This window comes from Streptomyces hygroscopicus subsp. hygroscopicus, from assembly GCF_001553455.1.
Classification (GTDB): domain Bacteria; phylum Actinomycetota; class Actinomycetes; order Streptomycetales; family Streptomycetaceae; genus Streptomyces; species Streptomyces hygroscopicus.
Map to the genome: position 1 here is coordinate 1 of NZ_BBOX01000027.1, position 46,989 is coordinate 46,989.

The following is a 46,989-nucleotide window of genomic DNA, read 5'->3' on the forward strand; positions in this document are numbered from 1 at the left end:
GCCGTCAGGCCCGAAGCTGCCGGGCCGATGCCGCTGGGCCCGAAGCCGTCGGGCGCCCCGAGCCGCCGGGCACTGCCGTGGGTCGTCGGCCGCCGCCGGGCATTGCCGTGGGCCGTGGCCGCCACCGGGCCGTGCCGTGGGCCGTTCGCCGCCGCCGGGCCGTGTCGCGGGGCGTCGGCCGGGAGTGACGGGTCGGTCAGAGCCAGCCGCGGCGTTTGAACCAGCGGTACAGCACGACGATCACCCCGGCCATGAGCACCAGCGCGCCCGGATACCCCCAGGGCTGCTTCAGCTCGGGCATATGCGTGAAGTTCATGCCGTAGATCCCGGCGATCATCGTCGGCACCGCCGCCATCGCCGCCCACGCCGAGATCTTCCGCATGTCGTCGTTCTGCCGCACGCCCATCTGCGCGAGGTGGGCGGAGAGGATGTCCGACAGCAGCCGGTCCAGCCCCTCCACATGCTCGTTCACCCGGGTCAGATGGTCGCTGACATCCCGGAAGAACGGCCGTGAGCCCTCGTGCACGAACGGCACCCCGGCGCCCGCGAGCCGCTCCATCGGCTCCGCCAGCGGTCCGGCCGCCCGGCGGAACTCCATCACCTCGCGCTTGAAGGCGTAGATCCGCCCGGCGGTGTTCTGCCCCGCGGCCCCGTCCGGGGCGAAGACCTCCGTCTCCAGCTCCTCCAGGTCCGCGTGCAGACTGTCGGCGACGTCCAGATAGTGGTCCACGACGGCGTCGGAGACCGCGTACATCACGGCTGTCGGCCCGTGCTGGAGCACCTCGGGGGCCTTCTCCAGCCGGTCGCGCACCGAGCCGAGCGGATTGGTCTCGCCGTGCCGCACGGTCACCACGAAGGAGTCACCGACGAAGACCATCAGCTCACCCGCGGTGACGGCGCCGGCGTTGTCGTCGTACTGGACCGGCTTCAGCACCAGGAACAGCGAATCGTCGTACACCTCCAGCTTCGGCCTCTGGTGGGCGCGCAAGGCGTCCTCGACGGCCAGCGGATGCAGTCCGAACTCGCTGGTGACCAGCTCGAACTCCTTCTCGGTCGGTTCATGGAGACCGATCCACAAGAAGGCGTCCCCACTCGCCCGCGCCTGGTCGAGGGCGTCGGAGAAGTCGGCGGGTCCCTCGGTGCGGCACCCGTCCCGGTAGATGGCACAATCCACGATCACGCGGGGCATTCTGCCTCGCGTGATGCGGATCCGCACAGGGGGGCCGGGTATCCGCACAGGGGGACCGGGTCCGGGACCGGTCCGCATCCCGGCTGAGCGGCGGCCGGAGGGGTCGTAGGGTGGCAGGCATGCCCATGCTGATCCTGGTCCGGCACGGCCGGTCCACCGCCAATACCGCGGGCGTCCTCGCGGGCTGGACACCCGGTGTCGCCCTCGACGAGCGCGGCGCGACCCAGGCCGCCGCGCTGCCCGGCCGGCTGGCCGGGCTGCCCCTCGCCGCGGCCGTCACCAGCCCGCTGCAGCGCTGCCGGGAGACGCTGGCCCCGCTGCTCGCCGCCCGCCCCGAACTGCCGCTGCACGCCGAGGACCGGATCGGGGAGTGCCACTACGGCGACTGGTCGGGCCGCAAGCTCGCCGAACTGGCCGATGAACCCCTGATGAAGATCGTCCAGCAGCACCCCTCCGCCGCCGCCTTCCCCGGCGGCGAGTCCATGCGCGCCATGCACGCGCGGGCGGTCGAGGCGGTGCGTGACTGGAACGCCCGGATCGAGGAGGAACACGGCGCCGACGCGGTCTACCTGATGTGCTCCCACGGGGACATCATCAAGGCGCTGGTCGCGGACGCCCTCGGACTGCACCTCGATCTCTTCCAGCGGGTCTCGGTCGAGCCCTGCTCGATCACCGCGATCCGCTACACCCCGACCCGCCCCTTCCTCGTCCGGCTCGGGGACACCGGCGACTTCGCCGGGCTGGTGCCGCGCGAGGAGAACCCGGCGGACCGTGGCGGGGACGCGGCCGTGGGTGGCGACGCGGGAGCACCGTGATCTCCACGAGCAGTAGGGTGGTGCCGCGGTGCGAGGGCGCCGTGACAGCCGTGACCGGGCGGTCGTGACACCCAGCGGTCAGCAGTCAGTCAGCCGAGCAGTCGAACCAAATGGAGCAGGACGTTGTCCCGTCAGGTGTTCCTCTATGACCCGCCGGACCGTTTCGTCGCCGGTACGGTCGGGCTGCCTGGTCGCCGTACCTTTTTCCTGCAGGCGTCCGCCGGTGGCCGGACCACCAGCGTCGCGTTGGAGAAGACGCAGGTCGCCGCGTTGGCCGAGCGGATAGACGAGTTGCTGGACGAGGTGGTGCGGCGCACCGGCGGAAACGCCCCCGTGCCCGCCGTCGCACCGGCCGAACTCGCCGACACCGCACCGCTGGAAGTCCCCGTGGAGGAGGAGTTCCGGGTCGGCACCATGGCGCTCGCCTGGGACGGCGAGGAACAGCGCATGATCGTCGAGGCGCAGGCGCTGGTCGAGCTGGAGGCCGAGTCCGAGGAGGACCTGGCCGAGGCCGAGGAGCGGCTGCTCCAGGACGATGTGAACGGCCCGCCCATGCTGCGGGTGCGGCTCACCGGGACGCAGGCGCGCGCCTTCGCCAAACGCGCCCTGGAGGTCGTCAACGCCGGCCGGCCGCCCTGCCCGCTGTGCAGTCTGCCGCTCGACCCGGAGGGACACGTATGTCCGCGCCAGAACGGATACCGCCGCGGAGCCTGACGCCGCCCACCCGTCTCCCACCGCCCTCAAAGGAGGCTTCGCGCCTGGTGTCCCCGGCCGAACTGCTTGCTCTCGGTGAGCTGACGGTGCGCGGACGGGTCCGGGAGGCGTCCAACGCGGTGCTGTACTGCACGGTCGAGTACGAGGGCCACAGCGCCCCCTGCGTCTACAAGCCGGTGGCCGGGGAGCGGCCGCTGTGGGACTTCCCGGACGGCACGCTCGCCCAGCGCGAGGTGGCGGCGTACGAGGTCTCCGAGGCCACCGGCTGGGGCCTGGTCCCGCCCACCGTGCTGCGCGACGGGCCGTACGGGCAGGGGATGTGCCAGCTCTGGATAGAGGTCGAGGCGGCCGGAGGAGGGGCGGACGGCGACGGGGCGGACGGTGACGGGTCCGGGCAGGCCGGAGGACCGGACCTGCTCGCGCTCGTCGAGGGCGACGAGCCGGGCCCCGGCTGGAAGGCGGTGGGCTACGCCGAGGTGGGCGAGGGCCGCACCGCGCTGCTGGTCCACGCCGACGACGTACGGCTGCGCCGGCTGGCCGTGCTCGACGCGGTGATCAACAACGGCGACCGCAAGGGCGGCCATCTGCTGCCCGCGGCCGGCGGTCGGCTCTATGCGATTGATCACGGTGTCACCTTCAACGCCGACGACAAACTGCGCACCCTGCTGTGGGGCTGGGCCGGGGAGCCGCTGCCGAAGGACGTGCTGGAGGTGCTGGCCCGGCTCGCGGACCAGCTGGCGGACGGCGGCCCGCTCTGCGCCCGGCTGGCGGAGCTGATCACCGAGGCCGAGATCGAGGCGCTGCGGGCCCGGGTCGCCACGCTGTTGCGGACCGGGAAGCATCCCGAGCCCAGCGGTCAGTGGCCCGCCATCCCCTGGCCGCCGGTCTGACCCCGCCGCCTGGGAGTTGACCGGTCCGCCCGCCCGGACGGGCGAACCGGCCCGTCGGCGGCGTCCCGGTGGGCTTTCGCCGCGTCCCGGGACGAGCCCGCGGGCGGCGCTCCGGTGGGCTTTCGCCGCGTCCCGGGACGAGCCCGCCGGCGGCGTCCCGGTGGGCTTCCTACCGCGCCCCGGGACCGCGGCGGACGCGGCTCAAGCAGCTCACGGGCTTTCGCGCAAGAGCGCCTATCCGGCCAACACGACTGGTCCGGTTCGTATGCGGACGCTGCATCCGGTTACGCTCATTGCATGTATGCCTGGCCCGCTTCTGAGGTTCCCGCCCTGCCCGGCAGTGGCCGCGACCTGAGCATTCACGACACCGCGACCGGAAGACGGACAACCCTGACTCCCGGTCCCGTCGCACGCATCTACGTCTGCGGTATCACCCCGTACGACGCGACCCACATGGGTCATGCGGCGACCTACAACGCGTTCGACCTCGTTCAGCGCGTATGGCTCGACACCAAGCGCCAGGTTCACTACGTCCAGAACGTGACCGATGTCGACGATCCCCTGCTCGAGCGGGCGCAGGAGAAGGGCGACGACTGGACGGCCCTGGCCGAGCGCGAGACCGCCCTCTTCCGCGAGGACATGACGGCCCTGCGGATGCTGCCCCCGCGCCACTACATCGGCGCCGTCGAGGCGATACCGGGGATCGTGCCGCTCGTGGAGCGGCTGCGCGACCTGGGCGCCGCCTACGAGCTCGAAGGCGACATCTACTTCTCCGTGGAGTCCGACCCCGCCTTCGGCTCGGTCAGCCGGCTCGACGCCGAGGCCATGCGGCTGCTGTCCGCCGAGCGCGGCGGCGACCCGGAGCGCCCCGGCAAGAAGAACCCCCTCGACCCGATGCTGTGGATGGCCGCCCGTGAGGGCGAGCCGAGTTGGGACGGCGGATCGCTCGGCCGTGGCCGCCCCGGCTGGCACATCGAGTGCGTGGCCATCGCCCTGGACCACCTCGGCATGGGCTTCGACGTGCAGGGCGGCGGGTCCGATCTCGCCTTTCCGCACCACGAGATGGGCGCCTCGCACGCCCAGGTCCTCACCGGTGAGCGGCCGTTCGCCAAGACCTATGTGCACGCCGGGATGGTGGCCCTGGACGGCGAGAAGATGTCCAAGTCCAAGGGCAATCTGGTCTTCGTCTCGGCGCTGCGCCGCGACGGGGTGGACCCGGCGGCCATCCGGCTCGCGCTGCTGGCCCACCACTACCGCTCCGACTGGGAGTGGACGGACGGGGTGCTGCGGGAGGCCGAGGAGCGCCTCGGCCGCTGGCGCGCCGCCGTCTCGCGGCCGGACGGGCCGTCGGCCGACGCGCTGGTGGAGGAGATCCGCGAGGCGCTCGCGGACGACCTGGACTCACCGGCCGCCCTGGCCGCCGTCGACCGCTGGGCCGCCGCGCAGACCTCCACCGGCGGTACGGACGAGGGGGCACCCGGACTGGTGTCGCGCGCCGTGGACGCGCTGCTGGGAGTGGCCCTCTGACACGCCGTCGCGCCGTCGTGCCGCGGCCGTGAACGGATGAGCCCGCGCCGGGATGCTCCCGGCGCGGGCTCGTCGCTACTCCCGCGGGGCGTGGGCGCCGTGCGCCCGGCGGGGCCGTGGCTACCGGCCGGAGCCGGATCCCCCGTCCCCGTCGCTGTCCCCGTCGCCGTCCCGGTCCGTGCCGTCCGTGCTGTGGGCGTCGTCTGTGCCGTCCGCGTCGTGGTGCGGGGCGTCCCGGCCCTCGGTGCCCCGGGTGCCGTCCGGCTCCTCGGCGTCGTCCCCCTCGCCGCCCGTGCCCTCGGCGTCGTCCTTGGCCACCTCGTCCCTGGGGGAAGGCTTGCGCGGCCTTCCATGGCCGCTGGCGGGGTCGCGCAGATACGGGGTGCCGGAACCGGGGGCCGGACCCGCCGTGCCGCCCTCCCGGCCGTCCGCGAGACCGCCGCTCTCGGTCGCGTGGCCGCCGGGGCCGGGCTGGCCGTCGCGCCGCCGCAGATAGCGCTCGAACTCGCGGGCGATGGCCTCGCCCGACGCCTCCGGCAGCTCGGCGGTGTCCCGCGCCTCCTCCAGCGACTGCACGTACTCGGCGACCTCGCTGTCCTCGGCGGCCAGCTGATCCACGCCCAGCTGCCAGGCCCGTGAGTCCTCGGTCAGCTCACCGAGCGGGATGCGCACCCCGATGAGGTCCTCGAGCCGGTTGAGCAGCGCCAGGGTGGCCTTCGGGTTCGGCGGCTGCGAGACGTAGTGCGGCACGGCCGCCCACAGGCTCACCGCCGGGACGCCGGCGTGCGTGCACGCCTCCTGGAGGATCCCGACGATCCCGGTCGGGCCCTCGTAGCGGGTCTCCTCCAGGTCGAGGCTGCGGGCCAGGTCGGGATCGGAGGTGACACCGCTGACCGGCACCGGCCGGGTGTGCGGGGTGTCGCCGAGCAGTGCGCCGAGGATGACGACCATCTCCACGCCCAACTCATGGGCGTAGCCGAGGATCTCGTTGCAGAACGACCGCCAGCGCATGCTCGGCTCGATACCGCGCACCAGCACCAGGTCCCGGGACTTCTCCCCGGTGTCCGCCCGGACGACCGAGAGCCGGGTCGTCGGCCAGGTGATCTTGCGCACCCCGCCGTCCAGCGCCACGGTGGGCCGGTTCACCTGGAAGTCGTAGTAGTCCTCGGCGTCGAGCGAGGCGAAGACCTCGCCCTTCCACTCCCGGTCCAGGTGCCCGACCGCGGTGGAGGCGGCGTCTCCGGCGTCGTTCCAGCCCTCGAAGGCACAGATCATGACCGGGTCGATCAGCTCGGGAACCCCCTCAAGCTCGATCACCCAGCGCCTCCTTCCGACCGGGGCGGACGGATCGGTCCCGCCTCCGGCTGCAGTTCCCATTGCGTGCCACCCAAGCCTACGGCTTTCCGGGTCTCCGGCCGCAGTCCCCGTCCAGGGGTGCTCCGAGAATCATCCGATCTGTCCTGCAAAAGTTCCGGCACACATCTGGACGGAACGGTGATCACGGCGCTATACATCGGATCACCATGAAAGGTCCGATGTCCTCTCGAGCTCATCGTTTAGGGAGTTCCCGTTGCGTCAGCGGCCATCCGTCACCGGGCTCGAGGTCCACGACATCCGGTTTCCCACCTCGGAGCAGCTCGACGGCTCGGACGCGATGAACCCGGACCCCGACTACTCCGCCGCCTACGTCGTGCTGCGCACGGACGCCGGGGAGGGGGAGCCGGCCGAGGGGCACGGCTTCGTCTTCACCATCGGCCGCGGCAACGATGTCACCGCGGCCGCCATCCGCTCCCTGCGCCCCCATGTGGTGGGCCGCCCCGCGCCCCTGACGCCGGCCGGTCTCATCGCGATGTTCGACTTCGTCGCCGTCTCGGGCAGCTGGGAGGACCGGGTCATCGAGTATGTCGACCACCTCCATGGGCACTTCGCCGATCCGGCGGTCGTCGAGTCGGGCCGCTACCGCGCACCGACGGCGCCGGGCTTCTCCGCACGTATGTACCCCGAGTCGATCGCCGCCTACCGCTATCCGGACGGGCCCGCATGGCGGGCCCGCGTCGCGCGATCCGCGTCAGCGCGGTCCGCGTTGGCGTGTGCCGAATCGGCGGGTCCCGGGCAGGCGCGTCCCGAGTCGGCGCACCCCGGACGAGCGCGTCCCGAGTCGGGACGTCCCGCACCGGCACGCCCCGGGCAGGCGCACCCAGGGCGAGCGCGCCCCGAATCGGCGCGGTCCCGAACCGGTGCACCTCGAATCGGCGCGCCCCGGACCGGCGCACCCCGGACGAGCACAGCCCGAACCGGCACAGCCCGAATCGGCGGGCCCCGCACCGGCACAGCCCGCACCAGCGCGTTCCGCTGGGCAACAGGCCGTACGACAGGAGGAGAACCCGTGACCACCGGCGACTTCGAAGGGCTGGCCGCACTCGTCACCGGCGGCGCCTCCGGCATCGGCGCCGCCATCGCCGCCACGCTGCGCGACCGGGGCGCCCGGGTCGCCGTGCTCGACCGCGACCCGTCGGGCGCCCCGGACGGCACACTGCCGCTCCACGCCGATGTCACCTCCGACGAGGCGGTCAGGGCCGGGGTGGAGGCGGCCGTGGCCGAGTTCGGCGCCCTGCACACCGTCGTCGGCAACGCGGGCGTCGGCGCGATCGGCAGCGTCGAGGACAACTCCGACCAGGAGTGGCACCGGCTGCTGGACATCAATGTGCTGGGCCTGGTCCGCACCGCGCGGGCCGCGCTGCCCCATTTGCGGGCCGCCGCGGCCGACCGGCCCGGCGCCGTCTCGATCACCCACACCTGCTCGATCGCCGCCACCGCCGGACTGCCGCAGCGCGCCGCCTACAGCGCGAGCAAGGGCGCGGTGCTGTCACTGACCCTCGCCATGGCGGCGGACCACATCCGCGAGGGGGTCCGGGTCAACTGCGTCAACCCCGGCACCGTGGACACCCCGTGGGTCGGCCGGCTGCTCGACCAGGCCCCCGATCCGGCGGCCGAGCGCGCCGCCCTGGCGGCCCGTCAGCCCACCGGACGGCTGGTCTCCGCGGAGGAGGTGGCCGCCGCCGTCGCGTATCTCGCCAGCCCCGCCGCCGCGGCCGTCACCGGCACCGCGCTGGCCGTCGACGGGGGGATGCAGGGCCTGCGCCTGCATCCCGCCTCCACCTGAACCGCCGTCGCCCGGCCGCTCGGCGGTAACCGGGCCGCGTCTGCCGCCTTCCGTCGTCACCGGGCCGCGTCTGTCCGCTCCGGTCGTCACCGGGTCGCCCGCCGGGGCTCACGGCGTGGAGCGCAGCCACTGTTCGACGCTCGCGATGTGCACCGTCGCCCAGGACCGCGCCGCCTCCGCGTCGCGGTCGCGCAGGGCGGCGAGGATCGCCCGGTGCTCGTGGAGGGTACGGCTGACCGCGTCCTCCTCAGTCAGCCCGCGCCACACCCGGGCCCGGGTGGTGGGCCCGGAGAGCCCGTCGAGCAGCGAGCGGAGCACCGAATTGCCCGAGGACTGGACGATGCCGCGGTGGAATTCCAGATCGCAGGCGACCAGCTCCTCCACGGACGGCTCCGGCCCGAGCGCGTCCAGCTGCGCCTGGAGCCGGTCCAGCTCCGCGTCGCTGATCCGGGGGCAGGCCAGTGCCGTGGCCGCGGGCTCCAGGATCCGCCGCACCGCCAAGAACTCCAGCACCGTGTCATCGCGGTGGAAGTCCACGACGAAACTCAGCGCCTCCAGCAGCAGCTGGGGATCGAGGCTGGTCACGTAGGTGCCGTCGCCCTGCCGTACGTCCAGGATCCGGATCAGCGAGAGCGCCCGCACGGCCTCGCGCAGCGAATTGCGGGACAGTCCGAGCTCGGCGGCCAGCTCGCTCTCCTTGGGGAGCCGGTCACCGGGGCGCAGCGCACCCGAGACGATCATGCCCTTGATCTTCTCGATCGCCTCGTCGGTGACCGCCATGGTGGACCTCCCCGGACCAGACATCCGACGTATCGGCCCCATTATGGCGCGCGAGAACCGGCGGCGTCCGCCCGGGACGCCGCCGGTCCGCCGTGACCTTCCACCGGGTGCCCGAAGCGGGCTCAGAGCCGGTGCGCCGGACGGCTCAGAAGGTGAACGGCCCCGGGGACTGGGCCGAGGTGGCGGTGCAGTTCACCGTGATCAGACCGAAGATCACCAGCTTCAGCGACTTGGCCTCCAGGACGTCGCCCGCCGCCACCGTGCCCTTGAGCGGGCCGGTGCTCACGGGAGCTCCGGCGGGGAGCGCCGGGCTGGACTTGCCGGTGAAGGTCGTGGTCCCGGAGCCGTTCTTCGACAGCGTCAGCGTCGAGCTCACCGAACCCGCCGCGACGTCGATCGGCGAGGTGATCGCCGAGGAGGACAGGGTGATGGTCGCGGACGTCCCGCTCTGCGTGGCCGTCAGCGTGGCCAGACCCGAGCCGAAGGTTCCGCAATCGGCGGTCAGGGTGGCGGTGGTGGGGGTGACCGCGGTCGCGGTCGGGGCCAGTGCGAGCGCGCCGGCGGCCAGTGCTGCTGCTCCCATTGCCGTGCTGATCCCGAGCTTGATCCGTCTCATGGGACTGCCTTCCGGAGTGGGGAAGTGCGGCTGATGTGTGGGGGGTTCCTGACTGCCCGTCGTCCACGGGCGATGTCATTGATGCGCGCACCGCCGAAGAAGGCAAGAGCGATTCAGCTGATTTTTAACGCGCGAGTAAGGTGGCGGTCCCGCCGGGCCACCCGCCAACTGCCCTGCCCGGCAGAACAGTTGGCAAGGAACGGGATCAGCTCCACAGCGTGCTGGGCGCCTCCTTGCGCACCACCGGGGCGATCTCCTCGGCGAACCTCTGCAGCGTCTCGATCTGCCGGGACCGGCTCAGCCCGATGCCGTCGACCGTGATCGACTGGAGGTCGTGCCGGTAGACCTCGTGATAGGAGAGGATCTTGTCGATGATCTGCTGCGGACTCCCGATGAGCTGCGGCCCGTCCTCGATCGCCTCCTCGATCGTGCGGAACGGGGTGTTGTAGCCGGGCTTGTCCGCCAGATGCGGCTTGAAGTTCTGCCGGACCCGCGCCTCGTAGTAGTCCTTGTACTGCCGCACCGCCTGCTGGGTGGTGTCGGCGATGAACAGCCCGCCGGACCCGGCCGCCACATGCGCGGTCGCCGGGTCGTGACCGTACGCCTCGAAGCGCTCGCGGTAGTGGCGGATCAGCTCGGCGTACGCCTCGCGCGGCTGGATGGCGTTCGCCGTGAACAGCGGATCGCCGTGCCGGGCGGCCAGCTCGGTCGAGTTGCGGCTGGTGGCCGAGCCGTGCCAGATCCTGGGGAGCCCGTCGTAGGTGCGCGGCACGGTCGTCACCTTCTTCAGCGGCGGCCGGAACTCCCCCTCCCAGGTGACTTCCTCCTCGCTCCACAGCCGCCGCAGCAGCTCGTACTTCTCGGCCTGCAGATCCCACTGCCGGTTCTCGTCGAGGCCGAAGAGGTCGAAGTGGCCGGCCTCCGCCCCCTTGCCCACCACCAGCTCGATCCGGCCCCGGGAGATCTGGTCCAGCGTCGCGTAGTCCTCGGCGACCCGCACCGGGTCCAGGATCGCCACCACGGTCACCCCGGTGAGCAGCCTGATCCGGGACGTACGGGCCGCGAGCGCGCCCAGCACCACCGTCGGGCTCGAGGACAGGAACGGCCCCGCGTGCCGCTCCCCGACGGCGTATGCGTCGAAGCCGAGCCGCTCGGCGGCCACCCCCGTCTCCAGGACGTCCTCGAACCGCTCGGCGGCGGAGGGCAGCTCACCGGTCAGCGGGTGCGGGGCATGGCTGATCAGGGACAGTACGGAGAACTTCATGGCGTCCTTCCAGTATTGGGCCGGTCTGCACGGATCGTGGCGGTGTCATCGGTCATCGGGGCGGCGTGCGACGGAGTCGGCTGCCCCGTGTCCGGTCGTGCGTGGGGGCGCGTGCGGCGGGACCGGCCGCCCCGCGCCCGGTCGTGCAGTGGGGCGCGTACGGCGGGACCGGCTGCCACGTGCCCGGTGTGGGGCGCGTGCGGCGGAATCAGCTGCCCCGCGCCCGGTCAAGAGCGCTTCGCCCAGGCGTCGGCCAGCAGCTCGTAGGAGCGCACCCGGTCCTCATGGCCGTGGGTGATCGTGGTGATCAGCAGCTCGTCCGCGCCCGTCGCCGCGCGCAGCGCCTCCAGGCGTTCCACCACCGTCTCCGGCGACCCCACGAACTGGGTGTCGACCCGGTCGGCCACCAGCGCCCGGTCCTCGTCCGACCACCGGTGCCGGGCCGCCTCCTCGGGCGTCGGGAAGGGGATCGCCCCCTCGGCGGTGCGGATGGAGCGCACCCACAGCCCGTACCCGGAGGCCAGCCGCCGCGCGGTCGCGTCATCGGGGGCGACGACCACATCGGCCGAGACCAGCACCCGGGGTCCGGCCAGGGCGGGGGAGGGGCGGAACGCCTTCCGGTACGCCTCCACGGCCTCCACCACCGTCCCGGGGCTGACGTGGTAGTTCGCGGCGAACGGCAGTCCGCGGGCCGCCGCCGTCAGCGCGCTCGTACCGCCGCTGCTGCCCAGGATCCACACCTCGACGGCGGCGCCCTCGCCGGGCACGACATGGGCCTCCACCCCGCCGGCCGAGCGGTACTTCCCGGCCAGCAGGGCCAGGATGTCGTCGATCTGGTCGGGGTACTCGGGTGTGGTGGCGCCCGGCTGCCGCAGCAGCGCCTGGTGCAGCCGGAAGCGCGGTGAGGCCAGCAGCCGCGCGAATCCGGTGTACTTCGGCGGGAGATAGAGCCCGCTGTCGGTGAAGGTGCCCTCGGTCCTCCCGAGCCCGTCCTCCTTCCCGGGCCCGTCCTCCTTCCCGAGCGCCTCCTCCTTCCCGGGCTCTTCGGATTCCCCGGCTCCCTCCGCCACCCCGGCCGCCCCCTCCGCCGGGGCGGCCGGGGTGCGCGGGGCGCCGCCGGAGCGGCCGAGCCCCAGGTCGATCCGGCCGGGGTGCACCGCGTCGAGCAGTCCGAACTGCTCGACCACCGACAGCGGGGTGTGATGGCCCAGCTGTACGGCGCCCGAGCCGACCCGGATGCGTGCGGTGGCCCCGGCGACCAGCGAGATGATCAGCGCGGGGGAGGTGCCCGCCACACCGGGGTTGAGATGGTGCTCGGCCAGCCAGTACCGGTGGTAGCCGAACTCCTCGGCGCGGCGCGCCAGATCCAGGGTGTTGCGCAGCGCCTCGGCGGCGGTGGAGCCGGAGCTGATGGGAACGAGGTCGAGCACGGACAGCGGAACGTCGGAGGACATCGGTGAACGCCTCTCGTAGCTGGGGAGGGAATCAGGCGGATCGCGCCGGAACCGCGTGGCGCCCGCCGGGGATCGCGGCGAGCAGCTCCTTGGTGTAGGGGTGGGAGGGCGAGGCGAAGACCTCGTCCGTCGTGCCCGTCTCCAGCAGCCTGCCGCCGCGCATCACCCCGACCCGGTCGGCGATCTGCCGGACGACGGCGAGGTCATGGGAGATGAACAGATAGCTCAGCCCCAGATCGCGCTGGAACTCCGCCAGCAGTTCCAGAATGCGCGCCTGCACCGACACATCCAGCGCCGACACCGGCTCGTCGCAGATGACCAGATCGGGGCCGAGGGCCAGCGCCCGGGCGATCGCGACCCGTTGCCGCTGACCGCCCGACAGCTCACCGGGCCTGCGCCGCAGCGTGGCCGCGGGCAGCGCCACCCGGTCCAGCAGCTCGGCCGCGCGCCGCAGCCGTGCCGCCCGGTCGCCGACCCGGAAGGCGCGCAGCGGCTCGGTGACGGCGTCGGCGACGGACCGGCGGGGATCGAGCGAGGAGTACGGATTCTGGTGGACAAGCTGCACCCGGCGCCGCAGCCGGCGCAGCGCCGCGCCGGACAGCGCGGTGATGTCCTGCCCGTCGAACCGGATCCGGCCCTCGGTGGGATCGGTCAGCCGCGCCACCATGCGGGCCGTGGTGGACTTCCCCGAACCGGACTCGCCGACCAGGGCGAAGCTCTCACCGCGCCGGATCGTGAAGTCCACCCCGTCGACGGCGCATGCCCGCGCCCGGCCGCGCGGGGTGAACTCCTTGACCAGCCCCTCGGCGACGACCAGCGGCCCCCCGGCGCCGTCCAGCCCCCCGGCGGCGTCCAGTCCCTCGGTGACGACCAGCCCCTCTGCGGCGTCCAGTCCCCCTGCGGCGTCCAGTCCCTCGCCGACGACCAGCCCCTCTGCGGAGTCCAGCCCCTCGCCGACGGGGGCGCCGCCCTCGGCGGCGGGCTCCCCGGCCGCCACCTCGCGCACCCGCACCCGAGCCTGAGCCCGAGGCAGAGCCTGAGCCCGAGGCAGAGCCCGAGCCCGCGCCTGCGCCCGCGCCCGTACCCGCACCGGCTCCGTCGCCATGCTCGGCGCGCTCGCCAGCAGCCGCCGGGTGTACGGATGCCGGGGCGCGGTGAGCACCTGGCGGACCGGGCCGGTCTCCACGATCTCGCCCTCCGACATGACCGCGATCCGCCGGGCCCGGTCGGCCGCGACCCCCAGATCGTGGGTGATCAGCAGCACGGCGGTACCGGCCTGGCGGGTGAGCGTCTGGAGGTGGTCCAGGATCCGCCGCTGCACGGTGACGTCCAGCGCGCTCGTCGGCTCGTCGGCGATCACCAGCTTGGGCCGCGCCGCCACCGCGATGGCGATGAGCACCCGCTGCCGCATGCCTCCGGACAGCTCGTGCGGATACTGCCGGGCCCGGACCCCCGGGTCCGGCAGCCCGGCCTGCCCCAGGATCCGTACGGCCTCGGCGGGGGCGGACGCCCGGTCCGCCAGGCCGTGGATCAGCAGCACCTCGGCGACCTGCCGCCCGATCCGCTGCACCGGGTTGAGCGAGACCATCGGGTCCTGTGGGATCAGCCCGATGTCACGGCCGCGCCGGGCCCGCAGCTCCCGCTCCCCGGCCGTGGCCAGATCGGTGCCCTCGAACAGGACGCGGCCGCCGTCCATCCGCCCGCCGGGCGGCAGCAGCCCGATGACCGCGTGCGCGGTGGTGGACTTCCCCGAGCCGGACTCGCCGACGAGGGCGACCACTTCGCCGGGGGCGATGTCGAGGTCCACCCCGCGCACGGCGGGCGGGGCGCCGTCCCCGGCGCGGTAGGAGACCCTCAGCCCCCGGATGGACAGCAGGGGCGCGGTGTCGGTCGTCATCGGGAGATCTCCTCGGTTTCGCCGTCCAGCGCCCGGGAGACCCGGCCGGCGGCCAGCACGGTGGCGGCGATGGTCAGACCGGGCAGGGTGGTGAGCCACCATGCCGTGGCGAGGTAGTCGCGGCCGCCCGAGACCAGGGAGCCCCACTCCGGTGCCGGGGGTTCGGCCCCGTAGCCGAGGAAGCTGAGCGCGGAGACGGCGAGCACCACGGTGCCGAACTCCACGGCCGCGTAGACCAGTACCGGCCCCGAGGCGTTCGGCAGCACATGCCGCAGCAGCACCGGCAGCGGGCCGGAGCCCGAGGCCCGGGCCGCCTCGACGAAGGTGGCCTCGCGCACCCGCAGCACCTCCGCGCGCATGATCCGGGCGAAGCTGGCGACGCTGGTCACGCCCACCGCGACGGCCACCTTGACGGTGCCGAAGCCGAGCGCGGTCACCAGGGCCAGGGAGAGCAGCAGGGCGGGAATGGCGAGCAGGACGTCGGCGATCCGCATCAGGACGTCGTCGAGCAGCCCGCCCACGTACCCGGCGAGCAGCCCCAGCGCCGAGCCGGCGACCAGGCCCACCGCCACGGCCAGCGAGGTGGCCTTGAGCGAGAGCGCGGAACCGTGCACCACCCGGGAGAACAGGTCGCGGCCCAACTGGTCGGTGCCGAACGGATGGTGGAGGCTGGGCGGCTGCAGCCGCTCGGCCGGCACCCCCGACAGCGGGTCCCGCCCGGTGAACAGCCCGGGGAAGAAGGCCGACAGGAGCACCAGCACCAGCACGGCCACCGCCAGCACCAGGCCGGGCCGGCGCAGCCAGAACCGTGCGGCGGCGCGGCGGCTCATCGGGCCACCGCCGGGGCGGCGGCGGTGATGCGCGGATCGAGCAGCGGCACGAGCAGGTCCACCGCCAGATTGGCGAGCACGAAGGCCAGGGCGCCGAAGACCACCAGCCCCTGCACCACCGGGATGTCCTGGGCGGTCACGGCGGTGGCGGTGACCCGGCCGATACCGGTCCGGGAGAACACCGTCTCCACGACCACCGACCCCGCCAGCAGATTGCCGACCACCACCCCGGCCACGGTCAGCGGTGGGATCGCGGCGTTGCGCAGCGCGTGCCCGAAGTGCACCCGCCGCCGGCTGGCCCCCTTCGCCAGCGCGGTCTGCGCGTACGGCTCGGCCAGCGCGGTCCGCAGGCTCTTGGCGAAGACCTGCGCGATCACCGCGGAGGTGGGCACGGCCAGGGTGATCGCGGGCAGGATCACGCTCCGGAACCCCTCGTTGCCGATGGCGGGCAGCAGCCCCCAGCGGAACGACACCAGCTGGACGAGGATCAGGCCCACCCAGAAGGTCGGCGCCGAGACCCCCAGCGCGGGCAGCGACAGCAGGGTCTGCCGCAGCCAGCGCCGCCGGGTGTAGGTGGCCGCCAGGGCGACGCCCGCCCCCAGCACCACGGCCAGCAGCAGCGCGGCCGAGGTGAGCTGGAGCGTCGCGGGCAGCTGGTCGGCGATCAGCCGGGTGACCGGGTCACCGCTCTGTACGGAGATCCCGAAGTCGCCCCGGAGGGCGTGCCACAGCCGGTCGCCGTAGCTCTCGATCAGCGGCTTGTCGAAGCCGTAGACCTGCTTCAGCTCGGCGATCTGCTCGGGGCTCACGTCGTTGGTGTCACCGCCCCCCGAAGCCATGATCGACACCGGGTCGCCGGGCAGCAGGTACAGCACGACGAAGGAGGTGGTGAAGGCCGCCCACAGCACGAAGACCGCCTGGAGCAGCCGCTGGACAAGGTAGCGCGGCATGGGGTGTTCCGCTCTCTTCGCTGGTTGTCGTCCGGGACGCTGCTCAGGACAGCCAGGTGTCGTGGAACTGGAGCCGGGAGGACGCCTCGAAGTCCAGGTCGTGGACCTTCCCCGAGACTCCGACCACGGTGGTGAGCTCGAAGACCGGCACCTGGTAGCCCTTCTCCAGCACCAGGGCCTGGGCGCGGGCGGCGTACCCGGCGCGCCGCGCGGCGTCGGCCGTGGCCGACTGCTCGTCGAGCACCGCGTCGAGCGCGGAGTCGTGCAGCCGGGAGAGGTTCAGGCCCTTGCTGGAGAAGGAGGTGCGCAGGATGTCGGGGTCGACCCGGGTGGTGTTGCCCCACGCGTAGTCGTAGTCGCCCTTCTGCCGGACCTGGACGTAGTCCCCGATGGAGGTGGACTTCAGGGTGATCTGGACGCCGATCTTCTTCAGCTGCTGCTGGATCAGCTCCAGCGCGGTCTGGTTGGGGCCGAAGTTGGTGGCCCAGACGACCTTGAGGGAGAGCTTTTGGCCGTCCTTGACCCGGATCCCGCCGGGGCCGGGCTTCCAGCCCGCCTCGTCCAGCAGCTTCCTGGCCCGGTCCGGGGCGTAAGCCAGCCGGTCGCCGAGGTTCTGGTACGCGGTGGTGGTGGACGCCAGCGCGCTGGTGGCCGGCTGGTAGCGGCGGCTGAGAACGGTGTCGACCACCTCCTTGCGGTTCACGCCCAGCTGGATGGCCTGGCGGACCCTGGCGTCCCGGGTGAGCGGGCGGGCGGTGTTGGCCGTCAGGGCGAACGGCACCCCGGGGTTGGCGCGGCTGAGCAGGGTGAACCCGGCGGCCTTCAGCCCGTCCTCGTCCTGCGGCGCGACCCCGCCGATGGCATCGGCCTGCCCGGACTGGAGGGAGCCGGTGCGCACCCCGGACTCGGGCACCACCTTGAAGGAGATCCGCTCCAGATAGGCCGGGCCCTTCTTGCGCCACAGCGACGAGCCCCAGCTGTAGCCCGCGCGGCGGCGTTCCTCGACCGACTTGTTCGGGGTGTAGTCGACGAGGGTGAAGGGGCCGGAGCCGACGATGTGGTCGGTGCAGCGCTTCGCCGCCGGGAGCCGGGTCGTGGACCGGGCGAGCAGGCCGAGCGTGAAGGTGGAGGTGGCCTGGAGGAACTGCGCGTTGGGCGCCTTGAACGTCACCCGCGCGGTGTTCTTGTCGACCACGGTCGTGCCCCGGTATCCGGCCAGATAGCTGGCGCCCAGCACCGACTTGGCCCCGAGCCGCACGATGCCGTCGAAGTTGTCCTTCACGGCGCGGGCGTCGACCGGGGTCCCGTCGCTGAAGGTGGCGCCGCCGCGCAGGTGGAAGGTGAAGGTGGTGGCGTCCTTGCTCACCTCCCAGCTCCTGGCGAGCCAGGGCACGATCTTCCCGGTCTTCGGGTCCTGGTCGGTGAGGGAGTCGACCAGCTGCCGGGCGGGGTAGATGGCGTCGTTGTTGCCCTGCTGCTGCGGGTCGACGCAGATCGGGTCGGAGGCGAGGGCGAAGGTCAGATGGCCGCCGGAGTGCGGGGTGGAACTCCCCGTGCCGGACGCGCCGGAGGAGGAGCACGCGGTGGCGGCGAGGGACAGGGCGGTGACAAGGCCGAAAACGGCATAACTGCGGCGCGAGCCGAGCATGGGTGAGGTCTCCAGGCAGGAAGAAAGGGGGAAGAGAAAGGGCCGGGGCGAGAAAAAGCCGTCAACGGCCCTGACAGATCGCGCTGGAGACGCGGTGCAGATCGATGTGGCGACGGGCGGTGAGCGAGATGGCGTGGTCCGGGTAGGACATCCCGCGCTCACCCCCTCCTGAAACTGGTTGCCGCCTCAAATTAGCAGTCCGGGCGGCCGGGTGAGAAGACGTTTCTTCTCACACCCGGCCGCCCGGACCCGGGAGAGCGGCCCCGCGGGGGTCAGGGGCGCTCGGCCAGCAGATCCTCGACCCGGCTCCGGATGTCCTCGGAGTCCAGGCCGCGGATGGTCAGGGTGGTGCGGCGGCGCAGGACGTCGTCCGCGGTGCGCGCCCACTCGTAGTCCCGGGCGTAGACCACCTGCGCCCAGATCTCCGGGGCGTCCGGGTGGATGCGCTCCGCGAGCGCCGGGTCACCGGCGGCCAGCCGGGCGATGTCGAAGGAGAGCGAGCCGTAGTGGGTGGCCAGGTGGCGGGCGGTGTCGGCGGCCATGCGCGGGCCGGGGGTGCCGCCGTCCACCAGCAGCCGGTGCTCGACGGCGTGCGGATTGGCAAGACCGGGCAGCGGCATGTGCTTGGGCAGCTGCTTGACCGGCTCCATGTCGTCGGCGAGCGGACGGCCCGGCAGCTGGGCGAGCTTGGTCATCACGGTGCGGCCGATGTGGCGGAAGGTGGTCCACTTGCCGCCGGCTATGGAGAGCATCCCGCCCCGGCCCTCGGTGACCACCGTCTCCCGCTTGGCCTTGGCGGTGTCGCCGGGGCCGCCGGGCAGCACCCGCAGCCCCGCGAACGAGTAGGTGATCAGATCGCGGGAGAGCTGCTGGTCGCGGACGGAGAAGGCGGCCTCGTCCAGGATCTGGGCGATGTCCTTCTCGGTCACCGCGACATCGGCCGGGTCGCCCTCGAACTCCTCGTCCGTGGTGCCCAGCAGCAGCATGTCCTCCCAGGGGAGGGCGAAGGTGATGCGGTACTTGTCGATCGGGGTCGCCAGCGCCGCCCGCCACGGGGAGGTGCGCTTGAGGACCAGGTGGGCGCCCTTGGACAGGCGGATCGACGGTGCCGCGTTCGGGTCCTCCATCCGGCGCAGATGGTCCACCCAGGGGCCGGTGGCGTTGAGCACCAGACGGGCGCTCACCCCGAACTCGGTGCCGTCGGTGCGGTCCTTGAGCTCGGCGCCGGTGACCCGGCCGTCGTTCTTCCGCAGGCCCACCACCTCGGCGTGGTTGAGGACGGTGGCGCCCGCTTCCACGGCCGCCCGGACCGTCATCAGGGCCATCCGGCTGTCGTTCATCTGGCCGTCGCCGTAGACCGCGACCGCCTTGAGGTTCTCGGTGCGCAGCTCCGGCACGTCGCGTGCGGCCCGGTCGGCGCCGATGACGTGCCCGACGCCGTCCCGGAAGGCCGAGAGCGCCGAATAGGCGAAGACGCCCGCGCCCAGCTTGGCCGCGCCGTGCGGACCGCCCTTGTAGACCGGCAGGTAGAAGGTGAGCGGGTTGGACAGGTGCGGGGCGACGGTGCGGGAGACCGCGCGCCGCTCGAAGTGGTTCTCGGCGACCAGCTTGACCGCGCCGGTCTGGAGATAGCGCAGGCCGCCGTGGAGCAGCTTGGAGGAGGCGGAGGAGGTGGCGCCGGCGAAGTCACCGGCGTCCACCATCGCCACCCGCAGCCCGGACTGGGCGGCGTGCCAGGCAGTGGTGATGCCCAGGATGCCGCCGCCGATCACCAGGAGGTCGTACGTTGCCTTGGAGAGCTGTTCCCGGGTTTCGGCTCGGCTCGGGTTCGAACCGGCAGCCGGGTGCGTTCCGAGGGCCGGAACGCATCGCAGGGTGGTCATGTGGTTACTCCTCGTCCTCGATCCAGCCCATGGTCCGCTGCACGGCCTTGAGCCAGTTCTTGTACTCGCGGTCGCGAACGTCCGCGTCCATTCGGGGGGTCCATTCGGCCGCCCGGCGCCAGTTGGCGCGCAGGGCGTCGGTGTCCGGCCAGAAGCCCACGGCCAGACCCGCGGCGTAGGCGGCGCCGAGGCAGGTGGTCTCGGCGACCATCGGGCGCACCACGGGGGCGTCCAGGGCGTCCGAGAGGGTCTGCATCAGCAGGTTGTTGGAGGTCATGCCGCCGTCGACCTTCAGGGCGGTGAGCTCGACCCCGGAGTCCTTGGTCATCGCGTCGACGATCTCGCGGGTCTGCCAGGCGGTGGCCTCGAGCACGGCACGGGCGATGTGCGCCTTGGTGACGTAGCGGGTCAGGCCCGCGATCACGCCTCGGGCGTCGGACCGCCAGTACGGGGCGAACAGGCCCGAGAAGGCCGGTACGAAGTAGGCGCCGCCGTTGTCCTCGACCGAGCTGGCGAGGGTCTCGATCTCGGCGGCGCTGTTGATCAGGCCCATCTGGTCGCGCATCCACTGCACCAGCGAACCGGTGACCGCGATCGAGCCCTCCAGGGCGTAGACCGGCTTCTCGTCGCCGATCCGGTAGCCGACCGTGGTCAGCAGGCCGTTGTAGGAGTTGACCGGCTTGTCGCCGGTGTTCATCAGCAGGAAGGTGCCGGTGCCGTAGGTCGACTTGGCCTCGCCCTCGGCGTAACAGGTCTGGCCGAAGAGGGCCGCCTGCTGGTCGCCGAGCGCGGAGGCGACCGGTACGCCCGCCAGGATGCCCTCGGCCGTGTGCCCGTACACCTCGGCGGAGGAGCGGATCCGCGGCAGCACCGCGGCCGGGATCTCCATCGAGGACAGGATCTTCTGGTCCCAGTCGAGGGTGTGCAGGTTCATCAGGAGGGTGCGGGAGGCGTTGGTGACATCGGTGACGTGCACACCGCCGTTGACACCGCCGGTCAGGTTCCAGATGACCCAGGAGTCCATGGTGCCGAAGAGGATGTCGCCCGCCTCGGCCCGCTCGCGCAGCCCCTCGACGTTGTCGAGCAGCCAGCGGATCTTGGGGCCGGCGAAGTAGGAGGCCAGCGGGAGGCCGGTCTCCCGGCGGAAGCGGTCCTGGCCGACGTTGCGGCCGAGCTCGCGGCAGAGGGCGTCGGTGCGGGTGTCCTGCCAGACGAGGGCGTTGTGCACCGGCTCACCGGTGTTCTTGTCCCACAGCAGGGTCGTCTCGCGCTGGTTGGTGATGCCGATCGCCTTGACGTCGGCGGCGGTGATCCCGGCCTTGGTGATGGCGCCGGTGACGACCTCCTGGACGTTCTCCCAGATCTCGGTGGCGTTGTGCTCCACCCAGCCGGGCTTGGGGAAGATCTGCTCGTGCTCCTTCTGGTCCACCGAGACGATGCGGCCGTCGCGGTCGAAGACGATGCAGCGGCTGGAGGTGGTGCCCTGGTCGATGGCCGCGATGAAGGGGCCCTGACCGTGGGAGGACGCGCTCGTGGTGTGGGTGTCGGTCATGGTCTGCTGCTCTCCTGCGAGTGGTGGGGGTGGACTAGGCGAAGGCGATCTCGTAGATCCCGCCGGCGATGGCGCCGCCGATGAGCGGGCCGACGACCGGGATCCAGGCATAGCCCCAGTCCGAGCCGCCCTTGTTGGGCAGCGGCAGGAGGGCGTGGACGATCCGGGGGCCGAGGTCACGTGCCGGGTTGATGGCGTAACCGGTCGGGCCGCCGAGTGAGAGGCCGATGCTGACCACCACGAAGGCGGTGATCAGGACGCCGATGACACCCAGGCCCTTGCCGTCGCCGTTGAGCCCCTGGGTGAGGATGGCGAGCACCAGCACGGTGGTGGCGATGATCTCGGTGGCCAGGTTCTGCGCGGCGTTGCGGATCTCCGGGCCGGTGGAGAAGACGCCCAGCACCGGGCCGGGGCCGGTGACCGTCCCCCGGTCCGCCGCCGCCGTGTCCTGGGCGCCCGGGCCGCCGACGATCTCGCGGTCGGTGAGATGGGCGTGGAAGTGGCCGAGGTAGGCGACCCAGACCAGCGCCGCGCCGATGACGGCGCCGAGCATCTGCCCGAGGAAGTAGACGGGCACGTCGCTCCACTTGGTGCCGCCCTCGATGGCGAGGCCGAGCGTCACCGCCGGGTTGAGCTGGGCCCCCGAGAGCGGGGCCGAGATGTAGGCGCCGGTGAGCACGGCGAAGCCCCACCCGAAGGCGATGGCGACCCACCCGGCGTCGAACGCCTTGGACCGCTTCAAGACGACGCCGGCGACGACACCACCGCCGAGCAGAATGAGTACGGCGGTACCGATGGTCTCGCCGATGAAGATGTCGGAGCTGGACACCCGCGACTCCTTTGTCCTTCGTCCAGGGGAAGGCGAACCCCCCGGGTCTTGCCGGACGGTCCGCGCCCTCGTGGGAGGGCGTTGGTCGGTCCGCGGCGACTCCACCATAGCGAATATTGTCGTTTGGTGTTCGGCAATGCCGACCGATGAACGGCAGTTTTCTTCACCCGGAAGACCCCGTCAAGGGTCGTGTGAAGGAAAAATCGCGCCTATGTGAAACCGTGATGAAGCAGGTCATGCGGGGACATGGGGGCAGATCGGTCCCGGTCGGCACGATTCGGCCCGCGCCGCGCGATGTGATCCCGGACACGGTTCAGAAGCGGCGCAGCGCGCCCAGGTCCCGGGAGACCGCGCGGGCGCAGTCCCGTACGGCGGCCACCAGATCCGAGCGCAGCTCCCCGTCGGCGCACACCCGCTCGACCGCGCCCGTGATCCCCACCGCGCCCACCGGCAGCCGGCGCCGGTCGTGGATGGGCGCCGCGACCGACGCCACCCCCTCCCAGGTCTCCTCCACGTCGGAGCCCCAGCCGCGCGCCCGGGTCAGGTCCAGCACGTCCTCGAACTCGCTCGCCCCGGTCACCGTGCGGGGGGTGAACGCCTTGCGCTCGGCCTCGGTCACCTCGCTGTGGGCGACCGGGTCGTACGCGGAGAGCACCTTGCCCAGGGCCGTGGAGTGCAGCGGGTGCATCGCGCCGACCTCCAGTACCTGGCGGCTGTCGTCCGGCCGGAAGACATGGTGGACGATCAGCACGCCCTGCTGGTGCAGTACCCCCAGGTACACGCTCTCGCCGCTGGAGCGGGCCAGGTCGTCCGTCCACACCAGGGCGCGGGCGCGCAGCTCGTGCACGTCCAGGTAGCTGTTGCCCAGGCGCAGCAGCTCCGCGCCGAGCTGGTAGCGGCCGGACGCGTCGTCCTGCTCGACGAAACCCTCCTGCTGCAGGGTGCGCAGGATGCCGTGCGCGGTGCCCTTGGCCAGCCCCAGGGTGGAGGCGATGTCGGACAGTCCCAGACGTCGCTCACCACCGGCGAGCAGGCGTAGCATCGCGGCGGCGCGCTCCAACGACTGGATGTTCCGGGCCATCGCCAACCTCCTGACTGCGGTTCGACAATGCTGAACACTATCGGTCCATGTCGACCCCGCGGTACCGCAGTCCACCCGTCGGCGGCCGACGGTCCGCCCACAGACCTCCGGGCCCGCTCTCATCCCGGCTGATGGAACGGCCACCGGAGAATGACCACTGGCGGCTACCCTGGCGTGGTGCGCCCTCCCCAGCGGGGGCGCAAAGCCGACAGCCGTCGCACTCCAGGGAGCACATCCATGGCCTCGCACACGCCAACGCCCACATCCGCCGCCCGAGCCGAAGCGCTCCGCGAAGCGCTGGCCACCCGCGTGGTGGTCGCCGACGGCGCGATGGGGACGATGCTCCAGGCCCAGGAGCCCAGTCTCGACGACTTCCAGCAGCTCGAGGGCTGCAACGAGATCCTCAACATCACCCGCCCGGACATCGTCCGCTCCGTCCACGAGGCGTACTACGCCGCCGGTGTGGACTGCGTCGAGACCAACACCTTCGGCGCCAACCACGCGGCGCTCGGCGAGTACGACATCTCCCACCGCGTCCACGAGCTCTCCGAGGCCGGCGCCCGGATCGCCCGCGAGGTCGCCGACGAGTTCGCCGCCGACGGACGGCAGCGCTGGGTGCTGGGCTCGATGGGCCCCGGCACCAAGCTGCCCACCCTCGGCCACGCCCCCTACACCACGCTGCGCGACGCCTACCAGGCCAACGCCGAAGGCATGATCACCGGCGGTGCCGACGCCCTGCTGGTGGAGACCACCCAGGACCTGCTGCAGACCAAGGCCGCGGTTCTCGGCGCCCGCCGCGCCCTGGACGCCACCGGCGCCGACCTCCCCGTGATCTGCTCGGTCACCGTCGAGACCACCGGCACCATGCTGCTCGGCTCCGAGATCGGCGCGGCGCTCACCGCGCTGGAGCCGCTCGGCATCGACATGATCGGCCTGAACTGCGCCACCGGCCCGGCCGAGATGAGCGAGCACCTGCGCTATCTGGCCCGCCACTCCCGGATCCCGCTGTCCTGCATGCCCAACGCGGGCCTCCCGGTGCTGGGCAAGGACGGCGCCCACTACCCCCTCACCCCGGGCGAGCTGGCCGACGCCCAGGAGACGTTCGTCCGCGAGTACGGACTCTCCCTGGTCGGCGGCTGCTGCGGGACCACGCCCGAGCATCTGCGCCAGGTGGTCGAGCGGGTCCGCCGGCTGACCCCGGCCGAGCGCGCTCCGCGCCCCGAGCCCGGCGCCGCCTCGCTCTACCAGACCGTGCCGTTCCGCCAGGACACCTCGTACCTGGCGATCGGCGAGCGCACCAACGCCAACGGTTCCAGGAAGTTCCGCGAGGCCATGCTGGAGGGCCGCTGGGACGACTGCGTGGAGATGGCCCGGGACCAGATCCGCGAGGGCGCCCATCTGCTCGACCTGTGCGTGGACTACGTCGGCCGGGACGGCGTCGCGGACATGGAGGAGCTGGCCGGGCGGTTCGCCACCGCCTCCACCCTCCCCATCGTCCTGGACTCCACCGAGGTCGACGTCATCCGGGCCGGTCTGGAGAAGCTCGGCGGACGCGCGGTCATCAACTCCGTCAACTACGAGGACGGCGACGGCCCCGAGTCGCGGTTCGCCAAGGTCACCCGGCTCGCCCAGGAGCACGGCGCCGCCCTGATCGCGCTGACCATCGACGAGGAGGGCCAGGCCCGTACGCCGGAGAAGAAGGTGGAGATCGCCGAGCGGCTGATCGCCGACCTGACCGGCAACTGGGGCATCCGCGAGGAGGACATCCTCATCGACTGCCTGACCTTCACCATCTGCACCGGTCAGGAGGAGTCCCGCAAGGACGGCATCGCCACCATCGAGGCGATCCGCGAGCTCAAGCGGCGCCACCCGGACGTCCAGACCACACTGGGCCTGTCGAACATCTCCTTCGGCCTGAACCCGGCCGCCCGGATCGTGCTCAACTCGGTCTTCCTCGACGAATGCGTCAAGGCGGGCCTGGACTCGGCGATCGTGCACGCCTCCAAGATCCTTCCGATCGCGCGGTTCGACGAGGAGCAGGTCACCGCCGCGCTGGACCTGATCTACGACCGCCGCTCCGAGGGCTACGACCCGCTGCAGGAGCTGATGCGGCTCTTCGAGGGCGCCACGGCCACATCGCTCAGGGCGGGCAAGGCCGAGGAGCTGGCCGCGCTGCCCCTGGACGAGCGCCTCAAGCGGCGCATCATCGACGGCGAGCGCAACGGCCTGGAGGCCGACCTCGACGAGGCCCTCCAGGAGCGCCCCGCCCTCGACATCGTCAACGAGACGCTGCTGGACGGCATGAAGGTGGTCGGCGAACTGTTCGGCTCCGGCCAGATGCAGCTGCCGTTCGTCCTCCAGTCCGCCGAGGTCATGAAGACCGCGGTCGCCCACCTCGAACCGCACATGGAGAAGTCGGACGACGAGGGCAAGGGCACCATCGTGCTCGCCACCGTCCGCGGCGACGTCCATGACATCGGCAAGAACCTCGTGGACATCATCCTGTCCAACAACGGCTACAACGTGGTCAACCTGGGCATCAAGCAGCCGGTCTCCGCGATCCTGGAGGCCGCCGAGGAGCACCGGGCCGACGTGATCGGCATGTCCGGGCTGCTGGTGAAGTCCACGGTGATCATGAAGGAGAACCTGGAGGAGCTCAACCAGCGCAAGCTGGCCGCCCGGTACCCCGTCATCCTCGGCGGCGCCGCGCTCACCCGCGCCTATGTCGAGCAGGACCTGCACGAGATCTACGAAGGCGAGGTGCGCTACGCCCGCGACGCCTTCGAGGGGCTGCGGCTGATGGACGCCCTCATCGCCGTCAAGCGGGGCGTGCCCGGCGCCACCCTCCCCGAGCTCCGGCAGCGCCGCGTCCCCCAGCGCGCCGCCCAGGTGCGGGAGCCGGAGCCGGAGGAGGGTCCGGCGCGCTCCGACGTGGCCACCGACAACCCCGTCCCCACCCCGCCGTTCTGGGGCACCCGCGTCGTCAAGGGCATCCAGCAGGCCGACTACGCCTCCTGGCTGGACGAGGGGGCGCTGTTCAAGGGGCAGTGGGGGCTCAAGCAGTCCCGCACCGGCGAGGGGCCCGGCTACGAGGAGCTGGTGGAGCGCGAGGGGCGGCCCCGGCTGCGCGGCTGGCTGGACCGGCTGCACACGGAGAACCTGCTGGAGGCGGCCGTCGTCTACGGCTACTTCCCGTGCGTCTCCAAGGGCGACGACCTGGTCCTGCTGAACGAGGACGGCAGCGAGCGGACCCGCTTCACCTTCCCGCGTCAGCGCCGCGGCCGCCGGCTGTGCCTGGCCGACTTCTTCCGGCCCGAGGAGTCCGGTGAGACCGATGTGGTCGGGCTGCAGGTGGTGACCGTCGGCTCGAAGATCGGCGAGGCCACCGCCGAGCTGTTCGCCTCCGACTCCTACCGCGACTACCTGGAGCTGCACGGGCTGTCCGTCCAGCTGGCGGAGGCGCTGGCCGAGTACTGGCACGCCCGGGTCCGCGCCGAGCTGGGCTTCTCCGGGGAGGACCCGGGGCGGATGGAGGACATGTTCGCGCTGAAGTACCGGGGCGCGCGGTTCTCGCTGGGCTACGGCGCCTGCCCCGACCTGGAGGACCGGGCGAAGATCGCCGACCTGCTGGAACCCGAGCGGATCGGGGTGAAGCTCTCGGAGGAGTTCCAGCTCCACCCCGAGCAGTCCACGGACGCCATCGTGATCCACCATCCGGAGGCGAAGTACTTCAACGCCCGCTAGGACGGCCGTACCGGGCCGCCTTGCGGCGGTCATGAGGCGCGGCGGCACGGTGCGACGTAGACTGGTCGATCCGGTAGAGGCCGGTCGCCTTCCCGTCAGCGGAAGGGGGCCGGCCTTCGTGCCCCTTATCCGGAGGTGTTTGGATGACCAGCAGCATCCCCGCCGTCGACACCCGTACGGCCGAAGGCTCGGCTCTGCAAGCCGTTCTCCTCGACATGGACGGCACCTTGGTCGACACCGAGGGCATCTGGTGGGACGCGGAGGTCGCCATCTTCGCCGAGCTCGGCCACGCGCTCGTCGAGGAGTACCGCCACGTCGTCGTCGGCGGCCCGATGTCGCGCAGCGCCCAGTTCCTGATCGAGGCCACCGGCGCCGACATCGCCCTCGCCGAGCTCACCGGCCTGCTCAACAGCCGCTTCACCGAACTGCTCGACGGCACCGTGCCGATGCTGCCCGGCGCCCGCCGGCTGCTCACCGAGCTGGCCGCGCACGGCGTGCCCACCGCCCTGGTCTCCGCCTCCCACCGGCGCGTGATGGACCGGATCCTGCGCTCGCTCGGCCCGGAGCACTTCACCCTGACGGTCGCGGGCGACGAGATCGAGCGGACCAAACCGCATCCGGACCCGTATCTGTTCGCCGCGGCCCAGCTGGCCGCCGATCCGGGGCGGTGCGTGGTCATCGAGGACACCGCCACGGGTGTGCGGGCCGGGGAGGCGGCCGGGTGCCGGGTGGTCGCGGTGCCGTCCGTGGTGCCGATCGAGCCTGCGGCGGGACGTACGGTCGTCGGTTCGCTCGAAGAAGTCGATCTCCCTTTTCTGCGTACTCTGGTCACTGCAATGCACTGAACGCGCACCGAGCGTATTTCTGCACATTGCAAACTGAATAGTGCGCGTTTATTTTCACGTTCTGTTGGCGACACCGGAACGTGATGTTTGTCACTGCATATGCCGTGGACGAGTGCGGCGGATGCGTGTCCCGTGCCCCGTCTGGGCGATTTGGGTGAGCCCATGTGTCCGGATTGGTGGCATGCCATACGAATCGCGACGGCGTCCGGATATCGGGCGAGGGGCGCTCGTTATCCGGGCGTGATATCGCCTCAACTTCGTTGTGTCTGAGCATCACTGGCACCGCGGACTAATCTCGTCGCGAGTAGCTGATCGATGGCAGGGAGACTCCCGACAATGACGCGCAAGTCGCTGGTGCTGCCGGCCGTGGCCGGCCTCCTCATCTCCACGCTCGCCGCGTGCGGTGGTACCGACGGCTCGGGCTCGGACGGCAAGACGATCGTCCTGGGCAGCACGGACCGCATAGAGGCGTCGAAGGTGGCGCCCGCGCCGCTGGACCCCGCCCTGGCATACGACTTCGCCTCCTGGAGCGTGCTCCACAACACCTTCCAGACGCTGATGAGACTGCCCCGCTCGGGAACCGAGCCGATACCCGACGCGGCGGAGAAGTGCGGCTTCCAGGACAGACGGAGCGAGCAGTACCGCTGCACCCTGCGCAGCGGGCTGAAGTTCTCCAACGGCCACGATCTGACCTCCGAGGACGTCAAGTTCTCCCTGGACCGGGTGCTGCGCATCGACGACCCCAACGGCACCAAGTCCCTGCTGTCCAACGTGGACAAGATCGAAACCCCCAGCGACCGCGACATCGTCATCCACCTCTCCCAGCCGGACGCGACCTTCCCGTCCAAGCTCACCACCCCGGCCGCCGCGATCCTGGACAGCGAGGTCTACAAGCCCGACGCGCTGCGCAAGGGCTTCGAGATGACGGGCTCGGGGCCGTACAGCGCCAAGACCGAGGTGCGCGACAACCGGCTGGTGAAGGTGGTCTTCACCAAGAACCCCCACTACAAGGGCGATGTGAAGCCGAAGTCCGACAAGGCGGAGATGCGTTTCTACGAATCCGCCTCGGCCATGGAACAGGCGCTGGCCAAGGGCGACATCGACGTGGTCCACCGCGGCTTCTCGCCCGACCAGATCGACAAGCTCAACAAGGGCGAGGTCGAGGGCGTCCGCCTCTTCGAGTCCTCCGGCCAGGGCATCCGCTACCTGGTCTTCAACACCACCAATCCGACGGTCAAGGACAAGGCGGTCCGGCAGGCCATCGCCCGTGTCGTGGACCGCCAGGCGCTGGTGCGCGATGTGTACAAGCGGACCGCCGAGCCCCTCTACTCGTTGATCCCCACGAGCATCCCCTCGCACATCAACTCGTTCCACAACGAGTACGGCGACCCGGACCCCGCCGCCGCCCGGAGCGTGCTGCGCGACGCGGGCATCAGCACCCCGGTGAAGCTGACGCTGACCTACACCACCGACCACTACGGCCCCGAGACGGCCGCGGAGTTCAAGGAGCTGCGCAAGCAGCTCAACGCCAGCGGACTCTTCTCCGTCACGATCAAGGGCTACCCGTGGCGGGAGTTCCGCCCCGCGCTCATCAAGCGCCAGTACTCCGCCTCCGGGATGGGCTGGTTCCCCGACTTCCCGGACCCCGACAGCTACACCGCCCCGTTCCTCACCAAGGACAACTGGCTCAACTCGCCCTACCGCAACAGCACCGTCCAGGACGAGCTGATCCCCAAGACCCGGCAGGAGGCCCAGCGCAGCCTCGCCGAGAAGGACTTCCAGTCCATCCAGAACGCCGTCGCCGGCGATGTGCCCTATCTGCCGCTGTGGCAGGGCAACACCTACGTGGCCGCCCGCGGGAACGTCACCGGCGCCGAGTACGCCTTCGACTCCTCGACCATGCTCCAGCTGTGGGAGCTCGGCAAGAGCGACTGACGGCGGCGTACGGCGCCGCGGTGGCAGGACATGCGCTGGGCGGTGGCCCGGAACGACAGCTCCGGGCCACCGGTGGACGCCGGTCGGCCGGCTCCTCGACGGTCTTCCGCTCCGGGGAGACCGGCCACACGCCCGCGGGCCGGCCGCCGACTGTCCGGCCGGGTACGGCGGTCCGCGCCTGTCCGGGTACGGTGGTCCGCCCCCGGTGGCGCTACTGCGCGCCGGGGCGGACCAGCCCGCTCTCGTACGCGTAGACGGCGGCCTGGACCCGGTCGCGCAGCCCCAGCTTGGTCAGCACATGGCCCACATGCGTCTTGACCGTGGTCTCGCTGACGAACAGATCCGCGGCGATCTCCGCGTTGGACAGCCCCCGGGCCACCAGCTTCAGCACCTCGACCTCACGCTCGGTCAGCGTGTGCAGGGTGTCCGGCACCGGCTCCTCGCCCGACGGCAGATGCCCGGCGTACTTGTCGAGCAGCCTGCGGGTGATACTGGGCGCCAGCATCGCCTCACCCGCCGCCACCACGCGGATGGCCTGCACCAGCTCGGTGGCCGGCGCGTCCTTCAGCAGAAACCCGCTGGCCCCGGCGCGCAGCGCCTCCACCACGTACTCGTCCAGGTCGAAGGTGGTCAGCACCAGCACCTTGGCCGGGCCGTCCCGCCCCGGACCGGTGATCTGACGGGTCGCCTCCACGCCGTCCATCCGCGGCATGCGGATGTCCATCAGGACCACATCGGGCTGCAGCGCCCGCACCTGGTCGAGTGCCTGCAGACCGTCCCCCGCCTCGCCGACGACCGCCAGATCCTGCTCCGCCTCCAGGATCATCCGGAAGCCGGTGCGCAGCAGCGGTTGGTCGTCGACCAGTAGGACACGGATCGCCACGGGGATCTCCTTCGCTAGACCGCGTCCATTCTGCCCGCCCGTCACCCACCACCACCCTCAGGGGGCGCTGCGCGACGCTCTCCTTCGCCCGTCGCCCACCGCCACCCTCAGGGGGCGCTGCGCGACGCTCTTCTGTGCCCGTCCGCCCACCACAGCCCTCAGGGGGCGCCGGGCGGCCTCAATTCCCGGGTGCGGCGACCGCCAGTGGATACGGCGGTGGCGTACCGCCGAATTCCGGACAGTGTGCCTGGTGGTCGCACCAGCCGCAGAGCCTGGTCTGCCGCGGGACGAAGGCGCCGGTCTCCGTGGCCAGCCGGATCGCCTCCCACAGGGCCAGCACCTTGCGCTCCACGGCCCGCAGATCCCGCTCGTCCGGGTCGTACGTCAGCACATCGCCGCTGCCCAGATAGACCAGCTGGAGCCGCCGCGGGATCACCCCGCGCAGCCGCCACAGCACCAGGGCGTAGAACTTCATCTGGAACAGGGCCTCGCCCGCGTACTGCGGGGCAGGGGCCTTACCTGTCTTGTAGTCCACGATCCGTACATCACCTGTCGGAGCGATGTCGATCCGGTCGATGATCCCGCGCAGCGTCAGCCCGGATTCGAGCTCCGCCTCCACGAACAGCTCCCGCTCCGCGGGCTCCAGCCGGGTCGGATCCTCCAGCGAGAACCACTGCTCCACCAGCGTCTGAGCCCCCGCCAGCCACTCCGCCAGCCGCTCCGGCGCCGCGGCGCCGCCCTCCTCCTGGAACAGCTCCGCCAGCTCCGGCCTGGCCGCCAGCAGCCGCTCCCACTCGTCCGGCACCATCGCCCTGGCCCGCGGCGCGGTGCGCTCGGCGGCCGGCGCGTCGAAGAGCCGCTCCAGCACCGCGTGGACCACCGTGCCGCGGGTGGCCGCCGGGCTGGGCTTCTCCGGCAGTTTGTCGATCACTCGGAAGCGGTAGAGCAACGGGCACCGCATGAAATCGGCCGCCCGTGACGGCGACAGCGAGGCGGCGCGGCCGGACGTGCGGGCTCCGTCCGCCGATTCGGCCTTCCCGGTGGTGGTTCCCGTGGTGGTTCCCATGGCGAAGACCCTACGACCCGCCACCGACAGCCGGACGCATACCATCGACGTCCGAGCCCCTCGCACTGCATGATCGTGGGGACCGTACCAAAAAAGGGGTGCGACCGAGCATCCGACGAGGGGACACCGTGGACAACAGCGGGCAGCGGCAGTCCGACAACGGGGAATCGGACCGCGCGACCGAGCCCGAGGGCGGTAAGCAACAGCCGCGCCCGCGCGAGGCGGGCGGCGGCTTCCTCATGGGCCGGCCATTCGGCGTGCCCGTCTACGTCTCGCCCAGCTGGTTCCTGGTCGCCGCCCTCATCACCTGGGTCTTCGGCGGCCAGCTCGACCGGGTGCTGCCCGAGCTCGGTGCCGCGCGCTATCTGGTCTCGCTCTTCTTCGCGGTGGCCTTCTACGCCTCCGTCCTGGTGCACGAGCTGGCCCACACCGTGGCCGCGCTCCGCTTCAAGCTGCCGGTGCGCCGGATCCAGCTGCAGTTCTTCGGCGGGGTCTCGGAGATCGAGAAGGAGACCGAGACCCCCGGCCGGGAATTCGTGCTCGCCTTCGTCGGCCCGCTGCTCTCGCTGGTCCTCTCCGGCCTGTTCTACCTGGGCATGCTGTTCGTGGAGCCCGACACGGTGCCGGGGGTGCTGCTCGCCGGCCTGATGATCTCCAATCTGATCGTGGCCGCGTTCAACCTGCTGCCCGGGCTGCCGCTGGATGGCGGGCGGATGCTGCGCGCCGTCGTCTGGAAGCTCAGCGGCAAGCCCATGACCGGGACCGTCGCCGCCGCCTGGAGCGGCCGCGCGCTCGCCGTGGCGGTGCTCGTCGGGCTGCCGCTGCTCACCCAGGCGGGCGGGCTCGGCGAGGAGCCCCAGAGCTTCGGCAGCGTCGACTCGCTCACCGACGCCCTGCTGGCCGCCATACTCGCCGCGATCATCTGGACCGGCGCGGGCAACAGTCTGCGCATGGCCCGGCTGCGGGAGCGGCTGCCGGACCTGCGCGCCCGTACGCTCACCCGGCGCGCCGTCCCGGTGGCGGCCGACACCCCGCTCTCGGAGGCGCTGCGCCGGGCGAACGAGGCCGGGGCCCGCGCCCTGGTCGTGGTGGACGGCCACGGCACCCCGACCGCCGTGGTGCGCGAGGCGGCCATCGTGGGGATCCCCGAGCACCGCCGTCCCTGGGTCGCGGTCAGCGGGCTCGCCCAGGACCTGAAGGACGGTATGCGGGTCTCCGCCGAGCTCACCGGCGAGGATCTGCTGGACACCCTGCGGGCCACCCCCGCCACCGAGTACCTGGTGGTCGAGGAGACGGGGGAGATCTACGGAGTGCTGTCCACGGCCGATGTCGAGCGCGCCTTCGTGGCGGCCATGGCCAGGACCCCCGCGCGCCCCTCCTGAGCCCCCGGGCGTGGTCCGGGCAGGGCGAGTCGCCCGGTAGGCTGTTCACATGTCCGAACCGACCGGTGCCGCCCGCCGTCGCGGGCCCTTCCAGGTCGGGGACCAGGTCCAGCTCACCGACCCCAAGGGACGCCACTACACCTTCACGCTCGAGGCCGGGAAGAACTTCCACACCCACAAGGGATCCTTCCCCCATGACGAGCTGATCGGCGCCCCCGAGGGAACCGTCGTGCGTACCACGGGAAACGTCGCGTATCTCGCGCTGCGTCCCCTGCTCCCCGACTATGTTCTGTCCATGCCACGCGGTGCCGCCGTGGTCTACCCCAAGGACGCGGGGCAGATCCTGGCGATGGCCGACATCTTCCCCGGCGCACGTGTCGTCGAGGCGGGCGTCGGCTCCGGCTCGCTCTCCACCTTCCTGCTGCGGGCCATCGGCGACCAGGGCATGCTGCACTCCTACGAGCGCCGGGCCGACTTCGCCGAGATCGCCTCCCAGAACGTCGAGCGCTACTTCGGCGCCCCGCACCCCGCCTGGCGGCTCACCGTCGGCGACCTCCAGGACAACCTCAGCGACACCGACGTGGACCGCGTGATCCTGGACATGCTCGCCCCCTGGGAGTGCCTGGAGCCGGTGTCCAAGGCGCTCGTCCCCGGCGGCATCCTGTGCGCGTACGTCGCCACCACCACCCAGCTCGCCCGCACCGTGGAGGCCATCCGCGAGCACGGCACCTTCAACGAGCCGTCGGCCTGGGAGACCATGGTGCGCACCTGGCACGTCGAGGGCCTGGCGGTACGGCCCGACCACCGCATGATCGGCCACACCGGCTTCCTGCTCACCGCCCGCCGGCTCGCGGACGGAGTGGAGCCACCGATGCGCCGCCGCAGGCCCGCCAAGGGGGCCTACGGCGAGGACTACGTGGGCTGGGGCACGGCCAAGGACGCCGCCAAGGACACCGGCGCGGCGGACGCCCCGGGAGGCGGCCAGGGCGCCTCCGGCGGCCGGCAGGCCCCCTCCGGCGACGCCTGACGGCCACCCGCGGCCACCCCCGCGGACACCGTTGCGGCACCCGCGCCGCAACGGCCCGGCGCGGTCGCCGAATTCCGCCGGAAGCGGTGGCCGCGCCCCTGCGGGATGTGGCACGATGCGGGACATCTCCCGCCCCAGCTCTTACCTGGAGTCGTCCCGCGTGCAGCCCCTGGGCCCGGATCTCGCGCACACCCGTCCCCGTCCGGTGCACTGGGTCGCGACCGCGGCCGCCGTGGCCGCCGTCATCGCCGGGGCGTCGGTCCTGGAGCCCTCCGGCGCCAAGGCCACCACGGCCACCAGCGCCTCCGCGCCGCGGACCGGCGGGCTTCCGGCCGCGAAGGCCCCCGACCCGCGCACCGCGGACTATCCGGTGGACTGCGGACGGGCCCGGCCCGACGTCACCGACCGGGCCTCGGCGGACCTGGACGGGGACGGGCGGCCCGAGACCGTCGCCGTGGTGCGCTGCCCATCGGCGTTCGGTACCCCGCCCAGCGGCGTCTATGTGCTCTCCCAGCCGGCCCGCGCGGGCGCCGCGCCCCGCGTGGTGGCCACGTTCGTCGATCCGAAGGAAGGGATGAGCGTCCGCGATTTCGCGGTGCGCGGAACGCGGGTTTCGGCCACCTTGCTGGGGTATTCGTCGGCGGATGTCCCGCGCTGCTGCCCGGATCTGCAGCGCAAGGTCAACTGGCAGTGGCGGGACGGCAAGTTCGCGCTGACGGCGTCGCCGGTTCCGGGGAGTGTGTGAGCGGTCGCTCGCGCTGTGTCACTCCGCGTCGGGGCCGTACACCTCGACCCGGTCGGTCACGCGCCGTACATGGATGCAGTCGCCGGGGCATTCCTTCGCGGAATCCCGGACCTCGGTCAGCAGCGCCGCCGGTACCGGGGTGGTCGCGCCCTTCTCCTGGAGCAGCTCATCATCGGCGCTCTTGACGTAGGCTAGACCGTCGATGTCGAGTTCGAAGACCTCGGGAGCGTACTGGGCGCAGATGCCGTCGCCGGTGCACAGGTCCTGGTCAATCCAGACTTCAAGATCGCCGAGCTCCTCGTTCCGCACAGTGTGCTCCCTGCCGTTCCTTCGATACGCCATTCAACATTGTCCAAATATCGCCAACCCTGACGGGTGTTGACCGTGTCGACGATACAACCGGTCGCTTTCCGATGTTGTTGGGTGGGTATTCACCTGGCGTGAGGGAGTGCGCAAGGGTGAAGATCGGACACACGCCGACCGGGTTTGTGATCTAGGGGTTTCAACCCGCACCGGCCCAGGTAGGGTCAGGAAGCGTCCAGCTCCCCTTGGAGGAGGTGAGGACCGTGGCAGCCCACGACGACGACATCAACCGCGGCATCCGGCCGGGGCGGGGGTCTGACGACCCTGCCGGCCAGGTTGCCTATCTCGAGCAGGAAATCGCCGTCCTGCGCCGCAAGCTCGCCGACTCTCCGCGTCATACGAGGATTCTCGAAGAGCGGATCGTCGAGCTGCAGACCAATCTGGCGGGAGTGTCCGCACAGAACGAGCGGCTCGCGAACACACTCCGTGAGGCCCGCGACCAGATCGTGGCCCTCAAGGAGGAGGTCGACCGGCTCGCGCAGCCGCCGGCCGGTTTCGGTGCCTTTCTGCAGGCGAACGAGGACGGTACGGCCGACATCTTTACCGGGGGCCGTAAACTCCGGGTGAATGTCAGCCCAAGTGTCGAGCTCGACGACCTCAAGCGTGGCCAGGAGGTCATGCTCAACGAGGCGCTCAACGTGGTCGAGGCCATGGAGTTCGAGCGCGCCGGGGACATCGTCACCCTCAAGGAGGTCCTTGAGGACGGCGAGCGAGCCCTGGTGATCGGGCACACCGACGAGGAGCGAGTGGTGCGGCTGGCCGAGCCGCTGCTGAGCACCACCATCCGCCCCGGTGACGCCCTGCTGCTCGAGCCCCGGTCCGGCTACGTCTACGAGGTGGTCCCGAAGAGCGAGGTCGAGGAGCTCGTCCTCGAAGAGGTTCCGGACATCGACTACAACAAGATCGGCGGTCTGGGAAACCAGATCGAGCTGATCCGCGACGCGGTCGAGCTCCCCTACCTGTACCCGGACCTCTTCAAGGAGCACGAACTGCGGCCGCCCAAGGGTGTGCTGCTGTACGGCCCGCCCGGCTGCGGCAAGACACTGATCGCCAAGGCCGTGGCCAACTCCCTTGCCAAGAAGGTCGCCGAGGTGACCGGGAAGCCCGCGGGGAAGAGCTTCTTCCTCAACATCAAGGGCCCCGAGCTGCTCAACAAGTACGTCGGTGAGACGGAGCGGCACATCCGGCTGGTCTTCCAGCGGGCCCGGGAGAAGGCCAGCGAGGGCACCCCCGTCATCGTCTTCTTCGACGAGATGGACTCGCTCTTCCGCACCCGCGGCTCCGGGGTCAGCTCGGACGTGGAGAACACCATCGTCCCCCAGCTGCTCTCCGAGATCGACGGTGTGGAGGGCCTGGAGAATGTGATCGTCATCGGTGCCTCCAACCGCGAGGACATGATCGACCCGGCGATCCTGCGCCCCGGCCGCCTCGATGTGAAGATCAAGATCGAGCGTCCGGACGCCGAGGCCGCGAAGGACATCTTCTCGAAGTACCTGACGGAGTCCCTGCCGATCCACGCGGACGACCTCACCGAGCACGGTGGGTCCCCGAAGGCCGCGATCGGCGGAATGATCCAGTCGGTGGTCGAGCAGATGTACACCGAATCCGAGGAGAACCGCTTCCTGGAGGTCACCTACGCCAACGGCGACAAGGAAGTCCTCTACTTCAAGGACTTCAACTCCGGCGCCATGATCCAGAACATCGTGGACCGGGCCAAGAAGATGGCGATCAAGGACTTCCTGGACCACAACCAAAAGGGCCTCCGCGTCTCCCATCTGCTCGCCGCCTGCGTGGACGAGTTCAAGGAGAACGAGGACCTGCCCAACACCACCAACCCGGACGACTGGGCCCGGATCTCCGGTAAGAAGGGCGAGCGGATCGTCTACATCCGTACCCTGGTCACCGGAAAGCAGGGCGCGGACACCGGACGCTCCATCGACACGGTGGCGAACACCGGTCAGTACCTGTAACACCGCGGTCCGGCTGCGGATGTCCTGGACGGGGCATCCGCAGCCGGATGCGCTTTTCGGACCGCATTCTTCGTATGAGTCCTATGAGTCCTATGAGCCCGACCGGAGCAATGACTGAAATGATCTCCGCAGCACCGCTTGGCCGTTCTAGGCTCTTCGGTACCGCACTGTCGCGGCATGGGGGATCGAGGGCCGCGCACGGACCGGAAGCGCAGCGGTACTTGAGCGCCGACCCCGCCCGGGGGCGGCGCCGGGCAAGGAGGGCCGCATGACCGTACGGCGCGTAATGGGAATCGAGACGGAGTACGGAATCTCCGTCCCGGGGCACCCGAACGCCAATGCCATGCTCACCTCATCCCAGGTGGTCAACGCCTACGCGGCGGCGATGCACCGGGCGCGTCGCGCCCGCTGGGACTTCGAGGAGGAGAATCCGCTGCGGGACGCCCGCGGCTTCGACCTCGCACGCGAGTCGGCCGACGCCAGCCAGCTCACGGACGAGGACATCGGCCTGGCCAATGTGATCCTCACCAATGGCGCGCGGCTCTACGTGGACCACGCCCATCCCGAGTACTCCGCCCCCGAGGTCACCAACCCCCGGGACGCGGTGCTCTGGGACAAGGCGGGCGAGCGGATCATGGCCGAGGCCGCGCTGCGCGCGGCCGAGCTGCCCGGCGGCCAGCCCATCCACCTCTACAAGAACAACACCGACAACAAGGGTGCCTCCTACGGCACGCATGAGAACTACCTGATGAAGCGGGAGACCGCCTTCTCGGACATCGTGCGCCACCTGACGCCCTTCTTCGTCTCCCGCCAGGTGGTCGCGGGCGCCGGCCGGGTCGGCATCGGCCAGGACGGCCATGAGCACGGCTTCCAGATCAGCCAGCGGGCCGACTACTTCGAGGTCGAGGTCGGTCTGGAGACCACCCTCAAGCGCCCGATCATCAACACCCGGGACGAGCCGCACGCCGACGCCGAGAAGTACCGCCGGCTCCACGTGATCATCGGGGACGCCAACCTCTCCGAGCTCTCGACCTACCTCAAGCTCGGCACCACCGCCCTGGTGCTGTCGATGATCGAGGACGGCTTCATCGCCGTGGACCTCGCGGTGGACCAGCCGGTGCGCACCCTGCACCAGGTCTCCCACGACCCGACCCTGCGCCGTCTGGTCACGCTGCGCAGCGGCCGCACACTGACCGCGGTGCAGCTCCAGATGGAGTACTTCGAGCTCGCCCGCAAATACGTCGAGGACCGCTTCGGCGCGGACGCCGACGAGCAGACCCGGGACGTCCTGACCCGCTGGGAGGACGTGCTGAACCGGCTGGAGCGCGATCCCATGAGCCTGTCCGGCGAGCTGGACTGGATCGCCAAGCGGGAGCTGCTCGAGGGCTACCGCCGCCGTGACGCCCTGGAGTGGGACGCCGCCCGGCTCCATCTGGTGGACCTGCAGTACGCCGACGTACGCCCGGACAAGGGTCTGTACAACCGTCTGGTGGCCCGCGGCAAGATGAAGCGGCTGCTGGACGACCAGGATGTCGCGCGTGCTCAGAACAAGCCCCCGGAGGACACCCGCGCCTACTTCCGCGGCCGCTGCCTGGAGCAGTACGCGGACGACGTCGCCGCGGCCTCCTGGGATTCGGTGATCTTCGACCTGCCGGGTCGTGACTCCCTGCAGCGGGTCCCCACGCTGGAGCCGCTGCGCGGCACCCGCAACCACGTCAAGGAGTTGCTGGACCGCTGCCGCACGGCCGAGGACCTGGTCCGGGTGCTGTCCGGCGGCTGAAATGCCCTTGGGCCGGGAATCATCGAGGTGGCCTCCGTGCGTTGTAGCGAGTGGGAGGCCGATGTCGGACCCGGATTGTAGGGTCTGATCTTGAGACCGATCGAAATCAGCGGGCGAACCGAGCGGGGTGAGGGAAATGGCGACCAAGGACACCGGCGGCGGGCAGCAGAAGGCGTCGCGCTCGACCGAGGAGGTCGAGGAGCAGGCGCAGGACGCGCAGGCCGCGGAGGATCTCAAGGAGCGGCAGGAGAAGCTCTCGGACGACGTCGACTCCGTGCTGGACGAGATCGACGACGTGCTCGAGGAGAACGCCGAGGATTTCGTGAGGTCCTTCGTCCAGAAGGGCGGCCAGTAAGGCGCGTCTTCCCCGTCCTGCGTCCCCCTCGGAAGGAAGGGGACGCAGGACGGATGACTTCCATGGCCAGGGGTATGGTCCGTGCAGTATCAAGATCTGGTGGAAGGAAACGTGTGGAAGCCAACACTCGTAGCACAGGGCGTCTGCCGGCTGCCTTCCTGACGCCCGGCTCCTCGTCGTTCATGGACTTCCTGGGTGAGCACTCGCCCGAGCTGCTGCCGGGGAACCGACCGCTGCCCCCGGTGCAGGGCGCCATCGAGGCCCCCCACGGCACGACGATCGTGGCGGTGACGTTCCCCGGCGGCGTGGTGCTCGCCGGTGACCGCCGCGCCACCATGGGGAACGTCATCGCGCAGCGTGACATCGAGAAGGTCTTCCCCGCCGACGAGTACTCGGCCGTGGGGATCGCGGGGACCGCCGGTATCGCCGTGGAGATGGTCAAGCTCTTCCAGCTCGAGCTGGAGCACTTCGAGAAGGTCGAGGGCACCGTGCTCTCGCTCGAGGGCAAGGCGAACCGGCTGTCGACCATGATCCGCGGCAACCTCGGCATGGCCATGCAGGGCCTCGCCGTGGTCCCGCTCTTCGCGGGGTGGGACGTCGACCGGGAGAAGGGCCGTATCTTCTCCTACGACGTGACCGGCGGGCGTTCGGAGGAGCGCGGCTATGCCGTCACCGGCTCGGGTTCGATGTTCGCCCGGGGCGCGCTCAAGAAGCTGTACCGCGAGGATCTGAGCGAGGAGCAGGCCGCGACCGCCGTGCTCCAGGCGCTCTATGACGCCGCCGACGACGATTCGGCGACCGGTGGCCCGGATCTCGCCCGCCGCATTTTCCCGATCATCACCTCCATCACCGAAGACGGTTTCAGGAGGTTCGGCGAGGACGAGGTGGCCGAGCTCGCCCGCGCCATCCACGAACGGCGGCTCGAAGAGCCGGACGGCCCCCGCGCCGCCCTGCTCTGAGAGGACGGTCGACCGGAATGCATTCGCCAATGACAGAAGGGACGGACAGCCGGTGACGACGCCGTTCTATGTTTCTCCTCAGCAGGCCATGGCCGACCGCGCCGAATACGCCCGCAAGGGCATCGCACGCGGGCGCAGCGTGGTCGTGCTGCAGTACGCCGACGGCATCGTCTTCGTTGCGGAGAACCCGTCCCGCGCACTGCACAAGGTCAGCGAGATCTACGACCGGATCGCCTTCGCGGCGGTCGGCAAGTACAACGAATTCGAGAATCTGCGCATCGGCGGTGTCCGTTACGCCGATCTGCGCGGCTATACCTATGACCGTGAGGATGTCACGGCCCGCGGGCTGGCCAATGTCTACGCCCAGACCCTGGGCACGATCTTCTCCAGCGCCGCGGAGAAGCCGTACGAGGTCGAGCTGATCGTCGCCGAGGTCGGGGAGGGCCCCGAGGACGACCAGATCTACCGCCTTCCGCACGACGGCTCCATCGTGGACGAGCACGGATCGGTCGCCGTCGGCGGCAACGCCGACCAGATCAGCAGCTATCTCGACCAGCACCACCGGGACGGCCTGACCCTCGCCGAAGCGCTCAAGCTGGCCGTCGACTCGCTCTCCCGGGACAACAACGGCGGTGAGCGCAGCCTCACCGCGGAGCAGCTCGAGGTCGCGGTCCTGGACCGCACCCGGCCGCAGAAGCGCAAGTTCAAGCGCGTTCTGGGCCGCCAGCTCTCCCGGCTCCTGGAGCCGGAAGAGGGCGCGGCGGGCTCGGAGTCGGAGACGGAATCCTCCGGGACCGAGGAGTCCGACGGCTGAGCCACGCGCCGCCGATCGTCCCGCCACCGCCGCCCCGGGCCACCGGGGCGGCGGTGGGCGTTTTGGATCCGTGCAGGCCCCGCACGGGCTGAGCGCCGCGCCCTGGAACGAGCCGCTCACGTCCGGGCCCCGGCGACGCAGGGGTGGCGTGGGCTCCTCATGGTGGGTGTGGAGGTGTGGGCGTTCTGGCTCACGCTGGGGGCCGGGGCTGGCCGGGGTCGGGGCGCTCTCGGTGGTGCGGTGTGGCGGCCGGTGTCCCGGTCATGCTGCAGGTGGCTCCGGGGCGTCGTGCTGTGTGGGTGGTGGGGGTTTGGCAGCGCGGTCGGTGCGTGTGGGGGCGTGGGCGTTCTGGTCCACGCCCGGCCCGGGCCGGCCGGGGTCGGGGCGCTCCCGGCGGCGCGGTGTGGTGCGTGGGGCGGCGGCCGGAAGGCGTGCCGGTCCCGCGGGCGCGTCCGTAGCGGGCCGCGGGGCGGGTCCCGCTGAGCGCGGCGGTGGCCCCCGGGCCGGTCAGTTCCGTGGGGGCGGGGCCGTGGAGCCCCTGGGGACCAGTTCGACGGGCAGCACGGTGTCCTGGGGAGTGCTGCCCTCCAGGAGCGTCATCAGGGCCCGCATACCGGCCGCTCCCACCGCCTCCGCGGGCAGCCGGACCGTGGTCAGCTCCGGTTCCACCGCCGTGGCCAGGGCCAGGTCGTCGAAACCGGTCACCGAGACGTCGTCCGGGACCCGCAGCCCCAGCCGCCGGGCCGCCTTGCAGGCGCCCGCGGCCAGGATGTCGTCGTCGCAGAACAGGGCGGTCGGCCGGCGGCCGGGGCGGGCGAGGACGCGCTCGGCGGCCCGGCGGCCCTCCTCGACGCTCAGCCCCGCGGGTTCCGTGCACAAGGCGGCGCCCGGGACCCCGGCCACCGCCTCGGCCAGGGCCCGGGCGCGGACGTGGAAGGTCCAGGAGTCCACCGCCGCCGCGAGATGGGCCACCCGGCGGTGTCCGAGGGCCAGCAGATGCCCCGCCGTCTGCCGCGCCCCGTCCGCGATGTCGAGGTTGACCGTGGCCGCCGCCGCGGCGTCGTCCGGGTCGCTGTCGAGCATCACCAGCGGCAGGCCGCCGACGCGCACCAGGGTCAGCGCGTCGGCCGCCATGGAGGAGGCGATCACCCCGTCGAGCGAGGCGCGTGCCGAGTCGAACGGGTCCCGGGCCGGGCCCACGCCCTCGGGCGACGGATAGAGCACCACGCCGAAGCCGTGGTCGGCGGCGACCCGCTCGGCGCCGGTGTAGACGCGGGCGAAGAACTCGGTGGTCAGGGCGGGCACCACCAGCAGCACGGTCCTGGTGCGGCCCAGGCGGAGGCTGCGGGCCGCGAGATTGGGGCGGTAGCCCAGATCGCGGGCGGCGGCGCGCACGGTCTCGGCGGTGCGCTCGGAGACCCGTCCGGGCCACTTGTCCCCGAGCACCAGGGACACGGTGGCCTGAGACACGCCCGCCGCCCGCGCCACGTCCCGGCTCGTCACCCGGCCCGCCACCGGGCGGCCCGGAGCCGCTCCGGCACCGTCCGGGCCCTCGCGCCGCGCGGGCTCACCCGTCCGGCCGGACCCCGGGGCACCCTTCCCGGCGGGTCTGTCCGCCGGGCGGGCGCGGCCCGCGCTCGCCACCATCCGCCTTCCGCTCCCTCCGCCGCCGGGTCCGTCGCCCCCGGCTGCTCGATTCCGGCCCGCGAGTGGACCCGCGGTGGCGGCCATGGTACGTATGACGCCGACGGTTATACGTACAACGTCGCACCCGACCCGCGACAACCCGGGACGAACCGCGACCACCACAGGAATCCGCAGGAAGGGGCAGGCAATGGCGGCTGGCTACGGGGAACTGCTGCGCACCCGGCATGCGGCACGGCTGCTCGTCGGCACGCTCCTGGGACGGCTCCCGAACGCCACCGCCGCCCTCGCGGTACTGCTCTTCGCCCGCGCCGAGGGCGGCAGCTACGCCCTCGCCGGGGCGCTGTCGGCCGTCTACGGCGCGGCCAACGCGGTGGGCCAGCCGCTGCTGGGCCGGGCCGTGGACCGCTTCGGGCAGCCGCGGGTGATGCTCCCCGCCGCCGTGGCCTCCGCGCTGGGCATGGTCCTGTTCGCCGTCGTCGGGCTGGATCCGCTGCCCGTGGCGTACGCCGCGATGCTCATCGCCGGTCTGTTCACCCCGCCGCTGGAAGGCGGGCTGCGGGCGCTGTGGCCCTCGGTGCTGCGGCACGAGGACCAGGTGCACGCGGCCTACGCGCTGGACGCCGTGGCCCAGGAGGTGATGTTCTCCGTCGGCCCGCTGCTGGTCACCCTCGTGGTGGCCGTATGGTCCGAGGCGGCCGCGCTGCTGGTCATCAACGCCGTCGGGGTCGTCGGCGCGCTGTCCGTCGTCGTCTCGCCGCCCTCCCGGCGGTGGCGCTCCGCACCGCGCGAGGCGCACTGGCTGGGCGCGCTGCGTTCGCCCGGCCTGCTGGTGCTGCTCGGCTCGTTCTTCTTCATCGGGCTCGCCCTCGGCGCGATCGCGGTGGCCTCGGTGGCGTACGCCGACGAGCACGGCGGCGGCATGGTCTCCAGCGCGCTGCTGTCCGCCCTCGGCGCGGGCGCGCTGGCCGGCGGCATCGTCTACGGGGCCCGTAGCCGGCCCGGCGCGCCCGAACGGCGGCTGCGGCTGCTGGTGGCCGCGCTGGCGCTCGGCTATCTGCCGCTCGTGCTGGTGCCGGGCGTGGCCCTGATGACCGTGCTGGCGGGGGTGGCGGGCGTGTTCCTGGCCCCGGCGCTGGCCTGCGCGTTCGTCGTGGTGGACCGCCACGCGCCGTCCGGCACGGTCACCGAGGCGTTCTCCTGGCTGGTGACCACCTTCGTGGTGGGCAACGCGGTCGGCACCGCCGTGGCGGGGCCCGCGGTCCAGTTCGGCGGGGCGGTGTCCGGATTCGCGGTGCCGGCGGCCGGTGGAGCGGCCGCGCTGGCGGTGCTGCTGACCGCCCAGCGGTTCCTCCTGGACGGCCCGCGCCCGGCCCCGCGGCCGACCGAACGGCGAACACCGGATGAACCCTGTGCGGAAAATGATCGCAACCATGCCGTCGAACCCGGTTTCAGACCACGCCATCAGGCGTAATGTTCAGGCATGGACCGCCGCATTTTCGGGCTGGAGAACGAGTACGGCGTCACGTGCACATTCAGGGGACAGCGCCGGTTGTCTCCTGACGAAGTGGCGCGGTACCTCTTCCGCCGTGTCGTCTCCTGGGGCCGCAGCAGCAATGTCTTCCTGCGCAACGGCGCCCGCCTCTATCTCGACGTGGGCTCGCACCCGGAATACGCAACCCCCGAGTGCGACAACGTGACCGAGCTGGTCACGCACGACAAGGCCGGCGAGCGCATTCTCGAGGGTCTGCTCGTGGACGCGGAGCGCCGCCTGCACGAGGAGGGAATCGCGGGCGACGTCTATCTGTTCAAGAACAACACCGACTCCGCGGGCAACTCCTACGGTTGCCACGAGAACTATCTGGTGGCGCGGCACGGGGAGTTCTCCCGGCTCGCCGACATTCTCATTCCGTTCCTGGTGACGCGGCAGCTGCTGTGCGGCGCGGGCAAGGTCCTCCAGACCCCGCGCGGTGCGGTCTACTGCGTCAGCCAGCGCGCCGAGCACATCTGGGAGGGCGTCAGCTCCGCGACGACCCGCTCCCGGCCGATCATCAACACCCGCGACGAACCGCACGCCGACGCGGAGCGCTACCGCCGGCTGCACGTCATCGTGGGCGACTCCAACATGTCCGAGACCACCATGCTGCTCAAGGTCGGCGCCACCGACCTGGTGCTCCGCATGATCGAGGCGGGCACGGTGATGCGCGACCTGACCCTGGAGAACCCCATCCGGGCCATCCGCGAGGTCAGCCATGACATCACCGGGCAGCGCAAGGTGCGGCTCGCCAGCGGGCGCGAGGCGTCCGCCCTGGAGGTGCAGCAGGAGTACTACGAGAAGGCCGTCGACTTCTGCGAGCGCCGTGGCATCCGCACCGGCATGGTCGAGCGCGTCCTGGAACTGTGGGGCCGCACCCTGGAAGCGATCCGCACCGAGGAGCTCGACCGGATCGGCACCGAGATCGACTGGGTGATGAAGTACAAGCTCATCGAGCGGTACCGGGCCAAGAACAACATCACCATGTCGCATCCGCGGATCGCCCAGATAGACCTCGCCTACCACGACATCCACCGCCGCCGCGGGCTGTACTACCTGCTGGAGAAGCGCGGCCAGGCGGCCCGGGTCTGCAACGACGTGAAAATCTTCGAGGGCAAGTCGGTGCCACCGCAGACCACCCGCGCCCGGCTGCGCGGCGACTTCATCCGCCGGGCCCAGGAGCAGCGCCGCGACTTCACCGTCGACTGGGTGCATCTGAAGCTCAATGACCAGGCACAGCGCACCGTGCTGTGCAAGGACCCGTTCCGTTCGGTCGACGACCGGGTGGAGAAACTCATCGCCGGTATGTGACCGGCGTACGGCTTACCTTGGCCGCGGGCCCCGTGCGTTCTCCGGACGGGGCCCGCGCCACGTCGTAGAGTGGCGCGCACTGGCCATCGCAAGATCTACCTAACGAGGACTCCGTGCGCCGACGCTCCGTACTCCTTGCCGTGCCCGCGAGCCTGCTCACGCTCGCGGGCTGCGGTGACGAAAAATCAGGGTCCGCCAAGAGCAAGCCGTCCCCGGAGCCCACGAGCCAGAGTCCCTCACCGGCCCCCAGCGGCAAGATCGTCTCCGGGCCGGTGCCGGCCATTACCGCTGGTAAGAAGTTCGGTGAGAAACCGAAGGTCGCCAAGGGCACGGGGAAGCCGTCGAGCGATCTCGCGGTCAAGACGATCAGCCAGGGAAACGGCAGGAAGACGGTCAAGGGCGACTGGCTCCAGATCAACTATCTGGCGCAGATCTGGGACACCGGGAAGGTCATCGACAACACCTTCGACAAGAAGAAGACCGCCGCCTTCCCGGTGGGCCAGGGCCAGGTCCTCCCGGGCTGGGACCAGGGGCTGCTGGGCCGGCATGTCGGCAGCCGGCTGGAGCTGGCCGTCCCGCCCGCGTACGCCTACGGCAAGCAGGGCCAGCCGCAGGCCGGTATCAAGGGCACCGACACGCTGGTCTTCGTCGTCGACATCGTGAACGCCTACGATGCCAAGAGCTCGGCCAAGGGCCGCAAGGTGGAGCAGACCGACGCCGATCTGCCGAAGGTGTCCGCCAACACCGACGGCAAGGCCCCCACCATCACCATCCCCAAGAAGTCCGCGCCGAAGAAGCTGGTCTCGGAGTACGTCATCGAGGGCGACGGCAAGGCGGTCAAGAAGACCGACGCCCTGCTCGTCCAGTACAAGGGCGTGCTGTGGGACGGCGGCAAGGAGTTCGACTCCACCTACAAGCGCGGTCAGCTCGCCCAGTTCTCGCTCCAGCAGGTCGTCAAGGGCTGGTCGCAGGGGCTGACCGGCAAGAAGGTGGGCAGCCGGGTGATGATCGTCGTACCCCCGGACCTGGGCTACGGGAAGACGGCCCAGAAGGGCATCCCCGCCAACTCCACGCTGGTGTTCTCCGTGGACATCCTGGCGATTCTGTAGCCTGTGCGGGTTGCCCACAACGTCACAAGGAGCAATTTAGTGAGCATCGAGAAGCCCGAGGTGGACTTCCCGGGCGGCGAGCCGCCGGCCGACCTGGAGATCAAGGACATCTGGGAGGGCGACGGCCCCGCGGCCAAGGCCGGTGACAACATCGCCGTGCACTATGTGGGCGTGTCCTTCAGCACCGGCGAGGAGTTCGACGCGAGCTACAACCGCGGCACCCCGCTGCGGATCCAGCTCGGCGTGGGCCAGGTCATCCCCGGCTGGGACCAGGGCCTGCAGGGCATGAAGGTCGGCGGCCGCCGACAGCTGATCATTCCGCCGCACCTCGGTTACGGCGACCGGGGCGCCGGCGGCGGCCGGATCAAGCCGGGCGAAACGCTGATCTTCGTCTGCGATCTGATCTCCGTCTGAGACCGGCCTCCGGGACCGGCACCCGCC

At 71.3% G+C, this 46,989-nt stretch carries 39 protein-coding genes; 20 read left to right on the forward strand and 19 right to left on the reverse strand.

Annotated features, from left to right (window positions below; genetic code table 11):
* Positions 1 to 196: 196 nt before the first annotated feature.
* Positions 197 to 1,189 (reverse strand): magnesium/cobalt transporter CorA, encoded by a 993-nt coding sequence (corA, locus tag AXW62_RS04140; protein ID WP_030839139.1) that lies wholly within the window; start codon positions 1,187 to 1,189, stop codon positions 197 to 199.
* Positions 1,190 to 1,308: 119 nt separating this feature from the next.
* On the opposite strand from corA, the gene AXW62_RS04145 reads away from it, so the two are divergent.
* The 4 genes from AXW62_RS04145 (at position 1,309) to mshC (ending at position 5,135) form a co-directional block, all read left to right on the forward strand.
* Positions 1,309 to 2,004 carry a histidine phosphatase family protein gene (locus AXW62_RS04145; RefSeq protein WP_030839141.1) on the forward strand — a complete coding sequence of 232 codons (696 nt, stop codon included), beginning with the start codon at positions 1,309 to 1,311 and terminating at the stop codon, positions 2,002 to 2,004.
* Positions 2,005 to 2,127: 123 nt separating this feature from the next.
* Positions 2,128 to 2,718: a DUF3090 domain-containing protein gene (locus AXW62_RS04150; RefSeq protein ID WP_030839143.1), complete on the forward strand. Its 591-nt coding sequence runs from the start codon at positions 2,128 to 2,130 to the stop codon at positions 2,716 to 2,718.
* Positions 2,682 to 3,608, forward strand: a complete 927-nt coding sequence (locus AXW62_RS04155) for an SCO1664 family protein (protein ID WP_079115465.1) — start codon at positions 2,682 to 2,684, stop codon at positions 3,606 to 3,608. Before AXW62_RS04150 ends, AXW62_RS04155 begins: the two co-directional genes overlap by 37 nt.
* A 297-nt stretch (positions 3,609 to 3,905) precedes the next feature.
* Positions 3,906 to 5,135, forward strand: a complete 1,230-nt coding sequence (mshC, locus tag AXW62_RS04160) for a cysteine--1-D-myo-inosityl 2-amino-2-deoxy-alpha-D-glucopyranoside ligase (RefSeq protein ID WP_060943291.1) — start codon at positions 3,906 to 3,908, stop codon at positions 5,133 to 5,135.
* A 120-nt stretch (positions 5,136 to 5,255) separates the two neighbouring features.
* On the opposite strand, the gene AXW62_RS04165 is transcribed toward mshC, so the two are convergent.
* Positions 5,256 to 6,452, reverse strand: a complete 1,197-nt coding sequence (locus tag AXW62_RS04165) for a PAC2 family protein (protein ID WP_079115466.1) — start codon at positions 6,450 to 6,452, stop codon at positions 5,256 to 5,258.
* A gap of 1,069 nt (positions 6,453 to 7,521) precedes the next feature.
* On the opposite strand from AXW62_RS04165, the gene AXW62_RS04170 reads away from it, so the two are divergent.
* A complete protein-coding gene (locus AXW62_RS04170) occupies positions 7,522 to 8,298 on the forward strand; it encodes an SDR family NAD(P)-dependent oxidoreductase (protein WP_060943309.1) in 777 nt (258 codons plus the stop codon).
* Positions 8,299 to 8,406: 108 nt separating this feature from the next.
* Here AXW62_RS04170 and AXW62_RS04175 read toward each other — a convergent pair whose 3' ends face one another.
* The 13 genes from AXW62_RS04175 to AXW62_RS04230 all read right to left on the reverse strand — a co-directional run bounded on the left by AXW62_RS04175 (position 8,407) and on the right by AXW62_RS04230 (position 23,082).
* Positions 8,407 to 9,078 (reverse strand): FadR/GntR family transcriptional regulator, encoded by a 672-nt coding sequence (locus AXW62_RS04175; RefSeq protein ID WP_060943292.1) that lies wholly within the window; start codon positions 9,076 to 9,078, stop codon positions 8,407 to 8,409.
* 145 nt (positions 9,079 to 9,223) lie between these two features.
* Positions 9,224 to 9,694: a hypothetical protein gene (locus AXW62_RS04180; RefSeq protein ID WP_060943293.1), complete on the reverse strand. Its 471-nt coding sequence runs from the start codon at positions 9,692 to 9,694 to the stop codon at positions 9,224 to 9,226.
* A 205-nt stretch (positions 9,695 to 9,899) separates the two neighbouring features.
* Positions 9,900 to 10,958 (reverse strand): LLM class flavin-dependent oxidoreductase, encoded by a 1,059-nt coding sequence (locus AXW62_RS04185; protein WP_030839169.1) that lies wholly within the window; start codon positions 10,956 to 10,958, stop codon positions 9,900 to 9,902.
* Positions 10,959 to 11,185: 227 nt separating this feature from the next.
* A complete protein-coding gene (locus tag AXW62_RS04190) occupies positions 11,186 to 12,412 on the reverse strand; it encodes an LLM class flavin-dependent oxidoreductase (protein ID WP_060943294.1) in 1,227 nt (408 codons plus the stop codon).
* 31 nt (positions 12,413 to 12,443) lie between these two features.
* Positions 12,444 to 14,309, reverse strand: a complete 1,866-nt coding sequence (locus AXW62_RS04195) for a dipeptide ABC transporter ATP-binding protein (protein WP_060943295.1) — start codon at positions 14,307 to 14,309, stop codon at positions 12,444 to 12,446.
* The gene (locus AXW62_RS04200) at positions 14,306 to 15,139 is read right to left on the reverse strand and encodes an ABC transporter permease (RefSeq protein ID WP_060943296.1); all 834 of its coding nucleotides are present in this window, start codon (positions 15,137 to 15,139) and stop codon (positions 14,306 to 14,308) included. The genes AXW62_RS04195 and AXW62_RS04200 overlap by 4 nt, the downstream gene beginning before the upstream one ends.
* Positions 15,136 to 16,089, reverse strand: a complete 954-nt coding sequence (locus AXW62_RS04205; protein ID WP_060943297.1) for an ABC transporter permease — start codon at positions 16,087 to 16,089, stop codon at positions 15,136 to 15,138. Before AXW62_RS04205 ends, AXW62_RS04200 begins: the two co-directional genes overlap by 4 nt.
* A 43-nt stretch (positions 16,090 to 16,132) precedes the next feature.
* Positions 16,133 to 17,737, reverse strand: a complete 1,605-nt coding sequence (locus tag AXW62_RS04210; RefSeq protein WP_060943298.1) for an ABC transporter substrate-binding protein — start codon at positions 17,735 to 17,737, stop codon at positions 16,133 to 16,135.
* Positions 17,738 to 17,798: 61 nt separating this feature from the next.
* Positions 17,799 to 17,888, reverse strand: coding sequence for a putative leader peptide (locus tag AXW62_RS47020; protein WP_338063536.1), 90 nt, complete (start codon positions 17,886 to 17,888; stop codon positions 17,799 to 17,801).
* 121 nt (positions 17,889 to 18,009) lie between these two features.
* Positions 18,010 to 19,620 carry a glycerol-3-phosphate dehydrogenase/oxidase gene (locus AXW62_RS04215; RefSeq protein ID WP_030839184.1) on the reverse strand — a complete coding sequence of 537 codons (1,611 nt, stop codon included), beginning with the start codon at positions 19,618 to 19,620 and terminating at the stop codon, positions 18,010 to 18,012.
* Between the two features lie 4 nt (positions 19,621 to 19,624).
* Positions 19,625 to 21,172 carry a glycerol kinase GlpK gene (glpK, locus tag AXW62_RS04220; RefSeq protein WP_060943299.1) on the reverse strand — a complete coding sequence of 516 codons (1,548 nt, stop codon included), beginning with the start codon at positions 21,170 to 21,172 and terminating at the stop codon, positions 19,625 to 19,627.
* A 34-nt stretch (positions 21,173 to 21,206) separates the two neighbouring features.
* Positions 21,207 to 22,001 (reverse strand): MIP/aquaporin family protein, encoded by a 795-nt coding sequence (locus tag AXW62_RS04225; protein WP_030839192.1) that lies wholly within the window; start codon positions 21,999 to 22,001, stop codon positions 21,207 to 21,209.
* Positions 22,002 to 22,314: 313 nt separating this feature from the next.
* Positions 22,315 to 23,082 (reverse strand): IclR family transcriptional regulator, encoded by a 768-nt coding sequence (locus AXW62_RS04230; RefSeq protein ID WP_060943300.1) that lies wholly within the window; start codon positions 23,080 to 23,082, stop codon positions 22,315 to 22,317.
* A 237-nt stretch (positions 23,083 to 23,319) separates the two neighbouring features.
* Between AXW62_RS04230 and metH the strand changes: the two genes are divergently transcribed.
* The 3 genes from metH to AXW62_RS04245 all read left to right on the forward strand — a co-directional run bounded on the left by metH (position 23,320) and on the right by AXW62_RS04245 (position 29,606).
* Entirely contained in the window at positions 23,320 to 26,826 is a 3,507-nt protein-coding gene (gene metH / locus AXW62_RS04235; RefSeq protein ID WP_060943301.1) for a methionine synthase, read from the forward strand.
* Positions 26,827 to 26,969: 143 nt separating this feature from the next.
* Positions 26,970 to 27,671, forward strand: coding sequence for an HAD family hydrolase (locus AXW62_RS04240; RefSeq protein WP_060943302.1), 702 nt, complete (start codon positions 26,970 to 26,972; stop codon positions 27,669 to 27,671).
* Positions 27,672 to 28,007: 336 nt separating this feature from the next.
* On the forward strand, positions 28,008 to 29,606 hold the full coding sequence (locus AXW62_RS04245; protein ID WP_079079552.1) for an ABC transporter substrate-binding protein: 1,599 nt from the start codon (positions 28,008 to 28,010) through the stop codon (positions 29,604 to 29,606).
* 211 nt (positions 29,607 to 29,817) lie between these two features.
* Here the strand turns inward: AXW62_RS04245 and AXW62_RS04250 are convergent, their stop codons facing one another.
* Positions 29,818 to 30,489 carry a response regulator gene (locus AXW62_RS04250; RefSeq protein WP_009719179.1) on the reverse strand — a complete coding sequence of 224 codons (672 nt, stop codon included), beginning with the start codon at positions 30,487 to 30,489 and terminating at the stop codon, positions 29,818 to 29,820.
* Between the two features lie 178 nt (positions 30,490 to 30,667).
* The gene (locus AXW62_RS04255; protein WP_030839208.1) at positions 30,668 to 31,600 is read right to left on the reverse strand and encodes a RecB family exonuclease; all 933 of its coding nucleotides are present in this window, start codon (positions 31,598 to 31,600) and stop codon (positions 30,668 to 30,670) included.
* Positions 31,601 to 31,683: 83 nt separating this feature from the next.
* On the opposite strand from AXW62_RS04255, the gene AXW62_RS04260 reads away from it, so the two are divergent.
* From AXW62_RS04260 to AXW62_RS04270, 3 genes are all read left to right on the forward strand, one after another.
* On the forward strand, positions 31,684 to 32,937 hold the full coding sequence (locus AXW62_RS04260) for a site-2 protease family protein (protein ID WP_060943303.1): 1,254 nt from the start codon (positions 31,684 to 31,686) through the stop codon (positions 32,935 to 32,937).
* Positions 32,938 to 32,986: 49 nt separating this feature from the next.
* Complete coding sequence (locus AXW62_RS04265; RefSeq protein ID WP_060943304.1) at positions 32,987 to 33,964, forward strand: tRNA (adenine-N1)-methyltransferase; 978 nt, start codon at positions 32,987 to 32,989, stop codon at positions 33,962 to 33,964.
* Between the two features lie 115 nt (positions 33,965 to 34,079).
* The gene (locus tag AXW62_RS04270) at positions 34,080 to 34,709 is read left to right on the forward strand and encodes a hypothetical protein (protein ID WP_102865515.1); all 630 of its coding nucleotides are present in this window, start codon (positions 34,080 to 34,082) and stop codon (positions 34,707 to 34,709) included.
* Positions 34,710 to 34,727: 18 nt separating this feature from the next.
* Here AXW62_RS04270 and AXW62_RS04275 read toward each other — a convergent pair whose 3' ends face one another.
* Positions 34,728 to 35,051 (reverse strand): ferredoxin, encoded by a 324-nt coding sequence (locus AXW62_RS04275; RefSeq protein WP_030839219.1) that lies wholly within the window; start codon positions 35,049 to 35,051, stop codon positions 34,728 to 34,730.
* A gap of 224 nt (positions 35,052 to 35,275) precedes the next feature.
* Here AXW62_RS04275 and arc point away from each other — a divergent pair, with 224 nt between their 5' ends.
* The 5 genes from arc to prcA all read left to right on the forward strand — a co-directional run bounded on the left by arc (position 35,276) and on the right by prcA (position 40,950).
* Positions 35,276 to 37,042, forward strand: coding sequence for a proteasome ATPase (gene arc, locus AXW62_RS04280; RefSeq protein WP_030839221.1), 1,767 nt, complete (start codon positions 35,276 to 35,278; stop codon positions 37,040 to 37,042).
* Positions 37,043 to 37,310: 268 nt separating this feature from the next.
* Positions 37,311 to 38,822, forward strand: coding sequence for a depupylase/deamidase Dop (dop, locus tag AXW62_RS04285; RefSeq protein ID WP_078962248.1), 1,512 nt, complete (start codon positions 37,311 to 37,313; stop codon positions 38,820 to 38,822).
* Between the two features lie 136 nt (positions 38,823 to 38,958).
* Complete coding sequence (locus AXW62_RS04290) at positions 38,959 to 39,177, forward strand: ubiquitin-like protein Pup (RefSeq protein WP_059148607.1); 219 nt, start codon at positions 38,959 to 38,961, stop codon at positions 39,175 to 39,177.
* Between the two features lie 113 nt (positions 39,178 to 39,290).
* Complete coding sequence (gene prcB / locus AXW62_RS04295; protein ID WP_060943305.1) at positions 39,291 to 40,136, forward strand: proteasome subunit beta; 846 nt, start codon at positions 39,291 to 39,293, stop codon at positions 40,134 to 40,136.
* A gap of 52 nt (positions 40,137 to 40,188) precedes the next feature.
* Positions 40,189 to 40,950 carry a proteasome subunit alpha gene (gene prcA, locus AXW62_RS04300; RefSeq protein WP_079115467.1) on the forward strand — a complete coding sequence of 254 codons (762 nt, stop codon included), beginning with the start codon at positions 40,189 to 40,191 and terminating at the stop codon, positions 40,948 to 40,950.
* Between the two features lie 507 nt (positions 40,951 to 41,457).
* Here prcA and AXW62_RS04305 read toward each other — a convergent pair.
* Complete coding sequence (locus AXW62_RS04305; protein ID WP_107406220.1) at positions 41,458 to 42,438, reverse strand: LacI family DNA-binding transcriptional regulator; 981 nt, start codon at positions 42,436 to 42,438, stop codon at positions 41,458 to 41,460.
* 346 nt (positions 42,439 to 42,784) lie between these two features.
* On the opposite strand from AXW62_RS04305, the gene AXW62_RS04310 reads away from it, so the two are divergent.
* The 4 genes from AXW62_RS04310 (at position 42,785) to AXW62_RS04325 (ending at position 46,962) form a co-directional block, all read left to right on the forward strand.
* Complete coding sequence (locus AXW62_RS04310; RefSeq protein ID WP_060943307.1) at positions 42,785 to 44,068, forward strand: MFS transporter; 1,284 nt, start codon at positions 42,785 to 42,787, stop codon at positions 44,066 to 44,068.
* Positions 44,069 to 44,077: 9 nt separating this feature from the next.
* A complete protein-coding gene (gene pafA, locus AXW62_RS04315; protein ID WP_030839241.1) occupies positions 44,078 to 45,439 on the forward strand; it encodes a Pup--protein ligase in 1,362 nt (453 codons plus the stop codon).
* Between the two features lie 113 nt (positions 45,440 to 45,552).
* Positions 45,553 to 46,548 carry an FKBP-type peptidyl-prolyl cis-trans isomerase gene (locus AXW62_RS04320; protein WP_030839244.1) on the forward strand — a complete coding sequence of 332 codons (996 nt, stop codon included), beginning with the start codon at positions 45,553 to 45,555 and terminating at the stop codon, positions 46,546 to 46,548.
* A gap of 39 nt (positions 46,549 to 46,587) precedes the next feature.
* Entirely contained in the window at positions 46,588 to 46,962 is a 375-nt protein-coding gene (locus AXW62_RS04325) for an FKBP-type peptidyl-prolyl cis-trans isomerase (RefSeq protein ID WP_060943308.1), read from the forward strand.
* Positions 46,963 to 46,989 lie beyond the last annotated feature (27 nt).

Bases quoted from the DNA above. Each gene is read 5' to 3' on its own strand.
- AXW62_RS04265 (WP_060943304.1), top strand. From the start codon at position 32,987: ATGTCCGAACCGACCGGTGCCGCCCGCCGTCGCGGGCCCTTCCAGGTC.
- AXW62_RS04210 (WP_060943298.1), bottom strand. From the start codon at position 17,737: ATGCTCGGCTCGCGCCGCAGTTATGCCGTTTTCGGCCTTGTCACCGCC.
- AXW62_RS04245 (WP_079079552.1), top strand. From the start codon at position 28,008: ATGACGCGCAAGTCGCTGGTGCTGCCGGCCGTGGCCGGCCTCCTCATC.
- AXW62_RS04255 (WP_030839208.1), bottom strand. From the start codon at position 31,600: ATGGTATGCGTCCGGCTGTCGGTGGCGGGTCGTAGGGTCTTCGCCATG.
- AXW62_RS04240 (WP_060943302.1), top strand. From the start codon at position 26,970: ATGACCAGCAGCATCCCCGCCGTCGACACCCGTACGGCCGAAGGCTCG.
- AXW62_RS04200 (WP_060943296.1), bottom strand. From the start codon at position 15,139: ATGAGCCGCCGCGCCGCCGCACGGTTCTGGCTGCGCCGGCCCGGCCTG.
- AXW62_RS04195 (WP_060943295.1), bottom strand. From the start codon at position 14,309: ATGACGACCGACACCGCGCCCCTGCTGTCCATCCGGGGGCTGAGGGTC.
- AXW62_RS04270 (WP_102865515.1), top strand. From the start codon at position 34,080: ATGCGGGACATCTCCCGCCCCAGCTCTTACCTGGAGTCGTCCCGCGTG.
- AXW62_RS04185 (WP_030839169.1), bottom strand. From the start codon at position 10,958: ATGAAGTTCTCCGTACTGTCCCTGATCAGCCATGCCCCGCACCCGCTG.
- mshC (WP_060943291.1), top strand. From the start codon at position 3,906: ATGTATGCCTGGCCCGCTTCTGAGGTTCCCGCCCTGCCCGGCAGTGGC.
- metH (WP_060943301.1), top strand. From the start codon at position 23,320: ATGGCCTCGCACACGCCAACGCCCACATCCGCCGCCCGAGCCGAAGCG.
- AXW62_RS04180 (WP_060943293.1), bottom strand. From the start codon at position 9,694: ATGAGACGGATCAAGCTCGGGATCAGCACGGCAATGGGAGCAGCAGCA.
- AXW62_RS04215 (WP_030839184.1), bottom strand. From the start codon at position 19,620: ATGACCACCCTGCGATGCGTTCCGGCCCTCGGAACGCACCCGGCTGCC.
- AXW62_RS04205 (WP_060943297.1), bottom strand. From the start codon at position 16,089: ATGCCGCGCTACCTTGTCCAGCGGCTGCTCCAGGCGGTCTTCGTGCTG.
- AXW62_RS04275 (WP_030839219.1), bottom strand. From the start codon at position 35,051: ATGGCGTATCGAAGGAACGGCAGGGAGCACACTGTGCGGAACGAGGAG.
- AXW62_RS47020 (WP_338063536.1), bottom strand. From the start codon at position 17,888: ATGTCCTACCCGGACCACGCCATCTCGCTCACCGCCCGTCGCCACATC.
- AXW62_RS04290 (WP_059148607.1), top strand. From the start codon at position 38,959: ATGGCGACCAAGGACACCGGCGGCGGGCAGCAGAAGGCGTCGCGCTCG.
- AXW62_RS04175 (WP_060943292.1), bottom strand. From the start codon at position 9,078: ATGGCGGTCACCGACGAGGCGATCGAGAAGATCAAGGGCATGATCGTC.
- AXW62_RS04190 (WP_060943294.1), bottom strand. From the start codon at position 12,412: ATGTCCTCCGACGTTCCGCTGTCCGTGCTCGACCTCGTTCCCATCAGC.
- dop (WP_078962248.1), top strand. From the start codon at position 37,311: ATGACCGTACGGCGCGTAATGGGAATCGAGACGGAGTACGGAATCTCC.
- AXW62_RS04155 (WP_079115465.1), top strand. From the start codon at position 2,682: ATGTCCGCGCCAGAACGGATACCGCCGCGGAGCCTGACGCCGCCCACC.
- glpK (WP_060943299.1), bottom strand. From the start codon at position 21,172: ATGACCGACACCCACACCACGAGCGCGTCCTCCCACGGTCAGGGCCCC.
- pafA (WP_030839241.1), top strand. From the start codon at position 44,078: ATGGACCGCCGCATTTTCGGGCTGGAGAACGAGTACGGCGTCACGTGC.
- AXW62_RS04310 (WP_060943307.1), top strand. From the start codon at position 42,785: ATGGCGGCTGGCTACGGGGAACTGCTGCGCACCCGGCATGCGGCACGG.
- corA (WP_030839139.1), bottom strand. From the start codon at position 1,189: ATGCCCCGCGTGATCGTGGATTGTGCCATCTACCGGGACGGGTGCCGC.
- AXW62_RS04230 (WP_060943300.1), bottom strand. From the start codon at position 23,082: ATGGCCCGGAACATCCAGTCGTTGGAGCGCGCCGCCGCGATGCTACGC.
- AXW62_RS04145 (WP_030839141.1), top strand. From the start codon at position 1,309: ATGCCCATGCTGATCCTGGTCCGGCACGGCCGGTCCACCGCCAATACC.